General features: G+C 59.7%; 54 protein-coding genes and 4 pseudogenes (2 of these 58 cut by a window edge). 34 read left to right on the top strand and 24 right to left on the bottom strand.

What is annotated here, in order from left to right; translation table 11 throughout:
- Nucleotides 1–1,387, top strand: partial view of an IS4 family transposase gene (locus CP557_RS07535; RefSeq protein ID WP_097379347.1) — the 3' portion only. The gene continues 32 nt to the left of window position 1, outside the view; the window shows 1,387 of its 1,419 coding nt (coding positions 33–1,419); the start codon falls outside the window, past its left edge; it ends in the stop codon at nt 1,385–1,387.
- Nucleotides 1,388–1,658: 271 nt separating this feature from the next.
- Here CP557_RS07535 and CP557_RS07530 read toward each other — a convergent pair whose 3' ends face one another.
- Nucleotides 1,659–2,750 (bottom strand): AI-2E family transporter, encoded by a 1,092-nt coding sequence (locus CP557_RS07530; protein ID WP_097379346.1) that lies wholly within the window; start codon nt 2,748–2,750, stop codon nt 1,659–1,661.
- A gap of 326 nt (nt 2,751–3,076) precedes the next feature.
- On the opposite strand from CP557_RS07530, the gene CP557_RS07525 reads away from it, so the two are divergent.
- The 4 genes from CP557_RS07525 to CP557_RS07510 all read left to right on the top strand — a co-directional run bounded on the left by CP557_RS07525 (nt 3,077) and on the right by CP557_RS07510 (nt 6,397).
- Nucleotides 3,077–3,628, top strand: a complete 552-nt coding sequence (locus CP557_RS07525; RefSeq protein WP_097379345.1) for a hypothetical protein — start codon at nt 3,077–3,079, stop codon at nt 3,626–3,628.
- Entirely contained in the window at nt 3,625–4,242 is a 618-nt protein-coding gene (locus CP557_RS07520) for a hypothetical protein (protein WP_097379344.1), read from the top strand. Before CP557_RS07525 ends, CP557_RS07520 begins: the two co-directional genes overlap by 4 nt.
- A 206-nt stretch (nt 4,243–4,448) precedes the next feature.
- Nucleotides 4,449–5,159: a hypothetical protein gene (locus CP557_RS07515; protein ID WP_245852931.1), complete on the top strand. Its 711-nt coding sequence runs from the start codon at nt 4,449–4,451 to the stop codon at nt 5,157–5,159.
- Nucleotides 5,160–5,305: 146 nt separating this feature from the next.
- The gene (locus tag CP557_RS07510; protein ID WP_097379342.1) at nt 5,306–6,397 is read left to right on the top strand and encodes an LEA type 2 family protein; all 1,092 of its coding nucleotides are present in this window, start codon (nt 5,306–5,308) and stop codon (nt 6,395–6,397) included.
- On the opposite strand, the pseudogene CP557_RS07505 reads toward CP557_RS07510, so the two are convergent.
- From CP557_RS07505 to CP557_RS07490, 4 genes and pseudogenes are all read right to left on the bottom strand, one after another.
- Nucleotides 6,360–7,595 (bottom strand): annotated as a pseudogene (locus CP557_RS07505) (RNA-guided endonuclease InsQ/TnpB family protein). The gene CP557_RS07510 and the pseudogene CP557_RS07505 sit on opposite strands and share 38 nt — an antisense overlap.
- Nucleotides 7,592–7,980 (bottom strand): annotated as a pseudogene (tnpA, locus tag CP557_RS07500) (IS200/IS605 family transposase). Before tnpA ends, CP557_RS07505 begins: the two co-directional pseudogenes overlap by 4 nt.
- Before the next feature lie 217 nt (nt 7,981–8,197).
- Nucleotides 8,198–9,193: a hypothetical protein gene (locus CP557_RS07495; RefSeq protein WP_097379341.1), complete on the bottom strand. Its 996-nt coding sequence runs from the start codon at nt 9,191–9,193 to the stop codon at nt 8,198–8,200.
- Nucleotides 9,186–9,383 carry a DUF4177 domain-containing protein gene (locus CP557_RS07490; RefSeq protein WP_097379340.1) on the bottom strand — a complete coding sequence of 66 codons (198 nt, stop codon included), beginning with the start codon at nt 9,381–9,383 and terminating at the stop codon, nt 9,186–9,188. The genes CP557_RS07495 and CP557_RS07490 overlap by 8 nt, the downstream gene beginning before the upstream one ends.
- 641 nt (nt 9,384–10,024) lie before the next feature.
- On the opposite strand from CP557_RS07490, the gene CP557_RS22130 reads away from it, so the two are divergent.
- On the top strand, nt 10,025–10,168 hold the full coding sequence (locus tag CP557_RS22130; protein WP_143825052.1) for a DUF2080 family transposase-associated protein: 144 nt from the start codon (nt 10,025–10,027) through the stop codon (nt 10,166–10,168).
- Between the two features lie 9 nt (nt 10,169–10,177).
- A pseudogene (locus tag CP557_RS07485) lies at nt 10,178–11,400 on the top strand (RNA-guided endonuclease InsQ/TnpB family protein).
- A gap of 144 nt (nt 11,401–11,544) precedes the next feature.
- Here CP557_RS07485 and CP557_RS07480 read toward each other — a convergent pair.
- Nucleotides 11,545–12,561 carry a hypothetical protein gene (locus CP557_RS07480; RefSeq protein WP_097379339.1) on the bottom strand — a complete coding sequence of 339 codons (1,017 nt, stop codon included), beginning with the start codon at nt 12,559–12,561 and terminating at the stop codon, nt 11,545–11,547.
- Nucleotides 12,558–12,764 (bottom strand): DUF4177 domain-containing protein, encoded by a 207-nt coding sequence (locus CP557_RS07475; protein WP_097379338.1) that lies wholly within the window; start codon nt 12,762–12,764, stop codon nt 12,558–12,560. The genes CP557_RS07480 and CP557_RS07475 overlap by 4 nt, the downstream gene beginning before the upstream one ends.
- A gap of 418 nt (nt 12,765–13,182) precedes the next feature.
- Between CP557_RS07475 and CP557_RS07470 the strand changes: the two genes are divergently transcribed.
- The 5 genes and pseudogenes from CP557_RS07470 (at nt 13,183) to CP557_RS07450 (ending at nt 20,340) form a co-directional block, all read left to right on the top strand.
- The gene (locus CP557_RS07470) at nt 13,183–13,833 is read left to right on the top strand and encodes a helix-turn-helix domain-containing protein (protein WP_097379337.1); all 651 of its coding nucleotides are present in this window, start codon (nt 13,183–13,185) and stop codon (nt 13,831–13,833) included.
- 63 nt (nt 13,834–13,896) lie between these two features.
- Complete coding sequence (locus CP557_RS07465) at nt 13,897–14,238, top strand: HalOD1 output domain-containing protein (RefSeq protein WP_245852929.1); 342 nt, start codon at nt 13,897–13,899, stop codon at nt 14,236–14,238.
- Between the two features lie 337 nt (nt 14,239–14,575).
- Nucleotides 14,576–15,016: pseudogene (locus CP557_RS07460) on the top strand (response regulator).
- A gap of 479 nt (nt 15,017–15,495) precedes the next feature.
- Nucleotides 15,496–18,831 (top strand): PAS domain S-box protein, encoded by a 3,336-nt coding sequence (locus tag CP557_RS07455; protein WP_097379336.1) that lies wholly within the window; start codon nt 15,496–15,498, stop codon nt 18,829–18,831.
- Nucleotides 18,832–19,362: 531 nt separating this feature from the next.
- Entirely contained in the window at nt 19,363–20,340 is a 978-nt protein-coding gene (locus CP557_RS07450) for a Na/Pi cotransporter family protein (protein WP_245852928.1), read from the top strand.
- A 46-nt stretch (nt 20,341–20,386) separates the two neighbouring features.
- Here the strand turns inward: CP557_RS07450 and CP557_RS07445 are convergent, their stop codons facing one another.
- Nucleotides 20,387–21,460, bottom strand: a complete 1,074-nt coding sequence (locus CP557_RS07445) for a sodium:calcium antiporter (protein ID WP_097379334.1) — start codon at nt 21,458–21,460, stop codon at nt 20,387–20,389.
- A 478-nt stretch (nt 21,461–21,938) separates the two neighbouring features.
- Here CP557_RS07445 and CP557_RS07440 point away from each other — a divergent pair, with 478 nt between their 5' ends.
- A complete protein-coding gene (locus tag CP557_RS07440) occupies nt 21,939–22,544 on the top strand; it encodes a hypothetical protein (protein WP_097379333.1) in 606 nt (201 codons plus the stop codon).
- Nucleotides 22,545–22,665: 121 nt separating this feature from the next.
- On the top strand, nt 22,666–24,363 hold the full coding sequence (locus CP557_RS07435; RefSeq protein WP_097379332.1) for an MFS transporter: 1,698 nt from the start codon (nt 22,666–22,668) through the stop codon (nt 24,361–24,363).
- A gap of 94 nt (nt 24,364–24,457) precedes the next feature.
- Here CP557_RS07435 and CP557_RS07430 read toward each other — a convergent pair whose 3' ends face one another.
- Together CP557_RS07430 and CP557_RS07425 are read right to left on the bottom strand one after the other, a co-directional pair.
- On the bottom strand, nt 24,458–26,194 hold the full coding sequence (locus CP557_RS07430) for a SulP family inorganic anion transporter (RefSeq protein ID WP_097379331.1): 1,737 nt from the start codon (nt 26,192–26,194) through the stop codon (nt 24,458–24,460).
- 44 nt (nt 26,195–26,238) lie between these two features.
- Entirely contained in the window at nt 26,239–27,378 is a 1,140-nt protein-coding gene (locus tag CP557_RS07425) for a DUF1214 domain-containing protein (RefSeq protein ID WP_097379330.1), read from the bottom strand.
- A gap of 297 nt (nt 27,379–27,675) precedes the next feature.
- On the opposite strand from CP557_RS07425, the gene CP557_RS07420 reads away from it, so the two are divergent.
- Nucleotides 27,676–28,926, top strand: a complete 1,251-nt coding sequence (locus tag CP557_RS07420) for an RNA-guided endonuclease InsQ/TnpB family protein (RefSeq protein ID WP_097379329.1) — start codon at nt 27,676–27,678, stop codon at nt 28,924–28,926.
- Nucleotides 28,927–29,186: 260 nt separating this feature from the next.
- On the opposite strand, the gene CP557_RS07415 is transcribed toward CP557_RS07420, so the two are convergent.
- On the bottom strand, nt 29,187–30,215 hold the full coding sequence (locus CP557_RS07415) for an AI-2E family transporter (protein WP_097379328.1): 1,029 nt from the start codon (nt 30,213–30,215) through the stop codon (nt 29,187–29,189).
- Nucleotides 30,216–30,571: 356 nt separating this feature from the next.
- Between CP557_RS07415 and CP557_RS07410 the strand changes: the two genes are divergently transcribed.
- Entirely contained in the window at nt 30,572–30,976 is a 405-nt protein-coding gene (locus CP557_RS07410; RefSeq protein WP_097379327.1) for a DUF5518 domain-containing protein, read from the top strand.
- Nucleotides 30,977–31,289: 313 nt separating this feature from the next.
- Here CP557_RS07410 and CP557_RS07405 read toward each other — a convergent pair whose 3' ends face one another.
- The 3 genes from CP557_RS07405 to CP557_RS07395 all read right to left on the bottom strand — a co-directional run bounded on the left by CP557_RS07405 (nt 31,290) and on the right by CP557_RS07395 (nt 33,106).
- Entirely contained in the window at nt 31,290–31,763 is a 474-nt protein-coding gene (locus tag CP557_RS07405) for a universal stress protein (RefSeq protein ID WP_097379326.1), read from the bottom strand.
- 81 nt (nt 31,764–31,844) lie between these two features.
- Complete coding sequence (locus tag CP557_RS07400; protein WP_097379325.1) at nt 31,845–32,507, bottom strand: hypothetical protein; 663 nt, start codon at nt 32,505–32,507, stop codon at nt 31,845–31,847.
- Nucleotides 32,504–33,106, bottom strand: coding sequence for a hypothetical protein (locus CP557_RS07395; RefSeq protein WP_097379324.1), 603 nt, complete (start codon nt 33,104–33,106; stop codon nt 32,504–32,506). The genes CP557_RS07400 and CP557_RS07395 overlap by 4 nt, the downstream gene beginning before the upstream one ends.
- A 266-nt stretch (nt 33,107–33,372) precedes the next feature.
- Here CP557_RS07395 and CP557_RS07390 point away from each other — a divergent pair, with 266 nt between their 5' ends.
- The 6 genes from CP557_RS07390 (at nt 33,373) to CP557_RS07370 (ending at nt 35,955) form a co-directional block, all read left to right on the top strand.
- Nucleotides 33,373–34,050 (top strand): IS6 family transposase, encoded by a 678-nt coding sequence (locus tag CP557_RS07390; RefSeq protein WP_097381566.1) that lies wholly within the window; start codon nt 33,373–33,375, stop codon nt 34,048–34,050.
- A gap of 65 nt (nt 34,051–34,115) precedes the next feature.
- Entirely contained in the window at nt 34,116–34,289 is a 174-nt protein-coding gene (locus tag CP557_RS22490; RefSeq protein ID WP_169924352.1) for a hypothetical protein, read from the top strand.
- A complete protein-coding gene (locus CP557_RS07385; protein ID WP_097379323.1) occupies nt 34,289–34,612 on the top strand; it encodes a hypothetical protein in 324 nt (107 codons plus the stop codon). The genes CP557_RS22490 and CP557_RS07385 overlap by 1 nt, the downstream gene beginning before the upstream one ends.
- A gap of 112 nt (nt 34,613–34,724) precedes the next feature.
- Nucleotides 34,725–35,225, top strand: a complete 501-nt coding sequence (locus tag CP557_RS07380; RefSeq protein ID WP_143825050.1) for a hypothetical protein — start codon at nt 34,725–34,727, stop codon at nt 35,223–35,225.
- A 140-nt stretch (nt 35,226–35,365) separates the two neighbouring features.
- Nucleotides 35,366–35,656: a hypothetical protein gene (locus tag CP557_RS07375; protein ID WP_097379321.1), complete on the top strand. Its 291-nt coding sequence runs from the start codon at nt 35,366–35,368 to the stop codon at nt 35,654–35,656.
- Nucleotides 35,653–35,955 (top strand): hypothetical protein, encoded by a 303-nt coding sequence (locus CP557_RS07370; RefSeq protein WP_097379320.1) that lies wholly within the window; start codon nt 35,653–35,655, stop codon nt 35,953–35,955. The genes CP557_RS07375 and CP557_RS07370 overlap by 4 nt, the downstream gene beginning before the upstream one ends.
- A 37-nt stretch (nt 35,956–35,992) precedes the next feature.
- Here CP557_RS07370 and CP557_RS07365 read toward each other — a convergent pair whose 3' ends face one another.
- A complete protein-coding gene (locus CP557_RS07365) occupies nt 35,993–36,442 on the bottom strand; it encodes a hypothetical protein (RefSeq protein ID WP_143825048.1) in 450 nt (149 codons plus the stop codon).
- A gap of 488 nt (nt 36,443–36,930) precedes the next feature.
- Entirely contained in the window at nt 36,931–37,152 is a 222-nt protein-coding gene (locus CP557_RS07360; RefSeq protein WP_097379318.1) for a hypothetical protein, read from the bottom strand.
- Between the two features lie 346 nt (nt 37,153–37,498).
- Here CP557_RS07360 and CP557_RS07355 point away from each other — a divergent pair, with 346 nt between their 5' ends.
- Nucleotides 37,499–38,200, top strand: a complete 702-nt coding sequence (locus CP557_RS07355; protein WP_245852926.1) for a glycosyltransferase — start codon at nt 37,499–37,501, stop codon at nt 38,198–38,200.
- A 152-nt stretch (nt 38,201–38,352) separates the two neighbouring features.
- Here CP557_RS07355 and CP557_RS07350 read toward each other — a convergent pair whose 3' ends face one another.
- The 3 genes from CP557_RS07350 to CP557_RS22795 all read right to left on the bottom strand — a co-directional run bounded on the left by CP557_RS07350 (nt 38,353) and on the right by CP557_RS22795 (nt 40,294).
- On the bottom strand, nt 38,353–38,946 hold the full coding sequence (locus CP557_RS07350) for a DUF447 domain-containing protein (protein ID WP_097379316.1): 594 nt from the start codon (nt 38,944–38,946) through the stop codon (nt 38,353–38,355).
- Complete coding sequence (locus tag CP557_RS07345; protein ID WP_097379315.1) at nt 38,943–39,794, bottom strand: triphosphoribosyl-dephospho-CoA synthase; 852 nt, start codon at nt 39,792–39,794, stop codon at nt 38,943–38,945. Before CP557_RS07345 ends, CP557_RS07350 begins: the two co-directional genes overlap by 4 nt.
- 98 nt (nt 39,795–39,892) lie before the next feature.
- Nucleotides 39,893–40,294 carry an SHOCT domain-containing protein gene (locus CP557_RS22795; protein WP_211290185.1) on the bottom strand — a complete coding sequence of 134 codons (402 nt, stop codon included), beginning with the start codon at nt 40,292–40,294 and terminating at the stop codon, nt 39,893–39,895.
- 163 nt (nt 40,295–40,457) lie between these two features.
- On the opposite strand from CP557_RS22795, the gene CP557_RS07335 reads away from it, so the two are divergent.
- The gene (locus CP557_RS07335; RefSeq protein ID WP_097379314.1) at nt 40,458–40,802 is read left to right on the top strand and encodes a cupin domain-containing protein; all 345 of its coding nucleotides are present in this window, start codon (nt 40,458–40,460) and stop codon (nt 40,800–40,802) included.
- A 215-nt stretch (nt 40,803–41,017) separates the two neighbouring features.
- Here CP557_RS07335 and CP557_RS07330 read toward each other — a convergent pair whose 3' ends face one another.
- The 3 genes from CP557_RS07330 to CP557_RS07320 form a co-directional block, all read right to left on the bottom strand.
- On the bottom strand, nt 41,018–41,776 hold the full coding sequence (locus CP557_RS07330) for a tRNA-dihydrouridine synthase (RefSeq protein WP_097379313.1): 759 nt from the start codon (nt 41,774–41,776) through the stop codon (nt 41,018–41,020).
- A 1-nt stretch (nt 41,777) separates the two neighbouring features.
- A complete protein-coding gene (cofD, locus tag CP557_RS07325) occupies nt 41,778–42,770 on the bottom strand; it encodes a 2-phospho-L-lactate transferase (RefSeq protein ID WP_097379312.1) in 993 nt (330 codons plus the stop codon).
- A gap of 142 nt (nt 42,771–42,912) precedes the next feature.
- Entirely contained in the window at nt 42,913–45,381 is a 2,469-nt protein-coding gene (locus CP557_RS07320; protein ID WP_097379311.1) for a DUF5059 domain-containing protein, read from the bottom strand.
- A 420-nt stretch (nt 45,382–45,801) separates the two neighbouring features.
- Between CP557_RS07320 and CP557_RS07315 the strand changes: the two genes are divergently transcribed.
- A complete protein-coding gene (locus CP557_RS07315; protein ID WP_097379310.1) occupies nt 45,802–47,199 on the top strand; it encodes an FAD-binding oxidoreductase in 1,398 nt (465 codons plus the stop codon).
- A gap of 33 nt (nt 47,200–47,232) precedes the next feature.
- Here the strand turns inward: CP557_RS07315 and CP557_RS07310 are convergent, their stop codons facing one another.
- Nucleotides 47,233–48,786, bottom strand: coding sequence for a hypothetical protein (locus CP557_RS07310; RefSeq protein ID WP_097379309.1), 1,554 nt, complete (start codon nt 48,784–48,786; stop codon nt 47,233–47,235).
- 103 nt (nt 48,787–48,889) lie between these two features.
- Between CP557_RS07310 and ligA the strand changes: the two genes are divergently transcribed.
- Together ligA and CP557_RS07300 are read left to right on the top strand one after the other, a co-directional pair.
- Nucleotides 48,890–50,671, top strand: coding sequence for an ATP-dependent DNA ligase LigA (ligA, locus tag CP557_RS07305; protein WP_097379308.1), 1,782 nt, complete (start codon nt 48,890–48,892; stop codon nt 50,669–50,671).
- Between the two features lie 101 nt (nt 50,672–50,772).
- On the top strand, nt 50,773–51,141 hold the full coding sequence (locus tag CP557_RS07300) for a rhodanese-like domain-containing protein (protein ID WP_097379307.1): 369 nt from the start codon (nt 50,773–50,775) through the stop codon (nt 51,139–51,141).
- 131 nt (nt 51,142–51,272) lie between these two features.
- On the opposite strand, the gene CP557_RS07295 is transcribed toward CP557_RS07300, so the two are convergent.
- Entirely contained in the window at nt 51,273–51,494 is a 222-nt protein-coding gene (locus CP557_RS07295; protein ID WP_097379306.1) for a hypothetical protein, read from the bottom strand.
- Between the two features lie 542 nt (nt 51,495–52,036).
- Here CP557_RS07295 and CP557_RS22975 point away from each other — a divergent pair.
- The 7 genes from CP557_RS22975 to CP557_RS07255 form a co-directional block, all read left to right on the top strand.
- Complete coding sequence (locus CP557_RS22975; RefSeq protein ID WP_245852925.1) at nt 52,037–52,621, top strand: hypothetical protein; 585 nt, start codon at nt 52,037–52,039, stop codon at nt 52,619–52,621.
- Between the two features lie 421 nt (nt 52,622–53,042).
- Nucleotides 53,043–54,188, top strand: coding sequence for a histidinol-phosphate transaminase (gene hisC, locus CP557_RS07280; RefSeq protein WP_097379303.1), 1,146 nt, complete (start codon nt 53,043–53,045; stop codon nt 54,186–54,188).
- Complete coding sequence (locus CP557_RS07275) at nt 54,185–54,736, top strand: adenylate kinase family protein (RefSeq protein WP_097379302.1); 552 nt, start codon at nt 54,185–54,187, stop codon at nt 54,734–54,736. Before hisC ends, CP557_RS07275 begins: the two co-directional genes overlap by 4 nt.
- Nucleotides 54,733–55,350 (top strand): CDP-alcohol phosphatidyltransferase family protein, encoded by a 618-nt coding sequence (locus tag CP557_RS07270; protein ID WP_097379301.1) that lies wholly within the window; start codon nt 54,733–54,735, stop codon nt 55,348–55,350. Before CP557_RS07275 ends, CP557_RS07270 begins: the two co-directional genes overlap by 4 nt.
- Nucleotides 55,351–55,432: 82 nt before the next feature.
- Entirely contained in the window at nt 55,433–55,975 is a 543-nt protein-coding gene (locus CP557_RS07265; protein WP_097379300.1) for a multiprotein bridging factor aMBF1, read from the top strand.
- A gap of 155 nt (nt 55,976–56,130) precedes the next feature.
- Entirely contained in the window at nt 56,131–56,775 is a 645-nt protein-coding gene (gene tpiA / locus CP557_RS07260; RefSeq protein ID WP_097379299.1) for a triose-phosphate isomerase, read from the top strand.
- Between the two features lie 111 nt (nt 56,776–56,886).
- On the top strand, nt 56,887–57,169 hold the 5' portion of the coding sequence (locus CP557_RS07255; protein ID WP_097379298.1) for a hypothetical protein. It continues 155 nt past the right edge of the window; only the first 283 of its 438 coding nucleotides appear in the window; it begins with the start codon at nt 56,887–56,889; its stop codon lies beyond the right edge, outside the window.

Here is a 57,169-nt window from a genome sequence, read left to right as displayed (position 1 = left end):
TGGAGACGACGAGAGTGAATTGCGCGAGACAGATGTCTCTGGAAAGGTTCGCAAGGAGTTTCAATCAGCTGAGTTGGGTGATGACCGTCTCACTGACCGATTGATCCAGGTCGGAGATCGGCTCGTCAGAGCACCTGCCGAGTCGATCCCAAACGCGTGCGAAGACTGGGCCTTCACAAAAGCTACGTACCGATTTTGCGATAACGAGAGTGTGGATCCCAACGAGATCCTCGATGCGCACAAACGAGCACAACGGTCACGAATCCGTGGGAAGGAAGAACTCTTAGTCGTCTCTGACACGACTGAACTTGTCTTCCCGAGACATCCGTCCAAGGAAGGCTTGGGAGACATCGGTAATTCCAAGACAGATCTTGAAGGCGTCAAAGTTCACTCAACAATTGGTCTTGATCCACAGACTCACCGTATGACGGGGGTCATCGATCAGCAGTCGCTGATCGAGGACCAACAAGCCAGTACCAAGCACGATGCGAATGGAAAGGACGAGCCAATCGAATTAGAGAGTGAACAGGAGAAGTGGATTCGAGGGGATAGGCAAGCCAGTCACTGGCTTGTCGAAGAGGTTCGACCGATATTCATCCATGACCGAGGAGCTGACGCATTTGCGTTCTACCATGAAGTTACAGATGATCTAGACGCTGGGTTCATCGTTCGTGCAAACCAGAACCGCTGTATTCAGACGCCGTCCGGAACGGACGGCCGTCTGATTGACTGGAGTGAAAATCTCCCAGAACAAGGTCGCACGTCTCTCGAAATCGGCCGAGGGAATGGAAGAAAAGCCCGAGAGGCTGAACTAACTATCAAAGCTGGATCGTGCGAGTTGCTTCCCCCTCAGAACGATCCAACTCACACTGAACCAGTCAAGGTAAACGTCGTGCGGATCGATGAACTCGGAGAGCAAAACGACCCGATTCAGTGGGTGTTGCTCACCACTGAATCGGTCACTACGTTCAGTGATTCGCTGACTGTGGTAGACTCCTACCGCGCCCGATGGACGATTGAAGACTGGCACAAGGTGCTGAAAACAGGGTGCCGGATTGAGGAGCGCCGACTCGAAACGTGGGAACGCATGGAAGTCTTGTTGAGTATCTATTCGGTGATTGCGTGGAAGGTTCTAGAGTTACGGGAGCTTGCCCGGGGAGAAGTACACCACTCACCGGAAGTCCTTCTAACTGAGACTGAGCGGTCAATTCTGGAAACGAAATTTCCAGAATTGACCGACAACGGGCCGAAAGCATACGCAATTGCGGTTGCGAAGATCGGTGGCTACCTTGACCGTGGCTCTGATCCACCGCCCGGTTGGGAGACGATGTGGAAAGGCCTCAAGAAACTCCAGACTTTGGCGGAGGGATATGAACTGCACTCCTGAGACTTCTGGGTAAGAGACAGGCCTAAAGACGGGGGTATTCGTATCTTTATCACCGACGGGTATCGTGTTGCGGCCTTCGTATCCCTATCTATCGACCGGGTTACTCTCTGCTGGTGACCGTTAGCTGCGTCCGTCGCACAGTGTTCAGCTCACTTCCGGTTCTGTCGGTTCCTGTCGCGACGACCGCTTGGCGACAGGATCATCAACGCACCGACGGGACTCGCGTTATCACTGCTGGTATCGGAAGTACAAGAGTGTCGGTCGGCCGCGGTCACTCTCCAAGGAGATCGCTACCGAGGGAGGGAAATATCATATGCGCGAAATGGACTGCGAGGACGACGACGATCGGGCCGAGGAAGAGTCCGTACCAGCCGAAGGCGAGGGTCCCGAGGAAGTATCCGAGGAGAACCAGTCCCATGTGAACCCCACTTCGCGCAGACAGGTACGACCGCGCGAAGAAGTCGGGGATGGTGTCGACGACGACGAACGTGAGAACGAGGAACGCGATCGGGTGCCACAGCGGCGTCGACGTCGTCACTGCGAGTCCGAGCAGGACTAGTCCGTACGGGACGTAGACGATCTTCATCCCGACGGCCGGTATCAGCGTTCCGATCCCGATGAGCAGCGAGAGCAACACCGGCGTGGCGACGACGGCCCCTCCCGATGCGAGATAGTTGAGACCAGTGTACGTTGTGGCGGCTGTCACGGCGGCGACCGCAATAACTGCGAGATTACTGAGAAAAATCGTCTCGAGGTCGTCGTCGACTGCCTCGATGTACGAGACGATCTCGTCGTCGTGGTCGATGCTCTCGTAGAACCACCGTCGTACCTTCTGGTCGTCACGCAAGAGATAGAAGAGAACTGTGAGCATGAGAAAGAACCGAGCGAGAACCGAGAAGACGAACCCGGCGATCGATCGCAGCTGTCCCAGGGTGTCCAGCGTGCCCTGGGGAACGACGCTCCTGATCGAGCCACCGGTGCCAGCCGTGAGCACCTCCCGGAGTCGATCGATGTTGCCCGCCCTGGCCAATCGCAAATACGGCTGGAGCAGCGATCGGTACGCCTCGAAGTCGCTCGAGGCGAGAAACTGATCCAGTTCGCGGAGTGCGACGACGCCCGCGTAGGCGACGACGGCCGCCATCGGGATGACGACGAACAGTATCGTGACCGTCGCCGTCACGTTCGGGTGGTCGATGACGCGGTCGAGCTGGCGATACAGTGGACGCGTTGCGTAGTAGACGAATATCGCGAAGAGCAGGGTCCCCACGTATCTGAAGAGGGCAATGCCGATCAGTGTCGCGATCACCAACCCGACTCCAACCCAGAGGAGACGCTTGCCGTCCCATCCGCCGAAAACGGCCATGGGTACTCACATGGGCACAAATCGGAAGAATGCCGGTATTGAAAGAGAAGACTGTCTCGAGTTCGTTTCTGACGCCGATGCCAATCAGAACCAATCTCAACCATTCGGTATGAGTCAGGAACGGACTCCAGTCAGCAATATAAATCGACTCATCACTGTCAGCGGCAGCTATCTCCGTCGACGATAGGGGCCAGATCACGTCCGTCGATCCGTTGGCTACGGACGTTCATCTCCATTGAATAGTTGCAAACTTGGCTGCGGATTTTAGTGTCTCCGAACCGAGTTGGTATGCTGTAGCGCTCGAGAGCCTCGTCCGTGACGAGCGGATGAACGCCGTCATCGGATGGTTGCTGACGGGCATCGTGGCGCTGGGTGCCATCGAGAGCGTTCTTACAGGCGTTCTACTCTGGGGCGGGTTCGAGCTAGTCATCGTCGCTACGGTATCGGTCCCAGCGCTGATCACCGGCGACTGGACGGCGATGGTTTCTTGGCCGCTCTTGGCAGTCGCTACGCTCACTGTCGTTACCAGTGTGGCTGGATTACCGTCCGAGACGGTGGTGTATCTCGACGTTGCGACACTCGCACTCATCGTCGTCGAACTTGAGACGTTCGCATCGGTTGACCTAAGCCGTCGGTTCGCTGTCGTCTTTGCAATGCTGACGACGATGGCGCTCCAGGCGCTCTGGACCGTCGCGCAGTTCTACTCGGATCAGTGGCTCGGGACCAAGTACCTGCGCTCGCAGACCGAACTCCAGTGGGATTTCGTCATCGTCACCGTCGTGGGGCTCGTTCTCGGCGCGCTCTTCCAGTGGTACGCCGGTCGATTCGAGCCGACAGGTACCGTCGCTCGAGTCGCGAACGGAGCGGACTCATCATGATGCTCGGTGACGCGCTGGGGCTGACAGATGCCCAGGAGCGCCGTCTCGTTCGAGGCCTGCAACTTGTGCTCATCTCGCTCCTCGGTTACGGTGGAGCGACGTTTCAGTTCGGAATCACTGGAACGGCGGGGTTTGCCCTCGGGATAACGCTCCTGCCGGCGTGGTTGCGCCGGGAGTACGGATACTCGATGGACGCCGGACTTGTCTTCTGGATCACCACCGCCGTGATCCTTCACACGATGGGATCGCTCTGGCTCTACAAAGAGTACCAGTGGTACGACGAGATCGCCCATATCGTCTCGGCATCAGTCATCGCAGGACTGGGGTATGCGGCCTTTCGGACGTTCGAACTCCACTCAGATGAGCTGAACGTCTTATCGACGTTTCGATCCGTGTCCATCGTCATCTTCGTCCTCGCGATCGGTGTCTTCTGGGAGGTACTGGAGTTTGCCCTCGGCGGCGTGGTAGTCACGGTCTATGGCATCGACGATGTTGTTACCGATTTCGTGTTCAACGCAGTCGGCGCAGTGATCGTCGCAATCTGGGGAACAGGATCCGTCAGTGAACTCGTTGGATTCTTTCGGCGACGACTTCGTTCCAAGCCTGAGAACTAGATCCCTGCAGACGTTCGATCGATGGCACTGCAAACGGCTGCAAAAGCCAGCACGAGGTCTATCCGAAGACGGGATGAATGACTGACCGTCCGAGAGGACAGTGATTCAGCATGAACGACCAACCTGGCCGGAAATCTCGACGGTGGTTTGTAAAGGCGGGGACGGTCACTGCGGCCGCGCTGGGGCTCGGAGTGACCGGAAACGCAGTGGCACAGGAGACAACGACTGAAAACGGTGACGGGCAGTTTCGAGCGGCGATCACGACCGGCGAGATGTACTTCTCGGGCGCCGTCTTCCGGGTCGTCTCGCCAGCACTGCAGGACGCCCCCGTCGTGGACAACCCAGACGTCCTGCAGAATCACAATGTGCGCGTCATCGAACATTTCAACACGACCGAGGAAGGGTATCTCTTCGTGCCTCAGGATGCACAGATCGAAGAGGGGGAGGAGTACGTGTTCGACGACCGGTTATCGTCGCCGACCGAAGACGAGTTAGCGATCTCCGATCTCGTGCGTGTCCAGTACCGACCGCTCACTGGAGAGGACCTCCCCTTCGAGCTCGAGATCCAAGAGGACTTCGAGATTCTGGACGATGACGGCGGCGAAGCCGCCGTCCGTCCCGATAACTTCTTCTCGAGTGCGCCGTTCGAGATTACCTCAGGGCCGCAAGGCTGGGTCCCACAGGACATCGAGCAAAGCGGCCTGTTCACCGATTACAATACCGTCCACGCGGAGTACTTCGGCACGAACAACCGGTTCCTCTTCTTCCCGCAAGAGGGCGCGGACACGGAACCGGGACAGCTCTACGTGATGCGTGACGAGTCCGAAATCTTCGATCCGGCTGGGAATCTCGTAGCTGCCGAGTTCAGTGTTGTAGACGAAGAAACACTTACTATCGACGATGAGTCTCTCCGATAGTGGGCCCAGCATTCTGCTGCTCTGGTGAATAAAACCGGCGACGAGGACGGCCCATCTTGCCGGGATCAGTCGAATGGGTATTGGATTTCAACGGCTTGAATGTGTAACGCGATGCCGGAACTACGATGGTATTGAACTTGCGGTAGATGATTCGTGGCAGAACGGGTGCAGTAGTCCTCCTCGTAGGCGTCCTGATCGTCGCAACTGTAGGCTACGGTGTCTTCGCAGTAGACCGACCGCAGGTCGAATCGGTCGATAACGACTGGGGATCCGTCACGGCCGAGCGGACCGAAGTCGAAACGCAGATCGCCGTCGACAATCCGCTGTTGCTCCGCGCCGGCGACGCCGCGGCGGATGTCTCGTATGCGGTTTCGATGAACGATATCGAGGTCGCGACGGGGCAGAAAAACCATGTCTCTCTCGGCGGCGACAAGAGTACCGTCGCCGTCACCACATGGTTCGACAACGACGAGATTCCCGAGTGGTGGGCTTCCCACGTCAACAGAAACGAGACGACGACGGCTCGAGTCGAACCTGATGTCGTCGTCAACTACGCCGGTATCCGACTCCCGGCGGAAGAGTGGACTCGAACCCGAACGGTTCATACGAACCTGCTCGAGTCGCTCGAAACGAACGAGAGTCAGCAGTTGCAGGCGTACGGCCAAACGGTGATGGTCGTCAACAAAACGAACGCACAGTGGGGCAATGCCACCGCCACCCGAACGCCGATCGACGCATCGGCGACGGTGACCAATCCAACGCCAATTCCGGTGCCGATCACGGAAATCCGCTACACGGTCCAGCTAAATGGGATCGTCGTCGGGCAGGGCATCGCCGGCCAACAGACCGTGTTACGGCCCGACAGTACCCGAACGCTCAAGGCCATTGCGATGATCAACAATTCTAAGCTCGACGAGTGGTGGGTCACGCACCTCCGGAACGACGAACGGTCGAACCTGACGGTCGACTTCAATGCGACGCTGGCGTACGGCGGCGTCCAGCGGACGACCTCGCTTGAGTTTCTCTCGTACGAGCGGACGTTCGAAACGGATCTATTCGGCCCTGAAAACTCGAGCGTGAATGAGTCTGCGAGCGAAGAGACCGGACGAGAACAGGGAGAACCGTTGATTGACCTCCTCCCGCGCCTAAAGACGCGGGAATCCCACCACGGAATTTCAGACCGGTCGTGGCCCTATGGTTTCAAGACGCATACGTCCCAAGCGTCTCCTGCGTGGTAGCATCGGCTTGGGTGTCTTGCGGGGCGGTCAAACGCCCCCCATCCTCAGCCGAGTCATCGCCATCCGTGTGTTCTCTTGAATTGCTCTCTCCGCTGAGGTAGCGGTCTGCGATATTTATTGCGCCGTTTACGTCCGCTTGGTACTCACCCATCCAGCAAGCGTCGTTCGTACACTTGAACGTCGCCTGTCGAGGGCGGTATCCAACTTCACCGCAGGCGTGGCACTCCTTTGAGGTGTTGCGCGGGTTCACCGTCTCGACGGGGATACCCTTCTCGACGGCCTTGTAGCGTATCTGCGCGTGGAGTTTGGCGAATCCCCATCCGTGGAGACGCCGGTTCATGAAGTCGCTGTAGTCCATCGACTCCCGTATGTACGTCAGATCTTCCAGAACAAGAACGGGGTTCTCGACGGACTCGGCGTACTCTACGACTTCGCGGGTGACAATGTGGAGTATGTCGTCTATTTGTCCCCACACGTCGTCTCCGAAGGACTCCGTGATACGCTCACTCCCTCGCGTCTGGAGTCGGCGCTTGGCGGTGAAGTAGGTCTTGCGGAGCCGACGAACGATTTTGCCCTCGTCGGCCCACAGTTCGGGCGCGGTCGGGGAACCGTGGTCGTCGCGGTGACACACCGTAACGAGTGACGCTTCCCCGATATCCACTCCGATGGGCGTCCGTTCTTCGGCGGACACCTCGGATTGTTCCTCCACGTCGCGGGTGGCGGTGACGTGGAGATACCACGTCCCGTCCCGCTCAAACAGCCGACTCTCGCCCATCGTGGCGTCTCCCACGTTCAACGCTTCCAGCCAGTCCCGGTGTTCGGGATTCGGTTGTGCTGGCATCCAGAGGTGGTAGTCCTCGTGGTACGGGATTTTGACGTACCACTCGATAGCGTTCTCGGGCTTGTGGTCGAGTCGTAGCCCCTCGTTAGTGAAGCGGACAGGGTGGTCGTCGTGGAGTTCACCCGCATTGTAAGTCTTCGTCAACTGCGGGACGTATTTCTTGAGCGCGTTCTTCGCGTACCCGCTCAGGTCTTAGTTGACCACCACGTCGTTCGCTTCGGTCTGTGTGGTACATCCAACGTCGAATGCGTCTTGGAGTGCGTGCTGGTACGCCTCTCGCGTCTCTCGGAGTTTCCGCCGCTTGTGGGCGTTCGGGTCCACAAGTTTGAGCTTGAGCGTCTTCGTGATCTCGGTCACGAGTCGCCCTCCTTGTGTTGTTGGATGTAGTTCTCGACAGTCTCACTTGAAACGTGCCCGGCAGTCCCTGGTAGTACCCTCGCGCCCATCCGATTTTCTCGCCTTCGTGGTCAGCGTATCGGTGGTTGTACTTGCGCGAGGAGATGCCCTTGAACCAGTTGGCGAGTAGCGCCGGTTCGTTCTTGGGCGGACTGCTGACGAACAGGTGAACGTGGTCGGGCTGTACGGTGAGGTCGAGAATTTCGACGCCTTTGTCGTCGGCTATTTTGTGGAGGATCGACCGGACACGGTCTGCGACCTCATTGACGAGTACCGAGTTGCGGTACTTCGGCAACCACACTATGTGGTATTTGAGGTTGTAGGTCGCGTGCCGTGTGGTCTTCATCCGTGTTGTATACTATGGTCCGTCTGTATGTTAATACTACCGATAGAACAGGCGAAATCCAGCCATGGAGTCGTCGATGGGTGTGTAGGCTATTGTCCGTTTGACCCCCGCCTAAAGACGGGAGTATGCGCTTGTATCTTTATCAGGATCGTTGAGCAGGTCGTTCAGTGACGTGTCGTCGAACTCCTGCTCGAATATTGTCTCGACTGGTACTCAGTTAGCTAAGCATGAGCGGTCCCATCGAGAGGGTCTGTTTTGCAAGCGTCGCGAGCCGCAGGATGTAGGAGATGAACAGGAGAAATGGCAGCGTTGAGATAGCAAACGCGGCGCTAACAACCCAGAGAACGCTCTCGATACCGAGGAACGTGCCGAGAAACGTCGTCGCATCGACGAAGACAACCATCCCCCCGGAGACGGTGAGTGCAATTACTGCGGCGTACAGGATGGCTCGTGAGAGTTTTACCAGCGCCCACTGGATGTAGAGATCCTTGATGTACTCGCGGACCACCCCATACATCGTGAGCGCTTCGAGCAAATTTCTGAACGCGCTTCGTTCCTCGTCGGTGAGGGAGTCTTCGTACTCCATCCCGAGCCGGCGAACGTCGTGCATCTTCCGATCGTAGTTGTAATCGAGCGCAGGCGATAAGACGTCGAAGGTGCCGAAATCTGTGTCTTCGAGGTGGTTGCGTGCGTGGTCGGCGTTCTCCAACAGGTCGGTGACGTACTCGTCCACCTTCTTGTAGAGTTCCTGGTTTTCAGTCTCGGAGAGTGTGTCTCGCAGTGTCTTTGCTCGCTGTTCGCTCGTTTCGATAAGCGCATCGAGGTATGCCGAAGGGTCTGCGGGCGTCGTCATCCCGAGGAGGCTGTCGGTGTTCTGGCGGAAATCCATCGTCGTGTCCATCCGACTACGTTGGCTCCCGAGCGAACCGATCTCCTGGGAGAGGACGAGCTGATTGATCGAGACGACGAGCGTTGTTCCCGTGATGATCGCGCCGACGAGACCGGCGAATAGCGTCTCGACCATGTCGCTCGACTGCATGGTCGAGTATAACGAGACCGGCTTCATCACGCCCCAGATCATGAACACGAGGAAGATCAGGAAAGCGAGCCCACCGGCGACGACCCACCGGTTGGCCCCGAGCAGCAACCAGAACCAGTACTTGTTGACATCCGTCCGCTCACGTAGCGTGTTGTCCGTCGAGAGGTCACTCATGAGAGACTGGGCGTTTGAACAGCAGTAGTTTCGTGCCCCCACCGTCGTAGCTGATCGTCTCTGCGAGTTCCCAGCCCTCTGCACCGAGGCGGTTGAGTTCGTCTGTTGGATCGACTGTCTCTCGCTTGGTCAATCCCTTTGGCGGTTCGAGTGTCTTGTATTCCCATTGCTGGTGTATTTCGGTACCCATGAGTGGATATCAGCACTCACGGTAATGACTCTGCTGACAGGCTGTTTCCCGTCGTGTAATGATTGGGAACAGTGCGGTGTGCTCGTGCATCGTCGTCTACCACAATCATGAGTCTCAGGTAGCCCCGAGTATGAATCTCGACCAATCTGGAAATCCATTTTCAGTACCTCACGAAGCGTCCATATCCAACCGTGTCTGAGGTTCGAGTTCTGCGTCGGATCGGCTGCACCACTACGGTTGACGGGGTAACCATGAGGAGATCGATGGAGCCTTGTCGCTGTCGACGGCAGTCAGCCGGCGACGCGACAGCGTTGCCACTCCCGAAGAGGCGTACCTGGTCGGTGACTACCGGGAGAACCGGTCGTCGGGTGGTTAGTTCGCGGGGACGGCCCGACGCACAACCAGGGCCGTCCACGCAGCCCGTGTTACCTGAATTAAGACGCTAAGGCCCCTTCCTCAACGAGCGACCGGAGGGAGCGAGTAGGGAGGGGATACAGCGTCCCCAGAAGTCGGAGATTTCTGGTGTGCGAACGAGACGCGACGCGTCTCGTCAACGCCGCGCGAGTATCAAGCACGTTCGACGCTCGGCCCACAGGCCCACCGCCATCTTTAATAGTATATACTTTATATCTACATCGTACATGGAACAGTTCACAATCAACGGCCAGGAAGTCGTGGACGGCGACGTGAAAGCCACCGGTAACGGCGCACACGTCTACGTTCCGAAGCGATGGCGTGGCGCGGACGTGAAAGTCGTCCGTGTCTCTGACCCAGACGACGAATAGTACCACACAATGAACTACAACTACAGGTATCGACTCCGACCATCCGACACTCTCGAAGAGCAGTTAGCGTGGACTGTCGATACCTGTAGGCAGGTCTACAATCACTTCCTCCATCGCTTGAATCGGAACGACGACACCTCGTCATACTCCGAACAGAAGCGACTCCCTGATCTCAAGAAGTGGTGGAGCGACCTGAAACAAGTTCACTCGAAGGTGCTACAGAAGGTCGTGCAACGACTGTACGACAACCTCTCGACGCTCCGTGGCCGGAAGCAGAACGGCCATCGAGTCGGGACGCTCAAGTAGAAAGGGAAGGGCGAATACCGTTCGTTCACCTACAGTCAATCCGGCTTTAAACTCAAGAACACGAGTGGCCGAACGCGACTGTGGCTCTCGAAAATCGGTGAAATCCCACTCACTTTCCATCGCGACCTGCCCGACGACGCCGAAATCAAGACCGTCACGGTCAAGCGCGAACCCACCGGCAAGTGGTATGCCATCCTCGGCGCTGAAATCCTGGATGACGCGCCGGAGAAGCCCGAGACACCCGAGAAGTGCGTCGGTATCGACGTAGGGATTCTCACGTATGGCCACGACACTGACGGTACGGCAGTTGGATCGCTCGAACTCTCGGACGAACGCGAACGCTTGGAACGCGCCCAACGCGACCTCTCGCGGAAGGAACACGGCTCGAACAACTGGGCGGAACAGCGCCGCGTCGTAGCCGAACGTCACGCCGACCTCAAGCACAAGCGCCGCGATTTCTTACACAAGTTGTCGAACCACTACGCCCGCGAATACGACCTCGTGGCCGTGGAGGACTTGGACGCTGCCGGGCTAACGAACTGCCGGGCAGTTCCCGGAACCGAGCAGGCGCGGCGTGGGGGACATTCCTCCGTATGCTTGAGTACAAGTGTGAACGCGATGGGACTCACTTCGTGGCGGTGGACCTGGCGGGGACGACCAAGGAGTGTGCGGCGTGCGGTGTCTCGACGGACAAACCGCTGTGGATCCGCGAACACTCGTGCCCGTCGTGCGGGTTCACGGCAGACCGGGATTGGAACGCGGCGTGGAATATTCTTTCTCGCGGTATCAAGCAGGTAGGAGCGGGACGCTCCGAATTAACGCCTGTGGAGACTGCGCTCCCTACAGGGACCACTTCGGTTCCTGCAAAGCGCGTCGTTGAAACAGGAAGCCCCACCCTCAAGCGCGAGCCGTCAGGCGAGCGGTAGGGTGGGGTAGTTCACTATGTCGATGGACTCCTCAAACGGCCACCACCAGAGGCGACTCCCGCCTCGGCGCGGCGTCGCCAGTCGTAGGCACACCATTCAGCAAGCAGACATCCCCGGACGAGCGCCAAGCGGAGCTGTAACGCCTTAGCGTTGTGATTTGCGGAGGATCAGCGGCTCGATGGCAAGTGTCCGTTTCGCGATGGTGAGGATGCGAAGGACGTACGAGACGAACAGCATGAATGGAACAAGCGTCACTGCAAACGCACCGCCCACGACGAGGATGATGTGATCGAGACCGAGTGTGCTTCCCGGGAACGTCCCCGCATCGACGATTCCGACCATGATACCCGCAACGGCCAATGCCGGGACTGCAGCATAGAGAATCATCTGAGACAAGTCGATGAGTGCCCACTGGAAGTACAGCGTCTTGATGTGTTCGCGCGCCGGACCAAACAGAGACAGCGCTGTTTTGAGGTCGTCAAGCAAGCCGTGTTCTTCCTCAGTGAGGCTCTCTTCGTATTCGTTCGCGAGACGTTCAACTTGGAAGATTTTCCAGCTATAATTGAAATTCAGTGCGGCGAATACCACATCGAACGAGCCGAACTGCGCACCCTCAAGTTGATCACGTACCGTGTCAGCGTTCCCAGTGACGCTCTCAGCGAATTCATCGACCTCTTCTCGGAGGTTCTCGTCATCATTCTTGCCAATAGACTCTCGAAGAGCCGTAGTCCGTTGTGCCGTGATTCCGATGATCTGGCGGAGGAATTCGGATGGGTCGGTAGGACTCGGAGACCCGATTAATTCTTCAGTAAAGTCCCGGACATCCATTGAACTGGCCATCCGCTCGCGTTGATCGCCGAGCGGGCCGTTCTCTTGGGTCAGGACGAGCTGACCGATCGTGACGACGAGTGTCGTCCCAGTCACTATGACCGTGATCATCGTCGAGAACATCGTCTCGATCATGTCGCCGGACTCGAGTTGCCGTGAAAACGGTGGATCGAGGACAGTGACGGCGATCACGAATGCGACGAACACGGCACTGGTCAGGACACTGGAGACGAGAAGGCGGTTCGCGCGCAGCAGCAACCAGAGTTTTATCCGACTCTCGCCCGAGCGTTCACGCATCGTGTTGGCCGTACTGATGTCGGTCTCGTCAGTCATACTGGCTCACTCGATTGAGCAGGTCGTTTGAAAACGAGGTACTTGGTGCCGCCTCCCTCATAGTCGATCGTCTCCACAAACTCCCAGCCCTCTGCACCGAGTTGATTCAACTCTGCTTTCGGATCCTCTGCTTCTTTTTGGGTCTCATCACGTGGTGGGCGAAGTGTCTCGTACTCCCAGCGGTTTGCTTCTGATTCGGACATCACTCCTAGTAGGTACTGTAGCCCTCTATATCCCGCTCCACCACCGAAATGGAGGGAATATTTTGGCCTTGTTGAAACCCTCAATCGGTGATGGGTTTAAGCGGTCGTGCCGAATACAGAGCATGGGCCTTGTTTAGAAGCGACCGAGATCGGCGCTAACGCTTCGTTCTCAAAGTCTGGAACCGTACTGTGAGGTGCTTACCACCGGATTCTTTTCAGTCAAAATGACTCCTGACCCGCTCATCCGGGAGCGTCTAAACAAGGCTGGGTAGTGCTATTTCGGTTAACCAGTAGATCTGCGAACAGTGTATTGGCGGCTGTCCAGGGTGTTCCTGTTCAGTCTCCCGACGACATGGGTTAATATTCGCTGTGAATCTCGGGTTCGAGAGGGTTTTACCTATACCGACGTAACCCACGTATGGCTATTGAAGCATCGTTCACTGCCACGTCAGGCGATTTCCCGCTCTCTGAAATATTCTCAAAATTCCCAGCCGGGAAAGTCGAGCTAGATCGGGTTGTCCCAACGACTAAAGCGATAATCCCGTACTTTTGGCTACAAGACGTTCAAGAATCAGATATCAATTTGGACAGGGTTGAACACCCCGGAATCAACGCTCTCCGGGTAGTCGATACGGTAGACGATGAGTTTTTCGTCCGAATCGACTGGGATATGGACTATGAAAGTATCTTGACTGCCATTCTCGAAACGGACGTCTCACTTATCTCGGCTATTGGAAAAGAAGGCAGATGGACGTTCGAGATACGCGCCACCGATCAGCAGGGCGTGTCTGCGTTCCAATCGTACTGCCGAGATAGAGACTTTCCGGTAGAACTCACGCAGCTGCATGCGCTATCGCCATTACAGTCGGGCCAAGAGTACGATCTGACTGGTGCACAACGGGAAGCGCTGACTCTCGCGTATGCATGTGGGTACTACGATTCTCCTCGTGAAGCAACACAAGATGATGTGGCCGATGAACTCGGAATTACGAGGCAAGCATTAGCGTCTCGAATGCAGCGCGGGACGAGGCGTTTGATTGCGAGCACACTAATAAGACCGTCCGGCTGAGTATTTAAACACATTACGCAAGCAAAAGCCATTCTTACTCGATTCGCTACTCTATGCTCTCGTGTGAGCCAACACGAGCGGTCCACAGTGGGAAGTGTTGATCTTGTGCAATCTGCGACTGGTATTAGCTTTGATGAGCGAGATCGGACACACAGAATCGACTATGATCCCAGTATTGACAACACAAGTCTTGCAGTGATCAGTGTAGTAGGGGCTGCTTCTCAAACTGATCTCATCGATTTAAAGCCGTTGCACAGCGTAATTGATTCGAGCGCACTTGATACCCTGTTTTCTGGTTCTGGAGAGGGGTATCAGGTTACGTTTGAGTATGCAGGATTGTCCATTACAGTCGATGGTTCTGGGGTAATCGAGTGCAGGCACTCTAACGGTGATATGGATGGATGAATATGTAGAATGCACCGGTTGTAGTTTCGTGTACATGGCTGAGAATGGCGCTGACCCTGCTCCATGGGGACATGAGTCGTGCCCGAATTGCGAGGGCACAACCTTCCGATTTACTGGGGTGTAATTCCGAACGGGGAGCTGGCAAGGACGATGGAGCAGAAGCTGATGAGGGCCCGTGAGCTTCGTTGAAGCTCACGCTCCAGAGAAATATTCATATGAAAATACATCCACTACAGATGGTTACTGAACAACGAGCACAGCAATAGCTACATATTGGAATTCTATCCACAGAGCAACACACGGAATCCTTATACCCGTTAACCCGGATTGTTACTCTATGTCGTGCGGGTCATCAGAGGCGGTGATACTGCTGGCAGAAGACAATCCGGGTGATGTCCGCCTCATCGAAGAAGCCTTCTCGGACGGCAATATCGCAAACTCACTCAACACCGTCACTGATGGCGAAGCAGCACTCGACTTCATCTATCGACGCGGAGAGTACGAAGACGCCCCCCCGACCAGTCATCGTATTACTTGAACTGAAACTGCCTAAAATGGACGGTGAAGACGTTCTACACGAAATTAAACATCATTCCGAGCTGGATCACGTCCCGGTGATCGTCCTGACCGGATTGGACGAGAATCTCATTGAATCACGCGATCGCGATCACGATGCGGACGAAGATGCAGTACTCAAAAATCGGTTGATCCCGGCAAGTTCGTTCAGGTCATTCAATCATTCGAGAAGTTCCAGGTGGCAATCCTTCGAGAAGATTGATAGCTATCTTCTTTTTGGCAGTCCTCCTCTACCTCTTAGAGTTTTATTTCACGTTTGAATTACCGAGCACACTCCGTTGAACACGCTCGAACCTCTGCTGCATTCGCGCTGTGTATCTTGCAAAGACCTGCAAAACTTCCGACCTGTTGACAGATGCGGCGTGCAAGATACAGAGCGTGAATGCAGCGCGACGGCTTCGTTTGTTTCACGTCATGGGTAATGGACCAGCCGTTCAGTCAACCTACGAACTGCCTGTCGCCCGTGTTCTCGATGTTATTAAAATGCCCAAATTCTCCTCACCGAACAGTCTCATTCGCGCCTCGAGACAGGGGTATTCGACGTATGCCTACCAGTGGTGTGAAGTCACAACGAAGAGTATGTGATTTGGACTTTGAGAACTCGTGTAATCACCAGACAAAAACGTGAATTCTTGCACGACCGACGAGTGCTTTAAGTTGTTTCTAATCATTAGAGTGATAATGAGTACACGATCGGGCGCCTCCGATGAGGCATTCTGGGGTGACATCGACGACGACGTGGCGCTGCACCGGTATCGGACGCTCGTCAACACGATCGACGACGGTGTGTATCAGCTCGATTCGGACGGGCGTTTCGTCGCGGTCAACGGCGTGATCGTCAAAATGACGGGGTATTCCCGCGAGGAACTCATCGGTGAGCACGTCTCGCTCGTTCTCATCGACGACGACGTCAAACGCATCGAACGCGAAATCGGAAGTCAGATCGAAACTGAAGATGAGGACATTGCTCCCTTCGAACTTGGTATTCAAACTGCCAATGGAGACGTGGTTCCCTGTGAATTACGGATCAACCTGCTGATCGAAGAGAGGAAGCTTCAGGGAACGATCGGCGTCGTACGAGATACCTCCGAACAAGAGCAGCGGCTGAAAACGCTCGAGTCGGCACGGGCGTCATACGCTTCGATCACGAGCGTTCTCGACGAAGCGGATATCGGCATCTTCGTTCTCGACGACGAGTTCGACATCGCGTGGGTCGACGAGACGATCGAACGGTATTTCGGCCTCGATCGGGACGACCTCATCGGCCGCGACAAACGACAGGTCGTACACGAGCTCGTCGTGGATACAGTCGACGATCCAGAGAGATTTGCAGAGACAGTTTTGGCGACGTACGACGACAACAGTTACATCGAGGAGTTCGAGTGCCGCGTCACGGCGTGCGACGACCGTGAAGAACGCTGGCTCGAGCACCGGAGCAAACCAATCGAATCAGGGGAGTACGCCGGCGGTCGAATCGAACTCTACTACGACATCACGGATCGGAAGCGATCGGAGGATGCCCGCCATGAAACCGAAGAGCAGTTTCAGTCGCTGGTCGACGCCGTTGAGGAAGATGCAATCTTTCGACTCGATGCGGAGGGTCACGTCGTCAGCTGGAACTACGGGGCGAAGGCGATCAAGGGATATGACTCTGAGGAGATCCTCGGCGAACACCTTTCGAGGTTCTACACCGAGGAGGATCGCGCAGCGGGCGTCCCCGAACGGAATCTCGAATGGGCCGCCGAAGCGGGATCCATCGAAGACGAAGGCTGGCGCGTCAGAAAGGACGGCACACGCTTCTGGGCAAACGTGACGATTACTGCGGTTCGCGACGAGAAAGGAATCACCCGAGGATACTTGAAAATCACCCGCGATATGACCGACCGGCACGTGCGCGAGCAGGAACTCGAGAGCGAACTTCAACGAGTATTCGGTCGGATCTCCGACGCCTTCTACGCGGTCGACGAGGAGTTTCAGTTTACGATCGTCAACGAACGAGCGGAAGAAATCCTCCAGCACTCGGAAGCGGAGCTGCTTGGAGAGACCGTCTGGGAGGTATTTCCCGATGCGCGCGATTCTCGGGGATTCGACGAGTTTCCTCGAGCGGTCGAAACCGGAGCGTCGAGAACGTACGAAGAGGACTTTTCCGGGACCTGGTTTGAGGTGACCGTCTACCCGTCCGACAGCGGTCTCTCGGTGTACTTCCAAGACGTCACCGAACGGAAGGTGCGCGAGCGGGAGTTAGAGCGGTACGAACAGACAATCGAAACGGTCTGGGACGGCGTGGCGACGCTCGACGTCGATGATCGGTTCGTGATGGTCAACGACGCGTTCTGTGAAATGAGCGGCTACGATCGCGAGGAGTTGCTCGGGGAACGCGTCACGCTCATCCAAGACGAGGACATTCACGAACGAGCCGAAGAGCTGAGTGAAGACGTCCTCGCAGGCGAAATGGAGTACGCCACGATCGAATTCGACCTCGAGACTGCAGGCGGTGACCGCGTTCCCGTCGAGGGACGATTCGGCCCATACGAGGCCCGCGGCGGATCGATCGGTCGAACGGGTGTCGTCCGGGACATCTCCGAGCGTAAAGAGCGCGAGCGAGAACTGGCGAAGTACGAGACGATCGTCGAAACCGCCAACGACGGAATCTACACGGTCAACGAGGACGGGCGCTTCACGATGGTCAACGACGCGTACACCAAGCTGACCGGTTACTCCCGGGAGGAACTGCTTGGATCGCACGTCTCGCTCGTTGTCGACGAGGAGACGATTGAACGGGCAGCATCTTTGGAGGAAGCGATCGCGGAGGGGAGCACCGACGAATCGATGATGGAAGCGACATTACAGACGGCAGACGGCGGTCGCGTTCCCGCAGAGGCGACGTTCGCTATGTTACCCGGCGACGGAACCGAACGAATCGGCGTCGCGCGTGACATCACCGAACGGAAAGAGCGCGAGAATGCGCTCGAGGAGTCCAAACGGCGCTACCGGACGCTCGTCAAGAACTTCCCGAACGGTGCGGTCGGCCTCTACGATGAGGAGCTAACCTACAACGTCGTCGGTGGTGAACTCCTCGACGGCCTCGGTTTTTCCCTGGACGAGGTCGTCGGCACGACGATTTACGGGCGCTATCCCGACGAACTCGTCGACCGTATCGAACCGAACTTCCGCGCCGTCTTCGACGGCGAATCGAATTCGTTCGACATCGATCTCGGTGAACGCACCCTATTAGCGCATACGCTTCCCGTCCGGAATGCCGACGACGAGATTTACGCCGGGATGGTCGTCGTTCAAAACGTTACCGAACTTCGAGAGTACCAGCACCAGCTCGAGGAGTCGAACGAACAGTTAGAACAGTTCGCCTACGCCGCCTCCCACGACCTTCAAGAGCCACTGCGGATGGTGACGAGCTACCTCCAGTTGATCGGGGATCAGTACGGCGATGCGCTTGACGAGGACGGCGAAGAATTCCTTGAGTTCGCCGTCGACGGCGCCGAGCGGATGCGCCAGATGATCGACGGGCTGCTCGAATACTCGCGCATCGAAACGCGTGGCGATCCGTTCGAACCGGTCGACCTCGACGATGTCCTTGATGACGTTCGCAAGGATCTCCAAATGCGGATCGACGAGAGTAACGCCGAGATCACGACCGATGACCTCCCACGTGTCGATGGCGACGACAGCCAATTGCGCCAAGTATTCCAGAACCTGCTGAGTAATGCGATCGAGTACAGTGAAGACAAGCCACCGCAGGTCGACATTTCCGCCACGCGTGATGACGATCAATGGGTCATTTCAGTGCGGGACGACGGTATTGGGATTGATCCCGATAAACAGGAGCGTATCTTCGAGGTGTTCCAACGGCTGCATACACACGAGGAACACTCTGGGACGGGCATTGGCCTTGCACTGGCCCGGCGGATCGTCGAGCGCCACGATGGCGAGATTTGGGTCGACTCCGAACCCGACGAGGGATCGACATTCTCGTTTACCCTTCCGTCTGTCGATACCTAAACGGTCTGTGCTGACGTCGCCATCCTCGCTGCTGTATGGTCAGAGAGTACTGCATTCGCGCCCTGCATTCAGCAAGCTCGGACCCCACGTATCCGAATCCTGGTAGAAATCGCGTACCGAATAGAGAGGATGAGTTCAGCACGACAGCCTTGTTTGTTTCACCCTGTAATCAATGAACCAGCTGTTCAGTAGATGTGCTTATTGAACGCTGGACGGTCTATCAGGACTGAGAGATATTCGGAATCGCGTGCTGAATACAAGGCGCGAATGTCGCACGAAGGCTTACCCGATTTACGAGAATGGTGAACGCTCAGTGCAGATGTAGCAATTATCGTGACCACCGTCTTTCCTGGTATCCTATCTTTCATCGAACTCTGAACAATACTTTACCTGTCTCAGCGCATGTTGTGAGCCGGGTGAAAGAATATCAGCAGGGAGACTGGTCTCAGATGGTTGCGTGCCGATTCGTCATTAGTGATCGCGTCACAAGTAGTCGTAACAGTTGTCCTATTTCTCTTCGCGATACGATTGTTGGGAGCCGCAACGGATGCACTGACACCGTCACTCAGAAAGGTTCTCGATCGAGTGATCGTCGACGATAGATCGGCACTCGGACTCAGCTGGATCGCCTCGTACGTATTAGCCAACGGGTCGATCGTCGCCGCCCTCTCGCTATCCCTGTTCAACTCGGGACTTGTTCTCCCGTCGCAACTGTTTCTGATGATCGTCGGCTCTCGGCTCGGCGGCGCGGCCGTCGTCGTCTTCATCGGGGCGTTCGATTACTTGAACGAGGAGATCGAATCGCTCCGCGAATCGACAAGCCTCGGATTGCTCACCTTCCTGCTCACCCATTCGATCTACCTGCCTGCGATGGCGCTGGGATATGTCGCGATGCCGGCGATCCGGACAGGGGAGGGTCACAGTCGGATGCTTCCCGACCTTGAGGTCTCGCTCCCGGACGTGATCTCGGTCATCGCCGACATAATTATCGACTCTGTCGGGGCCGGAATCGCGTTTCTCTTGGCGATTGGCTGTATCCTCGTGAGCCTCCAGTTATTCGATCACATACTCGATGGCATCGATAAACAGCGGCTGCGTCGGCGCTATGTCTCGAGATTGCAGGACAAGTGGGTGTCGTTCGGACTCGGACTCATCGTTACGGGAGTCACGACGAGCGTCGCGTTTTCGCTCGGCATGATCGTCCCGCTCTACAATCGAGGGCATATCAAACGAAACGAGATCATGCCGTTCGTGCTGGGAGCGAACATCGGGACGCTGATCGATACGCTCATCGTTGCGATCGCGCTGAACACGGCCGTCGGCGTGCTTACCGTCCTCGCGTTAGTGACCGGTGGGTCCGTAATTTCCGTAGTCGTGTTGGTCTTTTACGCGCCATACAGCAAGCTCATCGACAGGGTCCAAAACCGGATCGTCGACAATAGAGGCTACTTTATCAGCGTTCTCCTCTCGCTATTGCTCGTCCCGCTGTTGCTCATCGTGTTCCCGTGAGTCGCCGACGCCGATCTGTATGTCGTGTTTTTGCGGCACCGTCGGGTTAGAAGTCCTCCGGAAAGTACGAAACGCGGACGAGTAGATAGACGAAATACAGGACGATCAATAGCGCTGCCCCGACCCGACCCAGATGGCGTTCCTCGATCGTCTCAAAGCGCGCTTGCAGCGTGTGGCGTTCGAAGCGTTCGGCAATCGTTCCTAGCATAACGCCAATATCGTCTTTCGTCAGCAGATACACGAGGAGGATACTGGCCGTTACGGTTTCCATCGGCAGGTCCCAGTACACGAGCGGCCTGGGAACGTGATACGTCGAGAGGAGTGACCCGAGACCGATTCCGAGAAGCGGATTCGTGATATTGCTCCCGATCAACGTTCCCAGCGAGAGCCCCTCTGCGCCTTCGCGCAATCCGACGATTGCGGTGACCATTTCCGGTGAGGCGGAACCGACTCCGAGCACGACGACGCCGATCAGTGATCCCTCAAGACCCGTTCGGGCCACGAAGAAGCCGACGGATCGAAACAGAAAATGAGCGGCGAGGAGGACGATGAGAAGGCCGACCGCCGAGACGACTGTATCCCGTCTCGGTGCCGTAGACGGGGGGCTGGTGCCCTGTTGCTGGAGAATGTCGCTCCGCGTCGTATATAGAGCGTATGTGTAGGATGTGAAGAACGTAAGTAAAATCATCCCGTCGACTCTCGTAAGGGTCCTGTCCCACGCGAGCAGTAAGGTGAGAAGCGTCGTACCGATCATCGGTGCATAGCCCCGGAGAAGGAACTTGTTCGAGAACCGAAAGCCGCCCACGAGTAGCACGACGAGTCCCAACAACAGTGTCTGCTGCACCACGTCAGAACCGATGTTCCCGCCCAGTACGGTCGCCGAGAGGATCCGCGGATCCCCGACGCCGAGGAGGATTTGCGACGATGCGACGACGTGTGCCGCGATTTCGGGCAGGCTCGTCCCAAGAGAGACCACGGTAAGTCCGATGACGGCCTCGGAAACGCCGTAGTACTTCGCGACCCGCACGACCCGCTGAACGACCACCTCGGCCGCAAGCACTAACAAGACCATGGAGACGAACCCGAGAACGACATACCCTCCGACACCCACCACAGTCATCCGTTAGCTACCTGTTCGCTTCCCAGATTATTAAGCTCGCAGGTCTACTGGACAGCTGGTTCATTGGCTTTAACGCGAAACAAACCAAGCCATCGTGGTGAACTCATCCTCTATATTCAGCAGGTCGTTTCTGACACCTATCCGAGAGATGGACAGCTGCTCCGGTAACGCCTTCGCCTCTATTGAACGATCACTACCCTCGCAGATGGGCGCTCAGTCTGTGCCCCATTCGCGCTGTATATTCAGCATCGTCTAAACGTCCTACCAGAATACGGTTAGGAATGCAGTGCGAGATACAGAGGATACCTCCACCGCTCGGTACATCGCCAGCCCGAGTACATGATACCAATGAGGAGGAGGTTTTCGAGACCAGCTTCGACGATGCTGAGTCACCCGGATAGCCACTCATTTGAAACGTAACGGCAACTCATTATTTTATCATCGCGGCCGCTCAACGGCCGACAGCACAGTCCCAAGCATGCGAGGAGAGATCAGCATCTTCCGACCGGTCGAAGCGTACGCGGAGGCCGGCTCTTCCAGAACTCACGGTGTCGTTGCAGCCATCTCTTTCTGTGTTTTCGTCGGAACCATCGTCTTTGGATTCGCCCCGGTCACGAGGAAGATTGAGACGTCCGGTTATTCGACCGCAGATCTACAGGAGGCAACGACTCGGACCGAAGTGGACACCATCTTGCAGGCCTTCGAGCCGGTTATGGATTCAGTCGCCCTCCTCTCTGCGCTCGATTACCTCTTCATTGTGGCTGGGTTCTTTCTCTTTTTCTCCATTCACTCTCTCGTGATGGAGCGACTGTCGTTCGACGACCGTCTGGTGTTGGTTCCGAAGCTCGGGATGGTGCTGACCGTCTGTTCACGGCTCCTCGATGCACTGGAAAATCTCTGGGTTATCCTGATCTATACAAACCCCGATAGCTATCCCAACGCCCTCATCAGCTTGATGAACACCACCCAATCGGCGAAATGGCTGGTGGTCGCGGTCGAATACCCGACCCTCGGACTGGCCATCATCCTGGCTCTTCTGGTCCGGTGTACATCCCTTTTCGATGGTAAGACATCCCGGATGTGAGTACACACCTTGTCTCGCCAGTCGCTGACGAAGCGACGTAGCTGACCACGTCCCAGTTATTTGACGATCAAACGCATGAGGCTACTCAATGACCCCAGATGGGCCCCCTTCAGACGAGAATATGTCTCTGTCTGAGGAGTTGCGGACTGGGGGACGGTACTGGGCTCCAGCAATCGCTGTGAGTCTGACGACGTTCATCCTGGTCGTCAACGCTTCTTTGATGAACGTGGCGATCCCCACGATGGTAGATGAGTTCGATACCACGGTCACCGTGATTCAAGGGGCGGTTTCACTCTACTCGCTGGTGATAGCTGCGCTGGTTCTCCCAGCCGGTACGCTGCCAACTCGGCATAGCACGAGGCGTGTAATGACAGTTGCGTTGATAGTCTATGCCGGTGGGACGCTGGTGGCGTCTATTAGCTGGAACACGACGATCCTCTATATCGGCTGGTCGCTCATCCAGGGTGTCGCGGCCGCTGTGTTATTTCCCCTGACGTTCACTGTATTGACAGTCAGTTACGACGACGATGACCGGGCGAAGGCATTCGGCCTGCTGGCTGGCGTGCACGGGGTTGGATCGACTCTTGGACCGATTATCGGTGGCGCACTAACCACGTACGCAAGCTGGCGCTGGGGATTTTCGCTCCAAATCCTCGGTGCGGGGATTATTCTCTTCTTCGTTCAGTACGTGACTCCGAACCCCCTGTCGGAAACACGCATTTCGCTGGATAAAGGTGGGACGGCGCTGTCCATCGTCGGTGCGACGTCGCTCGTCACGGGATTCCTTCTTTCCGGAAAGTACGGGTGGTTAATCGAACGGCGGCCGTTCGTCATCGGAGAGATGCAATTCAATCCGTTCGGGACATCGCCGGCGATCTGGTTTCTCGGGATTGGACTTTTCGTGCTCGCCGCGTTCGTTCAGTACGAACGCCGAATGGAACGTGCTGGGAAGTCGCCGCTCGTTCCGCTGCATGTACTAACGAACCGTCCTTTTTTGGCCGGTATTATAACGTACAATATTCGCTCGATAGTCTCGGCCGGCTTCATGTTCATTTTCCCGGTCTATCTCCAGGCAGTACTCGGATACACCGCCTTCGAAACTGGGCTCGCGTTGTTACCGTATTCTATTGCGTCGATCCTCTTTGCGACGGTCACGGTCAGCTGGCGGAAGTACATCTCGCCAAAGACGCTCGTCCAGCTCGGCATCGTGTGTATGGGCTCTGGATTGTTGGTGTTGTACGAGCAGACAGGCCCCGGTCAGACGATTGGCATGATGCTTATTCCAGTGACGCTTTACGGAGCCGGTGTCGGACTCATAGTGGCACAGATCAGCAATATGACAATGTCGGCTGTCCCGACCGCGAACTCTCCCGAGGCATCCGGCGTCCTGAACGTGAGCAGTTCGATCGGATTTTCCCTGGGGACAGCAGTCATTGGCTCGTTCTTTCTCGGACAGTTCTACGGGAGTGTCGTCGATGGGGTACTACGAGCAGAACACGTGACCGTTTCAACGGAGCAACGAAATGATCTGGTGATCGCGCTCCAAGATGCAGCAGAGACCGCGACCGAAGCCACACAACAACAGTTTCTAAACCGACTCACTCCGACGCAACGACAGTTGCTCGAGGGTATCTTCGAGACTGCGATGTTCGACGCCCAACGGGCGGCGCTGCTCCTCCTCGTACTGTTCGTGCTACTCCTGCTTATCGCATCGACGTTCTTGCCACGACAGATACCGGAAGATGACGACGACACTGACCACCCTGAGTCAGCCCAGAGTTCGACACATGAGACTTCTGAAACAGCCGTGGATGACTAACCGAAAACGCTAGATCGAACACGTCGGATGCGAGCCGCCATCGATCTGGATGACTCTGCAAGGTTCGAGGGACCGCAGCTGAAAACAGATCCGTCTACGAGGACGACCGCTCTGTTCTCCAGCGGTCAATGACGTCATCGATTGGTTCCTCGGGTTCTACGCCGCCAACGTTCGCTGCAAGTCCCGTCGTTTCAAACATCTGGACAACCTCGGACTCCGCCCCCGCAAAACGGAGGTCGATTCCGCGTGAGTCGAGTTTTTGCTCGAGTTTATCCAACATTTGTGCGGCACCGAAGTCGACTGTTGACGATGATGTGAGATCGAAAACGACTAATTCGACATCGGAATCGCGTTCTGCGAGCCGTTCAAGGAGGTCGGTCCGAACCGTATCTGCGTTCGCATAGAACAGTTCGGCTTCGACGCGGTAGACGAACACATCTGAGATGGTCGTTGCCGCCGGATACACGTCGAGAGCGACGAAGTGGTCCGTTCCGGTGATCTGACCGAGTTCGTGTGTTGATGGGCGACTAACCCGAGAAATTGCGACCAGCAACGAAAGGACGACGCCGACAAAGACACCCCAGAGCATCCCGACTGTGAGCACCCCGAGCAAGGCCGCCATCGCGATGACAAACTCGCTCTTGCTCACGTGGTACAGTTGGTGGATTTCGCTCGTATCGATAAGGCCCGTGACGGCAACGATAACGATTGCTGCAAGAACCGTTTCTGGGAGATTCGTGAACATCTCGGTGAGAAAGAGCAAGACGACGACGAGAACGAGAGCGACGACGGCGTTCGTGAGTTGCGTCTTGCCGCCGACGGCGTCGTTGAGCGCCGACCGAGACATACTTCCACCGACGACGAATCCGCCACCGAAGCCAGCAGCGAGGTTGGCGCCGCCATCGGCCAGCAACTCCTGATTCGCATCGGTTCGGTAGTCGCGGCGTCTGGCAAACGTCTCGACGGCGCTGATGCCTTCGACGTACGAAAGAAGAAACAACGCGGCGGCGATGGGGACGAGGGTACCCAGCGTCGAGATACTGGGAACGGTCGGTACTGTCAGCGAAGGGAGACCGCTCGGAATCGATCCAACGATCGCGACACCGCGTGCCTGCAGGTTCGTGACCGACATTAGCACGATCGAAAGGACGACGACGATGAGGGCACTCGGGACACGCGGCAAATAACGTTCTCCGAGCACGAGCAACACGATTCCAGCGAGACCAACGGCCAGTGTCTCCGGGTTCGTCTCAACGAGATGGGTACCAGTGTACCATATACGTCCAAAGAACGTTTCCCAGAAGAAGGCGCCCGACGCGCTACCCTCAATCCCGAACAGTTTGTCCAGTTGCGTAGACATTATATATAGTGCCGCCCCAGCGGAAAACCCCGTAAGCACCGAACCAGAAATAAAGTGGACGAGAAACCCCAGCCGAAACGCCCACGCGATAACTGCGAAGATACCGACGAGGATCGTCGTCACGATAACGAGTGACGCATATGAGGCGCTGTTTCCGCCAGCAACTGCTCCAACACCGCTCGCGAGCAGAATCGCCAGCGCCGAGGTCGGTCCCACCATGACCTGCCGAGAGGTGCCAAGAAAAAGGTAAGCGATGGCTGCCATCAACCCGGCGTATAAGCCGGTCTCCGGTGGCAGGTTTGCGAGCGACGCGTACGCCAACCCTTCGGGAATGACCGCCGCTGCAACGGTGATTCCAGCAACGATGTCCAGACGGAGCCAGGACCTGTCGTACTGCGGAAGCCACTCCAGCACCGGGAGCGTAGACGAAAACCGTCGGCTAATTCGTTCTTTTAGGTGCTCTTTTGACATCAAAACTCACCTTTTGGCTTAGGTAACTCTCGTTGTTCGTAATTTCACTCGAGCGGCTCGGCCTCGGGGAACTGATAGCTTCCGTCGAGAATCTCCTCGCGCGGTTGGTAGAGCCGGACCATATAGTTCCAATTCTTAGGGGTGTAGATGAAGTTCGGCTGGTCGGGATTGCCACCGAAGTGAACGGTGACACTGCCGTCGTCGGCTTGTTCTGCGGTCACGTTGTTAACCGTGTACGCGTCGTACTCGTTCTCCTCGAAGTATCCCTCACTGTTGTAAACGCTGACCGACCAGAATCCGCCGACAGGGACGTCTTTGTCGACGGTTAGTTCGAATGGCGTTGTGCCGTCATTCTGGGTAGGAATCTTTTGGAGGAATAATGCTTCCGACGGCTGCGGGACTCCGGTCCACCTCGATACAGAGGCGATGAAAAATTTCACGGGGTCAACTTGGTCGACGTCACCGTACGCGCCCGACCAGTTGTCTATCGTGATCACGACTGTTCTGAGCGCGTCGTCGATCTGTTCGAATGATTGCTGCTCCCAGTTGGGAATCTCGAACGTACCGGCGGAGTCTTGGCTCACTGCGAGTTCGTCCTGTAAGCCATGGACCGTCTCTACGTCGTCAGGATCGTTCGGATCGACGAACGTGCGGACCAAGACGCCAGCGTACCGAGTTTTTGTGAGATCCTGTGTTATCGTGTACTGGCCAGGATCGTAGACACACATCTTCGCATATTGGTCCTCGTTCTGAACTCCCATTGAGATGTATCGGTCACCGCTGTCTGGGAGCGTGACGGTGACTGGTTCGGTCAGATCGAAGACCCCCCACGAGTAGAGAAAGTCACGACTGATCCCGGGAACAAACTGATCCTCGATGGGGGCCAGATCCCGCATATGATAGAACTGTCCGAACCCACCCTCGTTAACGGTTGACTGGAATCCAGCATGACAGCTAGCGGTTGGGAAATTCTCCCACGTCACCGGGACTGACTCGTCATCCGCTGACGTCTCGTTCTGGTCTTGTAAGGCGTTTGATCTCGGGAAGTCCTTCTGGGCAGTGGCGCTGCCACCCCCCAGCGCGAGCATTCCGGCGAGACCTGCCCCGCGAAGCATGGTACGACGCGTTGCCTGCAGCAGTTCGGAGTCCAGTCTTGGCGTCGTGTGGTGCGGCTCGTTGCTCATGATTCATGCCTCTCTGAGTGGCCACAGTAGCAGTTGGGACCCACTCACACGTTCGAACTCCAGCGAACCACATAAGTCAGTGTCAATCCTTTAGAATAGTTTCATGGGATGATGATAGTGGTAGATGGATGATTATCTCTGGACTCTCAATCGACTATCTTTAAACAGCGAGAGAATCCCGCCCTTTAGGGCGGACGTGAATCGCGTCACTCGACTACGAAATCCACCGTTCGATGGCAGGTCGGATATTCAACGCCAATCTGAGCCATTAAGTAGGTTTATCTACATAGGCTATGTATGGCGATTCAGGTCACTCGCACCTACATTGGTTCCATTCAGAACCAGCAACAGGTCTGCGATGGCCTTGACTCGCTCGGAGACTCCGCCTCGAAAATCTGGAACGTCGCACGCTGGACAGCCGATCGCATCTGGGACGCAACCGGCGAAATCCCAGACGAAGGCGTTCTGAAATCGTACATGAAGAACCAGTCGTGCTGGAAAGATTTGAACGCGCAATCCAGTCAGAAAGTCATTGAAGAACTTTCTGACGCTTTCCAGTCATGGTTCGACCTGCGACAGAAAGACCCAGAGGCGAATCCGCCCGGCTACCGCAAACACGGCGGCACCCGTCTCAAGAGCACGGTTACGTTCAAAACAGACGGATTCAAACATGATCCAGAGAATAACCGCGTTCGTCTCTCGAAAGGCTCGAATCTCAAAGAATACTGGTCGGACTTCATCCTCTGCGAGTACCAGACTCGACCGGACGTTGACCTCTCGGAAGTCAACAGCGTGCAGAACGTTCGCGCCGTCTGGAACGGCGACGAGTGGGAACTGCACTTCGTCTGCAAAGTCGAACTCGAAACCAACGACTCTGCAGGTGACGAAGTAGCGGGAATCGACCTCGGCATCACGAACATCGCCACGGTCGCATTCCCCGACGAATACGTTCTCTACCCCGGGAACTCGCTCAAACAGGACAAACACTACTTCACCCGCGCAGAGTACGGCACTGAGGGCGAGAACGGCCCATCCGAGGAGTCGATGTGGGCACGTCGAAAACTCGCTGACCGAGAGACACACTTCTACCATGGTCTCTCAGACGCCATCATCACGGAGTGTGTCGAACGAGGTGTTGGAACGCTCGCGGTGAGTTGGCCCGAGAATGTGCGAGAATCCGACTGGGGCAAGACCGGCAACAAGAAACTCCATACGTGGGCGTTCGACCGCATCTACCAGTATCTCGAATACAAAGGAGAGATACGTGGTGTTAAGGTTTTGAAGGAGAACGAGTGGGACACCTCGAAGACGTGTTCGGCGTGTGGCGATGACACGAAGTCGAACCGTGTTGAACGTGGCCTGTACGTTTGTTCGTCGTGCAAGTTGGTGGCCAACGCGGATTGCAACGGGGCGGAGAACATGCGACAGAAGATAACTTCGAGTCCTCACGGCGAGGATAGGAGTAACGGCTGTGTGGCACAGCCATCGACATACTTGTTCGACCGCGAGAGCGGGACGTTTCGCACGGGAGAACAGGTCGTGTCGTAGACCGTCAAATATCCCAACTTGCGGTACGGGAAGCCCCGGCGTTTACGCCGGGGAGGATGTCACATGCGCCAGTAGTGAGCGATAACGGACCTTCGTTCGTGCTCCACTCGTGCTCTGTATTTAGCACATCCGCTGAAACTTATCCTCGAGTGAAGACTTCAACAAAGCAATCAATCTATAATATACCGTAGCGCTGTCGTCGACCGATTCATCGAAGGTAGAGTATTACTGTCGGGCAGTGGTTCGCGCAGGGCGGTCTCTTATCGGATCTCTCCAGATGTACCACGTATTTCCACCAGCAGATCGACGACGGCTTTCGACAGCCCCAGTATGACCGGGCCGATGAAGAGCCCGAGGAATCCGAAGACGGCCACTCCACCGAAGATGCCGAGAACGAGCAGCCCGGAGTTCAGGTGCGCTCCGCGCTGCATCGCAATCGGTCGGACGAAATTATCCGAGCCACTGATGATGACGAATCCGTATACCAGCAGTCCCACCGCTGCTGGAACGTTCCCCACGATCACGAGATAGATCACTGCTGGAATCCAGATGATCGACGCACCGATGAGCGGCAGCAATGACAGGACGAACGTGACTATGCCCCAGAAAACAAGATCCTCGAAGCCGAGGACCACGAAGCCCAGAACGGTCAGTATCGCCTGTAAGCCGGCGACGATAACGTTGCCGACGACGGCCGCCCAGAGGAGGTCATCGGTGCGTTCTATCAACTCATCCATAACGTCCGGCTCGAGCGGGGCGGCCGTTCGGAGCCACGCGACGAATGCGTCTCCGTCTCGTAAGAGATAGTAGAAAGTAAACAGGAAGATTACCGCGCCAACGACGAACGCGGGAATCCCGCCGACGATACCGATGACGCCACCCAGAACGCCGCGGAGACCGGTTTCGGCGGCACCGGACAACGGCTCGAGGAGGCGTTGGAGGTCCGCATCCGTTCCGAGCAGTTCTTGGACGGTCGTTTCGACAGCGGCGAGATCGGGGATTTCAGCACCGCTCGCCAGCGAAACCGCCTGGTCCACTGCGACGGCGAGGATAAGCAGGAGCGGGACGAGGACGACGATGACCGTAATGAGTATCGTGACGAGTGCGCCGACGGTCGCACCCAGTCGACGTGAGAGCCTATTGTTTATCGGGGCGACCAGATACGCCAGTAATGCACCCGCCAGTACGGGCTGGAAGAACGGCAATACGAGGACGAGGGACAGCGTCCCGAACACCACCAGGAGAAGTCGGAGAAAGGTCGTTGAGGACAGGTCGTCATCCTCGGTCATGGGTAGTCACCGGTACCGCTCAAGGGGGCGAGGGTATCTCGTTCCGACACGTTTTTTCACTCTATCAACGAGAGATCGGTCGCTTTCGCGGGTTCTCCCATGGTTACTCGGGAACCGACAAACGGTGAGCCTCTCGAACCAACATACGACGGATCCGTATTTAATACCATGAGGCCGTCTCGGCGTACAGCGGATCCGAAAATTCAGTAGCGTACGTGAATCGAGCGTCCCGATTCTGGGCTCGTGCGTCCGCTCTGAATGGTCTAATATTTCCAAATCTCTGCTCAGGAAGATCGTACTATCCGTCTTCCCTGAGAGGGGGTATATATACTATGACAGCGTAGTTACTATTGATCATGAACATCAATTGGTCAGCAGTCGTAACTGGATTCGTGGTAACCCTCGTGCTCGGGTTCATCAGCGGTGTGATCTACGTGGGATCGGAAGCCTCGGTCGTGGTCTTGTACTGGGGAACCATCGGTGTCCTCGGTGGCCTCGCTGCCGGCTACCTCGTCGGCGGAACGGTGGGTTCCGGCGCGCTCCACGGCGGTATCGCGACCGTCTTCGGCTCGCTCATCCTGTTAGCTATCGCGGCGTTCACGACGCTCCTGTTCGCGGGCGTCGTCCCGACGTTCGGCGTGGTCGTCCTCGGCTTGCTCATGCTCGCCTTCTACGCCATCCCCGGTGCGCTGGGTGGTGCGATCGGATCGTGGGCCAAAGGCCGTCGCACCTCCAGGGAAGTGGTCGGCGCACGGGCCTGAGCGGCTCCCGATACCACCGATCGCTTTTTACCGAACAGCGGACTCCTGCTTCGAAAAGGCAGTGATCGAAAATGACGGATTTTTGGTAATCGTAACGCTCGTGACGCTGTTCTTTCACTCTCGCCTCGAGAGTCGGATCTCTCGCCGTCGGCTTCCTCCTGGTTGCGTTCTACTCGGCACCCGACGCTGGGTGGTGCGATCGGAGCGTGAGCCGACGGAAACCGGGCATCTCGCCGGAAGGTCTGGCACTCGAGCGTGAGAGTTCGCAACGAAATGGCCGGAACGATATCGTCTCCGCTCTGCGAATCGACACTTAGCGTTCCGGTTCTCGTGGGGGGACATCCTCTCGGATAATCGTCACGGGGACGTGTGCTCTCCGCGCCACGCTTTCGGCGACACTTCCGAGCAGATATCTGGCCAACCCGTTGCGGCCATGACTACCGAGGACGATATGGTCGATGTCGTGCTCTTCCGCATAGGTCACGATAGTCGAGTCCGCTTTTCCATCGATCGACTCCGTTTGTATTTCCGTCTCGAAGTCCCGTGGGATCTCCGCTGCTCTCTCGAGGAGTTCCTCGGCGTCCGTCCGTGATCGCTCGTAGAGTTCCTCGGAGGGGAAATCATAGATATCGCCCTCACCGTCGTGATCGTCTGTCCTATACTGCTCAGCAAGATCGTTCACGTAGAGCACGTGTATTTCTGCATCGGGGTACGTCGACAGTGTGTATCGTAATGCGAAGTTCGCCTGTGTCGATTCGTCAAATCCGACTAACACCTGTGACGGCATAGCCACCCAAACGGTGACGAGCGACAAATTACCCCCGTACGACGCCCCGCTGCCGAATATCGCGACACGGCCTCGGTACGCTCAGTCGTTCCGGGCGCTCAACCGCTCGGCCAACTCGTCCGAAACATCAGTGAGAGACGCGCTCCCGAGGATGGCGACGAGCACAGCACCGAGCATGTTGTAGGTGAGGTCGAGGACGGTGTCGGTGAGCCCGTACTGAACGAGGATCCCACGGAGTCCGAGTCGGTGAGAGACGAGACTGACGTAGAACTCGAGGAGCTCCCAGAGGACCCCGATCGCCATCACGAAGAGGAAAAGATACACGAACAAAAACTTCGGCGGCAAGTTGATGGCGTCAGTGTGCACATCGATCGCCCGTGCGGCTGCGTATCCGACTTCAGCGACGAGCGAAGAGGAGAGCGTATGCGTCACGTGATCCCACCACCACACGGAGCTGTACAGTTTCGAGACGCCGACACCGGGCATCGGCAGTATGCCGACCGCATGGAAGAGCATCGAGACCGTGATCCAAAGGACGAGCCCAGCGTTCATCGTGAACTCGTAGCGGCGCTCGAAGAGCGCGGGGAGTTGCGTGACGAAGAGACCAATGACGGCATTGACGATTACGCCCAGCCTTCCGAACCGGATACCGGCCAAGAGGATTCCGATGATGATGAGTTGTAGAAGGCGAACGAGGAGGGAAACCCGATCGGTAGCGAGTCCTCGATATTCCCGATCAGTCACGGCGACTCCACCTCCTGCGGTGGTGGAGTAGATGTCCGTCGAAGCTGCCAGCGGAAGTACAGCCAGAAGACGAACCCCGAAACGAGCCCCGCGACGAGAGCGACGCTGAAAATCTGCATGAGCTCGTCGTTCGTCTCGACGAACGTCCCGCCAAGGTGGGCTGCGCTGAACGCCGATCCAACCGCCCAGAATCCGACGACGGCGAGCGTGGCGATACCGACGAAGACTACAGCGAACGGAGGCGTCATCCGAACCGTCGTTGTAAGCTGTAGTGCGCTGACGATAAGCATGCCGAGTGCTGCGACACCGATACTGACGACAAACTGACTGAAAAATGCCGGCTGAAACGATCCGAGCACGAGCGGGAACGACGCAGTGGCGAGGAGCGGCCACGGGAGTGTGTACGTCCACGATCGGGCGACTACTGGTGGGACGATCACGATTACCGCTACGATTGCCGTGACCGTTGCCCACACGAACCGGCCCACGAGGAGATAGACGATCGCCGTAGCGCCGAGGAGACCTGCACCTAACAACGTGACCGCGGCGTTCAGCTGCGTATCGATGACGAACCAGTCGTTGGGCAGATCCTGCACCATAGCGTTTCCCGCTTATCGTCGATCGTTGAAGTTGGTTGCCTCTATACTATCACTGACCTACTTGGCCGAGTCAAATAGTCGAAATATTTTGGCTTATGCCGCCTTCTGGTTGATCCCGTCCTGAATCAGGTACATCGCTCCGGGAAAGAATAGAATCCAGAGGAGGAAGACGACTGGTCCGGGCTGATCTTCCACTACGTGCTCGGCGGCACTGTCTAGTTGCGTCAGTTTGAGAAATGAGCAGGTCGTTGAGTGAATTGGCTAAGATGCTCGCAGACCTGCTCAGCGAGAGCTATGCGACGGATTTAGAAGAATCTTGGGAGAACGAGCGGACGGCGACGCCCGTCAGGGCGTTCGCCGTCCGCCTCCACCAGACTGGTTGTTCGCTTCGGGAGACAACAACGATCCTCGCTGAATTAGGCGTTGAACGTTCTCACGGAGCGGTTTGGAACTGGGTTCATCGGCTGTCTGACAGTGGATGCGACCCGCCGACGGCGACGCCGTCGCGGGTCGCTGTCGACGAAACTGCTGTCAAGATCAACGGCGAGTGGTCTTGGTTGTATGCTGCAATAGACATCGAGATAAAAGTAATTCTCGACGTTGCGTTGTTTAGTCGACATGGCACCGATCCGGCGGCTGCGTTTCTGCAGAAACTCCGCGAGAAACATGATCTCTCCGAGGCTGAGTTTCTCGTCGATCAATTTGGCTATCGGACTGCCCTTTCCCGAGTCGGACTGAGCGGTCGGGTCAACTATACCGACCGAAACCTCATCGAAAAGTGGTTTCATACCCTCAAAATGCGCATCGACCGCTTCCATAATTCATGGGTGGGCAGTCGGTCAAGCGTCCGAGAGTGGCTTGAACAGTTCGTGCATTACTACAACCACCAAAGACCGCATCAAGCTCTCGATGGAAAAGCGCCAGTCGAGGTAATCCAGAACTAGACAGTGCCGATGAACTTGAACCATCTGAGTTCGAAAAATTCCGCGAGAAAACGGGTGAAGAGTAGATGCTTCCGTTCATAATGAGAGGAGAGGTAGAATTCCCATGCGGATTGAAACAGAAGGCGTGGGCAGTTGGAATACTTCTGGGAGCAACTTTTGACGATCCCGACTGCCCAATACACGGAGAAGACTGCTACAAACCAGAGTTCGCAGAGAAATTGGAGGCTGATGAACAGTGATGGCGATACAGCAGCAGGTAGCACACGTTGAGGAGCAGTACGGCCGGTACATCTGCCAGGAGTGCAATGACTGTGGTGCCCGAGTCCTATCCACGGTTAAGTGGATGGTCAAGGACGGGATCGACGAGTGCCCCCACTGTGGTCATCCGGACGCTACTGCGTGGATGCCGTGCGTTCTGGACAGTGTCCTCAGTGATTCGACGTGGAAACCAGAATACAACGAGGCACTGGAACTTGTCGAACAAGACAGAGCAGCCCTGATATTCGATGAAGGCGTGTACCGCTTCGTAGGTTCCGGATCGGAAACTGGAGGAGTTGGGTGATGCCGCGATTGGTACCTACGTCCTCGTCGGCTGCGGCCTTCTTCACCCGATTAGGAACCCACCTCCCCGGGTGTGGAGTGGGTTCTTACCGTTATCCATGGTACATCGCAATATGTCGGACCCTCCGTCAGATACAGACAACAATGAAGAGGCGGACAGCGAGGACACCACAACGAGAACAGCCACCGTCGAACCAACAGACGCAACTGGAGAAGGAACGGCTGGATCAGACGTGAACGTCGTAATCGGGTTCTCACCAGACGACATCCAAGGCCGGCTAGACGACGACAAGATTGCGGAAGCACTCGTACTCACAGCAACCCGTCTCGAAAACATCCTAAGCCACGCAATCGCCGACCGGTACAACATTACCACTGGTCAGTTCGAACAGTTGTACGGCAACGCAGGACTCGGACGCTACCAATACATGGCATCAATCCTCGACTTATTTGATCAGCACCTTGGCACCATCCAAGACGTGGTAGAGTACCGAAACAAACTGGTGCACGACTACGGCTACCTCGACGATCTCCAAGACGACGATGATGAACGCAAAGCAGTGAAGGACGCGATTGAGGACGCGATTACATTTATTGGACAGACCGAAATATAGATCAGAACGAAAACGTCTCGGTCGATTGCTTCTCATTATTCCGAAAGTATCCGTCGTAACCTCTACACAGTCATTTCAAATGTTTCCATACCGTAATTTTGCCGTTCACTTTTACGTGTCAATAGTTTATTCAGAAATGTATGGCGATCAGTCTCCTCGTCACGGGGGTAATTGCAGCGATAGCCGCGATACTGTTATCCCCCGTGTTTGGATACTCATCTAGTGCTGGCTACCACCTTAGGGGTGGGAGTTTGACGAGTAAGGAAAAGGCTGCACTCCTCAAACTCGCCAAAATCGGAGCAGCTGGTGCCATTGCTGCATACACGGCGCCAATCATTCTCACGATGAGTCCGTTACTCATCGGTGCTGCCGTAATAGGAGGCGTAATGTTGGTGCTTCACTACGACATCCCGCACTGGAGGATACTATGAGACAGAGCAACGTAGGCGATGCACTCATCACTCTTGTTCTTGGGCCGTTCATAGGATTCGCTATTGGCGGGCTCTTCTATGCAGTAGCGCGGATGTACGTGAGCATGAAGCCGACAGAAGGACCGTTTACGGCCGCCTATGACACGATCGGTACATCCCTCTCTATCAGCTACAGCCTATTCCAGTTAGCCTCAAGCCTTGAAACGTGGATTGCGATTGCAGTGATTGCTTTCGCGAGCTATAGTCTCTTTGCGAGTCTGGGTGGCGGTAGAGGCCGTGGTGGTCTCGGCGGTCGTTAGAAGCAATTCTCCTTCATCCTGCTACGGAATTTCTCCACTATTCGTCTGGTCGGTCGTGTTCCACATCGGTGAGTTCGCCGAGGACGACGAGCGCAGTGCGGACTGCGTCAGCCATTTGCGGCTCAGTGTCGTCGACGTATCCGTGACCAGTGCGAATTTCTCTGGCAATGCTCTCCAAATGCGCCTTCTCCTCGCTAGTAATCTCCTCGCCTTCGACCGCCCACTGGTACAGCTTCAGAAAGTTTGTCTCTAGCGCCTCAATGTTGTATTCGATCGTGTTCAGTTCGTCCAGTGCGTGGGTGGCAACCTTGGCTGGACCACGCGTTGAGAGCAGGTGTTCCATCTGCCGTTCGTGGTTCCAGTCACCGTCGTCGTTAGTGTAGTAGGAGCCGGGGTCGACGTGGCCGTCTGGGAGGTCGTCGGATTCGATGCTGGGACCGGCACGTTCTTCGAGGTGATTGATGCGTTCCTCAAATTTATCCGTCATATCCACGCAGATATCCGGGAACGACATGGGTGCTGCGGTTCACAGCGCTGGAAACGAGAACAAGGGCTCCCGGTAGTATTTTTGTGCTGGCTGTGTGAGTGAATGTCATACAGCGCTGTCGTCAGTAGCCAGTAATCACGTAATGATGCAAAGTCAATCCGGCATAACCAATGTTAGATTCGTGGCCCATGGTGACATAGACCGCGAGATTAGCCCTAACTCCGAGCTATCGCACAATGACAACAGACCACACCCGTTGTAATAATACAAACGGGCACGAAACCGGTAATTTGAACTGTATTTTGTCCGAATCGGCGTTTCTTACGAAATATCTAAGGTTAATTACGAGGCCTCGGCACTCATAGGGCTCGTCACGACCGGATGCCGAGTCCGGTTCGGAGCGGGTGCATCGTCATCGGCCACGCGACGCTACGGCGGTCGCTCCAAAGACGGTTTGGATTCGCCGGAAAACGAGGTCAGTACTTGAGTTACGACCCGCGTCCCGCCGTCTCGTTCGCGAACGCGGCGTTCCACTCGTCGATCAGGTTCTCGAGTCGGCCCGTGTTTCGGTGGGAAAACGTTTGTGGAGCCTGATCGGTGGCCGTTCGCGGGTCCTCGGTGACGGCACTCGAGCGGGGTCGCGTTCGAGTCGTGGTTCGGTCGGTGGTCGGTTCGGCGTCGGTCGTGGACTGCAGGCGTTGTGTGCTCATGTCGGTCGGGTGTGGATATCGTCGAACATCGGTACTCGTCGTCGGCAACGAACTCAGATTGCTACGTGTACGACCGACATCTCTACTCACCCCTTTCCGCTCCTTGGTTATAAAAGTTCATGATAGATATCGTCTCTGCGAGCTGGTGTCTGAAAACAATTATCGTGGGTCGTGTTGGCATGGGAATGGCGAGTAAGCCGTCGGGACCGCCCGCCCGTCGATCCAGGTATCGTCGGCTCGAGGCGCCAACGGCCTCCGTCGTCGCTTCACGCCGAGTGCAATCGACGAGCGCGGGGACACGCAACACCGCAACTCCGATACTTTGAGAACCCGCCGTCGAGTTCTCATGGCTAACACCATGGGACGCGACGGTCGAGACGACGCTGTCGGCGAGCCGGACGTGAGCTTCGTGGTGCCGGCGCGAAACGAGGCCGCGTACATCCGAGGGACCTTGGCGAGCCTCGCCACGCTGGATACCGACTACGAGTACGAGGTGATCGTCGTCGACGGTTCGTCGACGGACGACACGCCGATGATCGCCCGCGAGTACGGTGCGACCGTCGTCCGGGAAGTCAGCTCGAGCATCGCCGCTGCCCGAAATCTCGGGGCCGAACGGGCGACCGGCGAGTGGCTCGCCTTCGTCGATGCGGACACGCGGGTGCGGGCGAACTACCTCACTGAACTGCTGGGTTTCGTCGAAGCCAACGGACTCGCAGCCGCGAGCTCCTACTGCCGGATCAGCGGCCCCCGACGGGCGAAACTCATGGAGGTGACGATCAACCACGGGTTCTCGCGGCTCGAGCGTCCGATCCTGCCCGGATTCAACTCGTTCGTCCATCGGGAGGCGTTCGCGGAGATCGGCGGCTTTCCGGCCGTCAGAAACGAGGATACGGCGTTCAGTCGGAGGCTTTCCGCTCGACTGCCGACGGCCTACTGCCCGACGGTCCTGGTCGAGAGCTCCGGGCGACGGATCGCAGCGCAGGGGTTGTCCGGGGCGCTGTGGCACTACCTTCGGCACGATATCGATCGCCTCCGGGCGGAGTACTGACCCGTCGGCGATCGGGGAGTGAGTCTTCGGTCCCGAACCGGTAGCCGCCGCCGTCGTGACGAGCGAGGGTCTCGAGCCCGGCGAGTTTCGATCGAACGAGACCTCGAGCGATCGCTACTTCCCAGGAAGAACGTTGCTTATCAAAAAGTTGCTTACCAGGGAGAATGTTCACGCACGCGCTCGAGTGCCTCGCGTTCGCGCGGTCCCCCAGCCCGGTCGACGACGGAGGCACAGTACGCGAGACGCTCTCGAAGGTCGCGCTGGTCGTAGTCGTCGACCGCGAGTCGCGATGCGGCGACGGTCGCCTCGACGACGGCACCGAACCCCCGGTCGATCGTCGGGACGGTTTTCCGCTCGATCGTCGACTCGAGGGGGCGAAGCGTCCACTCCTCCCAGTCGGTTCCGCCCTCGGCCCCGGAGTCGACCCGATCGACGGTCACGCGGCTCCAGGCGCTCGCGGACGCGAGGATCGGCTCCTCGTGCTCGACGATCGAGAGGGCGGCCTCGGCGAAGTCGACGGGATCGTCGACGAACTGCACGTAGCCCTCGCCCTGCCGGTGGAAGTTCCGGCGGGTACGGGTGTTTCCCCACGTCCGGGCGGTGACCGGATCGCCGGCGTGGAGGCCGAGTGCGGCGGCGTTCCAGCGTCCGTTCGGACCCAGTGTGGTCACGACCGACTCGGTGACACCCGAGAGGTCGACGGGCCACTCCGGGACCCCCGTCCCGGCGTCCTCGTCGTCGGTCATACGTCGATCGCCTCGTGCTCGAGCGCGATGAACAGTCCGGCCGCGGTGACGTCGGCCGTCGTCCCCGGATTGATCCCGCGGTCGACGAGGTCCTCGGCGAAGGCCTCGACGGCGCTCGGGTCCGTCTCGAGGGCGTCCGCCTCGACCAGCGTCGCGGCGCGGTCGGTCACCGCTCGAGCGGTCGCCTCGTCGTGACGCGTCGCGACGAGGGTGTCGGGTCGCTCGGCGAGCAGGGAGAGGAAGGTCGCCGCGGTCCGGTCCGATATCGGGCCGTCGGCCGCCGCGAGCCGTTCGGCCGCCGCGAACGAACGGTCGAATCCCCGGACCCACTCCCGAGCGACGTCGTCGCCGGGAACGCTCCGGTCCATGATGTCGAAGAGCGTCAGCCCGCGGGCCTCGAGTGCCGGAATCGCGTCCGCGCCACGACGGACGTCGAGGGCAGCCATGTCGTCGGGCGGGTCGGCGACGGCCACGTCGACGTGCTCGAAGGCGCGGTAGAACGCCGCCGCGTCGCCGACGGTCGTTTCCTCGACGGTGGCTTCCACGACGGGCTGGGAGAGCTCAGTTCGCGTGGCTCTGACGAGCGGGATGAGCAACAGGAGCGCCCCGAACTGGGTGTTACCACCGTCCTGTGTGGCCATCCCGTCGACGGCTCGTTCGAACGCCGGGCCGACCGCCGCGCCGTCAGCCGCCAGTTCGAGTCCGTCGCGAGCACCCACCGCTCCGGCGAGGAAGTGTTCGAAGCGCAGGTCAGCGAGGTCCCGGTGCCGGTCGACGTTCCCCGGCTTGGGGGTCCCCGCGACCTCGAGGAGGAGTGCCAGTTCCGCGTTCCCTGCCGACGATCGCATAGTTTCCGGTGCGTTCTCGCGCGGTTTACCAGTTGCTGTCCCGGCGCACCCACACGGCGGTTCACGGGTGTGCCGGCACTGCCTGACAGGAGTCCGTTTCATTCCAGGACGCGCTCTCGCTCGTCGGTGCGCCGGTCGGTCCCCTCGGTCTCGAGGAGTCGATCGAGGCGATACTGAAACGCTTCGTCGTCGATGTCACCGGCCGCGTAGCGCCGTCGGAGGGTTTCGACCGGGCTCTCCGTCGAGTCGGTCGTCGACGTCTCGGTCGGGGGCCCGTCGGGAGCGGCCTCGGCCTGTCGAACGACGCCTCGCGTCAACTGTCCGGCGACGGTGAGGGTGACGGCACTGACCAGGAGGAACAGGGCTGCCAGAGCGACGTCGCCGGTCAATCCGACGAGTCCGAGCACCAGCGTCGGCACACCGACCACCGAAGCGACGATCGCGACGGCAGTTCGGCCCGCGGGACTGGCCGGTGCATACCGGTGGACCAATTCGTACATCGTTCCTACTATTTTCGATCCGGAACAAAAAAGGCCGGGAGAGCCTTCCGCATTGGATTCGAATCGATCCGGACCCCCCATCGGAAATCGGGGCTCTGGCGGCGGCCCGTCCTGTTGGTTCGCCGTCCCAAGGGTTTACGGATCGATGCGAGAACTATCACCCATGAGCTACGACGTCGCTGCGAAGACCGACCCGGAGTCAGTCATCGACGACGAGTGGGGCGGCATGTGGTTTCTCAAGAGCGAGCTCGAGACCGAAGAGTTGGGGATTTCGGTCCTCGAACTCGAGCCCGACGGGAAGGGGATGGAACACGACGAGGCCGACTCCGGCCAGGAGGAGATCTACTACGTCGTCGAAGGGACGATCGACGTCGACCTGACGGACGCCGACGAGACGGTTACGCTCGAGGCCGACGAGGCGATCCGACTCGACGCCGAGGAACCGCGCCAGATCCACAATCGAGGCGACGAGCGTGCGAAGCTGGTGCTGGTCGGCGCACCGTTGTAATCGTCGGCCGACGTGTCGGAGGTCGTTCCCCTGACAGCCGTGTCCTCCGGACAGTCGGTGGGAAGGCGTGGCTGTTCCCCGCGGTCTCCGGCGGTGGGAACACAGCACATTGCGAGTGTGAGCCACCACTCGCCAGCACCATCGCACACGCTCACCGCCGGCCAACTCGAGCGGTCCACCGACGAGCGAGCGGGGGAGGCCGAACCTAACTCGTCTCAGTTCGCTTCGAGCCCGAGCCGCCGCTCCACCGCGTCTCGAACGCGTTCGAGGACGACCGGGTCGTCGCTGGGTCGACCGACGCTCACCGCGTCGGCACCGTACGCGACGTACTCGCGGACGGTCTCCTCGTCGCGGACGCCGTTGTTGGCGATCACGAACAGATCGGTCGCCGCGACCACGTCGGCGATCACGGACTCGGAGTCCATCGCATCGACGTGGACGAACGCCGCCCCTGCCCGCTCGAGTCGCTGCGAGAGCGCCGGCAGATCGACGCCGGACACCTCCGCGCGAACTTTCACGCCGACGAGTGCCCCCGTTTCGCTCGCCCGGGCGACGTAGTCAGCGAGTCGATCGCCGTCTCGCAGGAGGGTCTCGCCGCAGCCGACGGCACAGAGTTCCGCCTGTCGGCAGTGCGCGTTGACCTCGAGATACGCGCCTCGGTCCCGGCAGACGCGGGCCGCCTCGGCGATCGGTTCGGCGGTCGCGCTCCGGACGTTGAACGCCGGCTGGATGGGAGCGTCCTCGAGTGCCTCGAGTTCGCGGTCGAGGAAAGCGAGGGGGTCCTCGGGCAGGAACTCGGTGCGCTCGCGGTCGACGAGTTTTCGAGCGGCCGCTCTCGACTCCGTATCGAGGGCGATCCCGCCGAGGAACGCAGCGCCCGCGAACGCCGCGCCGGTCCGTGCCCAGTCGGAATCGGCCTCGCCGCTGAGGCTGGCGAGGGCGAGCCGCGGCGTAAACGAGATGCTCGTGGCCATCTCAGTCCACTCGCTCGATCGCGGTTTCGACCGCGCGGATCACGCGGCGGGCGTCCTCGCGGGAGTCGATCGCGATGTCCGTCTCGATGGTCGGACGGTCGAACTCGGCACCGTCGGTCTCGTCTATCACGAAGGCGTCCGCGAACGGGTAGGCCGTCGCCAGTCCCGCCGTGCTCGGCTCCGCGTTGACGGCTTCCATGAGGTCGCCGACGGGGCCGGAAAAGGCGTCGTCGCCGAGAAACGGCGAGACGGCGACGACCGTCGTCTGGCTGAGTTTGTCCGCCACCCCCGGCAGCGCGAGCATCGGGCCGATGCTGGTGACCGGATTCGATGGACCGATGACGACGGTGTCCGCGAGCGCATCGAGGACGCCCGGGGCGGGCTCGGCGTCCGAGGAGCCGCGGAACTCGACGGTGTCGACGGCTGGCTCACCACGGTGGGCGACCCAGTACTCCTGGAAGTGCATGAGTCCCTCGTCCGTGTGGACGAGGCTGGCGACGGGGTCGTCGCTCATCGGGAAGAGGTCGATGGTCAGTCCGAAGGCGCTCGCGAGCCGTGCGGTGGCCTCGCTCAACGTCTTGCCCTCGTCGAGCAGGCTCGTCCGCGTGATGTGGACGGCCCGATCGCGGTCGCCGATCGTCATGAACTCGGCGACGCCCGAAAAGCGCCGCCAGTTCGCGAGTCGCCGACCGTCGGTTTGCCTCTCCTCGGGCAGGTATTGTGGCCCTTCGGGGAGTCCCGCGGCCGACGCGATGTCCATCAGTGCCGAGTTGGTCCGATGCGTGTCGCCGTCGATTCCCCACCACGTCTCTCGGTCGAGGATCCCACCGCCCTGAAACAACAGCGTATCGACGTCCGGCGAGACGAAAAACCCGCCGATCTCGATGTCGTCGCCGGTGTTAGCGACGACAGTGGTCTCCTCCGGCGAGAACGCGGCTGCAGCGCCGTCTAACAGCTTCGGCGTTCCAGTGCCCCCGGAGAGGAAGGTTACCATACCTACACCTCTCGAGCGTGGCTACTTAATCGCTTTCGGCCGTCCCTCGGTATCGGGAGTCCCGACCGAACGGGTTCGTCGACCGATCGATGGCCGGCGTCCCGCGGCGGTGACGACTCCCCTCGTCGGGAGTGTGGGAGAGTCATTCAACGACGATCGTCCCAACCATGCCGGCGGCCTCGTGGGGGATACAGACGTACTCGTGTTTGCCCGTCGTCTCGAACGTGTGGACGTACGACTCGCCCGACGTGACTGCGCCCTGGCCGTTCTCCCAGCCCTCGCGGGCGTCCGTCTCGCTTTCGAACCCACCGGACGCCCAGTAAGTGGCGTCGCTCGGAATCCCGTCCTCGTAGGCCGACACCGAGTGGGGTTCGCCCGATGCGTGCGTCCAGGCGACGGTCTCACCCTGCTCGACGGTGAGCTCCGCCGGTTCGAACGCGACGGCTTGCATGTCGACGACGTGGTCGGCGTCGTCGGGAACGCCCTCGACGACGTTCGGCCCGCCCTCGAGGTCAGGCTCGTCGTCGGCCTCCCCGTCGGAATCGGTCGTGCCGTCGTCGCCCGGCGCTGCGTCGGGCGCGCCGGCGACGGCGAACTGCGCCCGCAACGTCGCCGTGGCGAACGTTTCGGCGGCCCCGTCCACTCCCGACCCCGACTCGAGGGCGGCGATGTAGTCCTCGAGCGCCGCTTCGAACCCCTCGTAGGCCTCCCGGTCGGCGTCCTCGAGGAGTTCGTGGACGCGCGCTTCTTCGAAGTCCGCGAAGGCGTCCCGCATGATCGACGCGGCGGCCTCCCCGTACGAGCCACCGGCGGACGCCACGACGGTATACGTCGCCTCGAGCGCCTGCTCGTCGAACGTTCGGGCCGCTTCCGGGACGGAACCGTCGTTTTCGGCGGCGCCTCGAGCGTCGCCGAGCGCGCGCTCGAAGGACTCGTAACGGTCGTGATCGGCGTCCTCGAGCGCCTCGTGGAACCCGCCCGCCCCGCTCTCGAAGTGCTCGAACGCGTCCCGAACGACGGCCTCGGCGCGGTCGGACTCCCCGAGGACGTCCAGAACGCCGGCGTCGAACACACGGGCGGCCATGTACCCGCTTTCGACGGCGCTCACCTGCGCGGTCGTGCCGGCGGTCGTCTCGAACTCGAGGAGGCGCTCGCGGATCCCGGTCGCGTGGTCGTCGACGGCCGCGTCGTCGCCGCTCTCGAACGCCTCGATTATCCCGTTCAGATGCTCGTCTTCGAAGGTCTCGTAGAGCGATTCGTCGGTCTCCTCGAGCGTCTCGTGGAAGTCGGCTTCGTTGGACTCGAAGCGCTCGAACAGTCCGCGGGCGGTTTCGGCGGCGACCTCGTTCTCGCCGAGCCGATACCGTTCCAGCGCGTCCTCGATCCGGGCCTTGAAGAAGCCCGCCTCGAGCAACGCGGGCTCGACGCCGGTCCCCAGGGCGTCGATCCCGGTCACCAGCCCGTCGTCGATCGTCTCGACGGCGCTCGTGACTCCCGCCGCGTCGTCGTTCTCGATGGCGGTCGCGAGCGCGTCCAGACCGTCCTCCTCGAATCGGTGATAGGCGTCCTCGCTCGCCTCCTCGAGGGCCTCGTGTGCGCGAGCGCCCTCGAAGTGCGCGAAGACGTTCTCCGCGATCCGTGCTGCTGCGTCCGGGTGACCGCGATCGAAGAGCCACGCCGCGTCGTGGGCCCGCGCTCGATAGACGGTCAGCGCGGCCGCGTGAGCGAACGCGGTCGACGGTCCGCCCACGCTCGCGAGCGCAGCGGCGTCCCAGCCCCGGGCCTGATACGTAGCGAGCTGCCCGGAACCCGCCGTCTCGGCGGATGCGAGCGCGTAGCCGCCGTCGACGGTCGCCGCGAGCGCGTCACTCGCACTCGAGCGGACGCCCGCCGCGTCTTCGGTTTCGGCGGCCGTGACGACGCTCTCGATGGCGCTTTCGAACCGCTCGTAGACGTCGCCGTCCGTCTCTTCGATCGCATCGTGGACGGCCGCCTCCTCGAACCGCCCGAGTGCGTCGGTCGCGACGGTTTCGGCGGCGTCGAAGGCCCCGGCCGACGCGAGTACGACGGTATCGGCGACCGTCGTCCCGAGCGTCTGAAGATCGAACGCCCGCGACGCCGACTCGCCGACGAGGGCCCGCTGAGCCTCGCGGAGTTGCTCGTCTCCGATGACGGCTTCCTCCCGTGTGCGACCGATGTCTCCTCGCTCCAGCCCTTCCGTCCGGAGTTCGCCGAGGGCCTCCTCGAACTCCTCGTAGCGGGATTCGTCGGTCTCCTCGAGGAGTTCGTGGGCGTTGTACTCGCCGGTGGCGGTCTCGAACCGGGAGAACGTGTGTTCGGCGACGGCAGCGCCGGCTTCGGTCTCTCCGGCCCGTCCCACCGCGAGCGCGTCCCACAGGCGGGCTCGCATCGCGTTCCACTCGGCGGCGACGGCCGTCTCGATCGGTTCGGTGATCGTCGATTCCTCGTCAGGCGACTCCGGGGTCCCCTCGCCTTCGGTCGAGTCGGGTTCGGCGTCCTCCCCGTCGGTCGTCTCGGAACACCCGGCGAGCCCGAGGCTCACGAGTGCTGCGCCGCCTCCCTTCAGCCACGCACGTCGCGTCTGTTGCATGATTTTTAGGCCAGCCTAAATATACAAATACGTTCCGATTTTGGCCGGCCTAAAATATGGCACGGGCGGCGACGCATCCTTTCGATACGTCCCGGACGATGGCGAACCGAAACCCGGTTCGTACGGCTGATCCACGACAGGAGCGGGGGAATCGCCATCACGATCGCGGTGACCGCCGGCGGATTCTTTCGAGCCGTCCGAACGCGTTCGAATCAAGAACCCGGTGAGCCACACATGAAGTTTTCCCCGAATATCTTTCGCCCCACCGGGTGTCGCTACCGTTTTCCGGATAGATGGACCGCTCCGCAGGCCGTCCCGTGGTCCCCCCTGTTCTCGAGTCTCTCCCGTCGACGGACCTATTATAATTATTGATTATGTGAAACTATATCTCCGAGCGAAGCGTACGAACACTGAGTGATAATGGCAGTGACAACCACTCCCGTAGACGACGGTGCAATAGACGGATTCCGCGAGGGGCTTCACGGCGAGTTGCTCCGTCCTGGAGATCCGAACTACGACGAGACGCGAGCGATCTGGAACGGGATGATCGACAAGCGTCCGACACTCATCGCTCGAGCGATGGGTGTCTCGGACGTGATCGCGGCGGTGGACTTCGCCCGCGAGCAGGAGATGCTGCTCGCAGTTCGCGGTGCCGGGCACAACATCGCGGGCAACGCGGTCTGTGACGACGGACTGATGCTCGACCTCTCGGCGATGCGGTCGGTTCGCGTCGATCCGGCGGCGCAGACGGCTCGCGTCGAGCCGGGGGCGACCCTCGGCGACTTCGACCACGAGGCGCAGACGTTCGGGCTGGCGACGCCGACCGGGATCAATTCGACGACCGGCGTCGCGGGGCTCACGCTCGGCGGCGGCTTCGGCTGGCTGACTCGCAGGTACGGAATGACGGTGGATAACCTGCGCTCCGTGGACATCGTCACTGCCGACGGCGAACTGCGTCACGCGAGCGAGACGGAAAACGCGGATCTCTTCTGGGGGATTCGGGGTGGCGGCGGCAACTTCGGCGTCGTCACCTCCTTCGAGTTCGATCTCCACGAGGTCGGTCCCGAAATCCTCTCGGGACCGATCGTCTACGCGGGCGAGGACGCACGGGACGTCATCCGGCACGTCCGAGATTTCAACGAGGACGCACCGGATGAAGCCGCCGCCTGGATCGTCCTCCGGAAGGCACCGCCCCTTCCGTTCCTCCCCGAAGACGTCCACGGCGTCGGCGTCGTCCTCGTCGTGACGTTCTACGCCGGTGACATGGCGGAGGGTGAGGAGGTCTTGGCTCCGCTCCGGGAGTACGGAGACCCGATCGCCGATGCCGTCGGCCCCCACCAGTACGCGGCCTTCCAGCAGTCGTTCGATCCGCTGCTCACCGAGGGGGCCCGGAACTACTGGAAGTCGCACAACTTCAGCGAACTCTCGGACGAGGCCATCGATACCGCGGTCGAGCACGCAGCCGATCTCCCGTCGCCGCTGTCCGAGATCTTCTTCGGGCAACTCGGCGGCGCGATGGCGCGCGTGCCCACGGACGCGACGGCGTACCCCCACCGGGACGCCGAGTACGCGATGAACGTCCACACGCGCTGGGAGGACCCCGCGATGGACGAGGAGTGCATCGCCTGGTCCCGGGCGTTCTTCGACGCGATGGCTCCGTACGCCACCGGCGGCGTCTACGTGAACTTCATCAGCGAGGACGAAGGCGAAGAGACCCTCGCCTACGGGGCGAACCACGATCGGCTGGCCGAGATCAAGGCCGAGTACGATCCGGAGAACCTGTTCCGGATGAACCAGAACGTCGAACCGGCCCGGTAATCCTATTTTTACTGCCACACCCCTCTCGAGGGGCTAGTCGCCGATCCAGTCCGCGAAACTCCCCTCGAGCAACGTCTCCGACTGTCGAGTGACGTACTCGCGTTGCATCTCCGTGATCGCCGCCTCGAGGGTCGCGCCGTCATCGAGGGCCGTCTCGACCTGTTCGCGTTTCCAGCTGGCAGGTGTTACCACCTGTCGGACGCGGCGTCGGAGCGGGTAGAGGTACTTCGCGGCCTCCTCGTCACTGAGCCCGCGGTTGGTGAGTCCGTCCTCGGCGTGAGCCAGCAGGTCCTCGTAGAGGGCGAGACTGTCGGTCGTCTCCTTGCCGTCGTTGGTGATCCAGGTCAGGTCGGCCGCGAGCCCGTCGACCATCGCCGCGTAGAAGTTCTCCCGGGCGATCTGCCAGTCGAGTTCGACGACGGGGTGCTCGAGGCGGGTCAGACTCTCCATCAGGCCGGCGAACGCGGCGAGGAAGGCAACGGAGTCCCGGACCGTTGGCTGGGACGGAATCGGGCGGAACTCGATGCGGGCGTTGGCTGCCGAGCGCGTCGGGCCGCCGAAGACCGGCCGGATCCACCGCCAGTAGGTGCCGTGTTTGCGGCTGAAGTGGGGGAACTGATCGTCGAAGCGTTCGCCGCCGTCGACCGGCATGGGGACGATGGTATCGTCGCCGGCGATCCGGTCGATCGCCTCGTCGACAGTCTCGAGATCGCGGGGAAATCGGACCTTCCCTTCTCCGGTGGTCGGATCGTTGAGCACGGTCTCGAAGACGCTGATGCGGTGTTCCATCCAGCCGTCGCGGAGGATCTCGTCGGCAGTCGCGTCGTCATCGTAGAGGTCGGCGGGGAAGAACGGGGAGTTGACCCCGAGCGCGAGGAGGGGCCCCGCGATCCGGAGCGCGTAGTTGAAGTACTCGGGAAGGTCGGGGGCGTGAGCCACCTGATAGTGGGGCTGTATCGACGTGATGAGGCTCTCGGGCATGACGGTGTTGCCCTGCAACGAGACGTGTGGGGCCTCGATGCGCATCCCCGCGGAGTCGGCCTGATCGGTGTTTGCCATCGCGTGATATCGGGCGGAGTCGCTCATGTTCGTCGCGACGTGGACCGTGTGCGAAGTGCCCGCTGCGTCCGTCGTCGTCCGCTCGACGCTGTCGGTGAGATAGGTTTCCGCGTTCTCGCCTTCGGGTGGGATCGTCCAGAGCGCGTCGCTGACTAGCCGCATCCGTTCGGAACTAGTCACGTCGAGTGCCGTCTGCAATCGGGCCTTGACCTCCGACTCCTGGGCCGCCAGCCCGTGGGCGTTTAGCGGCTGTGGGCTCGTGGTCATTTCGGCGTTGTGCAAGCCCAGTTCCTTCTCGAATCCGATCAACTCGAGCAGTCGGCGCGGGACCCGCCGCAACGCACAGTCGTCGGCCTTGACCGCGTAGAACTCGTACTCGAGGCCGATGATGGCCTGTGGGTTGTCGAAGACCCCTTCGTCGACGGCGTCTTTGATTACCTCGGCGTCCGCCTCAGCTCGCTCGCGGAAGTCGACGGCGTCGACCCCCAGGACGTCCGCGACCCGTGCGGCGAGGTCCTCCTCTGACATACCTCCGAGTGGGTGGCCGATTGTCTTTAAAGCACGTCACTCGAGCGACGATCAGCAATCGGTCTCAGAACCGTTTTACTCCCCGCGACGATACACGTCGTCGATGGAGTTTGCCACGTTCGCCGACCGCGCCGGGACGATCGAGGCCGAACCCGCCGATCTCGAGATCGTCGCTCACGTTCGGGAGCTGCTCGCCGAGGCCGGGGACGATAGCGAGGAACGAGGTTCCTCGAAGGATGCGGTGAAACCGCAGACGCTCGAGATCGTCGCGCGTTTCGCCCAGGGCCGGGTGTTTCCGGCCTGGGACTCGACGACCCTGGATATCGGCCCCAACGCGTGTTACGAGGCGATCGCCCGCGCCGCGGGGACGAACGTGAGCGCCGGCGACGTCGAGGACCGCCTCGCAGCTGTCGGCGAAATCGGCGACGTGGCTGCGAGTTACGACTTCGGTGGCCAGCGGGGACTGAGTGCGTTCACCGGCGGTGGCGGCGCTGGAAGCGGGAGCGAGGGCACCGGGGGCGACCTCACCGTGCGCGAGGTGTCCGACACGCTCGAGGAGGTCGCCGCCGCCGAGGGCTCGGGGAGCCAGGATCGCAAGGTCGACCTGCTCTTTGGACTGTTCAATCGCTGCTCGAGCGAAGAGGCGCGTTACCTCGCCCGGATCGTCCTCTCGGAGATGCGCATCGGGGTCGGCGAGGGAGCAGTGCGGGACGCGATCGCCGAGGCTTTCGACGTGCCCGCGGAGCGGGTCGAGCGCGCCCTGCAGGTGTCGAACGACTACGGGCAGGTCGCACGGATCGCCCGCGAGGACGGGCTCGAGGGCCTCGACGCCATGGAACTCGCGGTCGGCCGGCCCGTCCAGGCGATGCTCGCCCAGGCGGGGACGGTGACCGACGCGCTCGAGGAGTGGGAGGAGGCCGGCGTGGAGTGGAAATACGACGGGGCTCGCGTGCAGTTGCACCACGCTCCCGCCGGCTCCGGAGGGGCGACGGCGGAGACCCGCGTCTTCTCGCGGAACATGGAGGAGGTCACCGACGCGCTGCCCGAAGTCGTCGAGTTCGCCGAGGCTCACCTCGAGGAACCCGCGATTCTCGACGGCGAGGTCGTCGCGATCGACGCGGACGGCTCGCCGTTACCGTTTCAGGAGGTGCTCAAGCGGTTCCGCCGGAAACACGACGTCGCGAAGGCCCGCGAGGACGTCTCGGTCCGGCCGGTCTTCTTCGACTGTCTCCACGCCGGCGGCGACGACCTGCTTGCGGAGCCGTTGACGACGCGCCACGACCGGCTTCGATCGGTTCTGATGGAACCGGACGTCGATTCCGGAGCCGTCGACGACGAGGATGTCGAGGGACTTTCCCTGCTGTGGCGTACCGACGACCCCGACGAAATCGAGTCGATCGATGCCGACGCCCTCGAGGCCGGCCACGAGGGGATCATGCTCAAAGACCTCGACTCGACGTACTCGCCGGGGCGGCGCGGGAAGCACTGGCGGAAGCGAAAACCGGACGTCGAGACGCTCGATTGCGTCGTTACCGGTGCGGAGTGGGGCGAGGGCCGGCGGGCGACGTTCCTCGGGACCTTCGAACTGTCCGTGCGTGCGGGCGACGACTTAGAGACCGTCGGCAAGGTCGCGACCGGAATCACCGACGAAAAGCTGGCGGAACTGACGGAACTGCTTGAGCCCCACATCGCAGCGGAAGAGGGACAAGACGTCGACCTCGAGCCCGCGGTCGTCTTCGAAGTCGGCTACGAGGAGATTCAATCCTCGCCGACGTACTCGTCGGGGTACGCGCTCCGGTTCCCGCGGTTTCAGGGCGTCCGGTCCGACAAGGGCCCCGCGGACGCCGACTCGCTCGAGCGACTCGAGCGCCTTCGGGGGCAGTAAGCGACCGGTCGCATCCCTCTTGGCAACTGCGGCCGCGATGGACGCGTCGTCGCCTCGTCCGAGACGCCACGGCTTTGTATACTGAACCCAATACTCCACCAATGACTAGCATCCGCCCGGACGAACTGGACGAGCGCCTCGAGTCGGGAGACGACCCGTTTCTGCTCGACATCCGCCCGAAATCCGCCTTCCAGTCGAACGCGATCGAGGACAGTCACAACGTTCCCGTCTACCAGGCGTTGCGACGCGGTGACGATGCGGCGTTACGCGACAGACTCGAGGAGATTCCTGCCGACGAAGACGTGGTCGTGATATGCAAGATGGGGATGGTCGCCAAGCGGGCGACGAGCCTACTGGTCGAGGAGGGATACGACGCAGCGACGCTTGCGGGTGGCATGAGTGGCTGGACCGGCTATCGGAACGGCTCCCTGGGATACAAATTGCGGTCGTTGCTTTGGCGGCTTCGGTAGGAACGGTATCACGCCGGCAACGGAACTGCCACGTCCGTCCGATAGTAGCAGAGTTTCTTTATTCGGGAAGACACTCGAAACCGAATCGTGCGATTCGGTAACTACGGATGCGAACTTATCGGGACACCCAATTAGCAACAACCGCTTTCGTCGGGGTTCCACTCACAGGCATCGCCTGTTGTGAGGTTGTTCTCGTCGATGTACGCCGATAGGCACGCATAGTTACAGAAGTATACAGGCGATCCACAGTCGTCGTCACAGTCGCGTACACAAATTGGGTCGTGGTCGAAGATCAGCGAGCCACAGTACGCACACGTCTCGTCCGCATCGGGTGTTGCGACGGTCGTAGACATACCCATGCTATGAGATAGGAAACGGAAAGCATTTCGTGAGGTGGGGCTACGTAGACGGCTGTACTCACCGTAAGTACCGTGTCCGAAAATGCAGATAGAGTCGGACAGGAGATAGTGAATCAGCGGTAAATATATTCTAACATAAGGTTATTGAATACTGTATGAGATATTGTCGGTATGCCTTCCTGCCCTGACTGCGACGTTGAATTAGAGGAAACTGATCACAAAACTTCCTACAAAGGTGATGGTATACGAATTAATTCCGGTGGTGGTATCTTGGGCGCTCTTGACCTCAAAGGTAGGTATCTCACCTGTTATATCTGTCCAGACTGTGGCCTCGCTCGCTTCTATGCTGATACCTAAATCAACCTGTATTGAACGAAGTCACTGTCCGACTTTGGGACAACTCTCGGACGATGATTGCACCAAGTCTGGCTTCGAAAGTGGCGTTGAGTACGTGTGCAGACACACCAATCGTGCATGATCGAGAACGGTCAGTGAATACCGGAAAATAGTTCATCGATCGTGGGACTGTCAGCAATGTGAATAGACGGGAGTATCTCGCGGCGATCTGTAGTACTGGAGTCGTCGCAACGGCGGGGTGTAGCGCAATACAAAGTAACCAGACACTCTCCGACCCGACCGTGCACGGGGACTCACGCGGGCGAAAGACGCTCGTCTTCGCAACCACCGATGAGGAAGTCGGGAAATTTGGGGTAACTGGCCGTGTTGATTCTGGAGTAATCGATGCACCACTCGAGATTTGGCACCGCGCAGGGACGGCTGTGAAGTCCATCACACTCAGAGTGTGGATGCCTGAAGTAGCGACGGAATCACCCCCAACGGTCGCTATCGCCTCGCCAGTAGAAGGTGATAGTTCGCCACCGCCCTCTGTGGCGCTCTACACGCCCGACCGCGCTCTCGGAACAGTCATAGAGATCTCTGATTTGGATGACCTTGCAGACGAGACTATCAGTATCCTCAACCTGCTCGTCAAGCCGGTAGCAGAAACCGCCTCCAAGCTCACTATTCACACGACGATCGAACTCACAAGTAGCGGCATCCTCGAAAGTAACTATACGCTCGATGGAGAACTCCAGTTAACGTACCCTGAACTCGATAACTGACCGTCAGACTTAGCCGACAGGTTCTGAATCCTATTAGTTCGGCACTTCCACTACTGAACCAGCCGTTGGGTGGTTCCGCTATCGAACGTGGATTTCACGCCTCACCCTGAACGGAGAAACCGTATTACCAACTACTGGTAGTGGCAACTGAACGGTATTACACACCTGCTCGCACGACAGCGGTGCGATCAGTGTGTCACTCGCTTCGGTGCCGACGATAGCCGATTCGCTCGGACGCATTGGACCGCGATTCGGAAGCGGCTCGTGGTTCCCGCCAGTCACTGTCCACCCCGAGGGCGTCGCTCACCCCTCGTCACCCCTCACCGCGGCCCAAGCCGTGTCACGGCGGATCGGCGGGTCAGGGCGGAACGACTGAGCATATGTAAGCACCCTTAAGAGCCACGGGAGACAGGATTCGCGTATGCAACCGCGCGACCTGTCCGATCACGTCGCATACGAGGCGGGTCGAGGCATCGAGGAGGTCGCCCGCGAACTCGGGCGCGATCCCTCGGAGTTCATCAAACTCGCCTCGAACGAGAACCCCCACGGCCCGTCGCCGGCCGCCGCCGTGGCGATCCGCGAGACCGCCTCGAGCGTCAATTCCTACCCGAAAGCCGCCCACGCCGACCTGACGACCGCCGTCGCCGCCCGCTGGGGCGTGACCGACGAGCACGTCTGGCTGGCAAACGGCGGCGACGGGGCGATCGATTACCTCCACCGGGCGACCCTCGAGCCGGGGGACGACGTGCTCGTTCCCTCGCCCGGCTTCGCCTACTACGGGATGAGTTCCCGGTTCCACCACGGTGATGTCCGGGAGTACGCCCTCGAGCGCGAGGACGACTTCACACAGGACGCCGACGCGGTCCTCGAGCGCTACGACGGCGAGCGGGTGATCTGGATCACCAGCCCGCACAACCCAACCGGCTCGACGATGCCCCTCGAGGAGATCGAGCGCCTCGCCGACGCAACCGACGACGAGACGCTGATCGCCGTCGACGAGGCCTACGGCGAGTTCGCCGATCGCGACAGCGCCGTCGCGCTGATCGAGGGCCTGGACGGCTTCGAGGCCCGCGACGACGTCACGGTCCTCCGGACGTTCTCGAAGGTCTACGGGCTCGCCGGCGTTCGACTCGGCTACGCCGTCGTCCCCGAGGAGTGGGCCGACGCCTACGCTCGCGTGAACACGCCGTTCGCGGCGAGCGAACTCGCCTGCCGGGCCGGTCTCGCCGCTATCGACGACGAGGAACACGTCGTGCGAACCGTCGAGACGACCCGCGAGGCACGCGCGTACATGCACGAACACATCGACGCTCACGTCTGGGAGAGCGAGGGCAACTTCGTCCTCGTCGACGTCGGCGACGCCTCGGCCGTCGCGAACGAAATGCAAGAGCGCGGCGTCATCGTCCGGGACTGCTCGAGTTTCGGCCTGCCGGGTTGTATCCGCATCACCTGCGGGACCGAGGACGAAACCGAACGCGCGGTCGAAACGCTCAACGCCGTCCTCGAGGACCTCGATCTCGAGACGCAGCCGCCGGGCAATTCGACGGCGGAGGTCGCGGATTCATGAGGGTCGCGGTCACCGGCACCCCGGGCACGGGGAAGACGACCGCGACGGCGCGACTCGAGTCCCGGTCGGCGGACCACGATGGGACAGACGACGGGTCGACGCCCGACCTCGAGGTGATCCACCTCAACCGGGTGCTCGAGGAAGCGGAACTCTACACCGAGGTCGACGCGGAACGGGAGAGCAAGGTCGCCGACCTCGAGGCCCTCGAGGAGTGGCTCGCGGACCGCGATGACGTCGTGATCGAATCGCACCTCGCCCATCACTTCGACGCAGACCGGGTCGTCGTGTTGCGGTGTCACCCGGAGACGCTCGAGGAGCGACTGCTCGAGCGTGGCGAAACCGAGGCGAAGGCCCGCGAGAACGCCGAGAGCGAGGCACTCGACGTGATTCTCTCCGAAGCCGTCGAGGAACATGACCTCGAGTCGGTCTACGAGATCGATACCACCGATCGCGATCCGGACGCCGTCGCGAGCGAACTCGAGGCGGTGACGGCGGGCGAGCGCGAACCGAGTGCCGGCGACGTCGACTTCGTGGAGTACCTCGTATGACACTCGATCGATTTCGCCCCTACGTGTCGCGGTTCCTCGACCCGTTCGTCGAGGGCTTCGACCGGCTCGGACTGACGCCAAACGGCGTGAGCGTGATTGCCTTCGGCATGGCGATCCTGGCCGCGGTCGCCTTCGCGCTCGGCGGGCTCGAGGACCCCATCTGGTACGTCGCGGCGGCCGTGCTGGTCTTCCTGAACGGCTGGCTCGACATCGTCGACGGCGCGCTCGCACGCGAGCAGGAGGTCGCCTCGGCCGGCGGGGACCTGCTCGATCACGTCCTCGATCGGTACGCGGACATCGTCGTCATCGCCGGGCTGGCTGCGGGCCTCGAGGACTACCTGCTGGGATTTGCCGCGGTGACCGGCGTCGTCATGACCTCGTATCTGGGGACGCAAGCGCAGGCGGTCGGTCTCGACCGGGTCTACGGCGGACTCGTCGGTCGCGCCGACCGGCTGGCGATCATCGGTATCGCCGGCTTCCTCGCCTATCCGCTGGCGGGGACGACGCTGGGCGGATTGACGCTCGTCGGCTGGCTGCTCGTCTTCCTCGCGGTCGTCGGCCACCTGACCGCGCTCCAGCGCTTTTACTACTCCTGGGTCGCCCTCGAATACTAACCGCGTCCGGCCGCTGAAACCGATTTCTACGGGCTGAAACCGCGCCGCATCCTTTATCCCTTACCGCGATATAGGACCCCACATGGTTCAGTGCGAGATGTGTGGGGCCGAGACGTCGTCCCCGAACACCATCAAAGTCGAGGGCGCGAAGCTAGACGTGTGTTCGAACTGCACGGACTTCGGCACTGAAGTCAAAGATACCTCGAGTTCCAGCGGGTCGACGAAGTACTCGACCAGTTCGAGTTCGTCCTCGAGTGGGGGCGGTCAGTCGACTGCCTCGAGTGGAAGTACCTCGAGTTCGGGTGGCTCGAGCCAGCGCCGCTCGGACATGTTCGACGACATGGACGAACTCGCGACGGATTACGACGATCGGGTCCGGAAGGCCCGCGAGAGCAAGAGCCTGAGTCAGTCGGATCTCGCCAACGAACTCAACGAGAAAGCGAGCCTGATCCGCAAGATCGAACGCGGGGACACGCTTCCGAGCGATCGCGTCCAGTCCAAACTCGAGAACTTCCTCGAGATCGAACTGAGCGCCGAGGGAAGCTCCGGTGACGATTCGGAATGGTCGGGTGGTTCCTCGACCGGGAGCTACACGCTGGGTGACGTCGTCAAGCGGAAGGACTGAGACGGGCTGCTGTCACTGGGGCCCGACGCATCCCCACAGCGGGTCGCGGCTGGGCCGGTACCGACCGCCAGGAGTCCGTCTGGCACGTTGCCCACGCGGTCTCTCCGCGTCGCCGACTCGCAAACTATTTCTTTCGGGCGGGTGCGGTTGGCCCTATGTTCGTCCTCGTCAACCTGAAGACGTATCCATGCGATCCGATCGCAGTCGCGGAAGCCGTTCGCGACGTCGACGAAACGACCGACGCCCGGCTGGCCGTCGCACCGCAGGCGGCTCAGCTAGAGCGAGTCGCCGAGACTGGCGCGGAGACGTGGGCCCAACACGTCGACTCGATCGAACACGGGAGCAACACCGGCCACACGCTCGCCGAGAGCGTCGCCGACGCCGGCGCGGTCGGCACACTGATCAATCACTCCGAGCGCCGGCTGAAACTGGCCGACATCGACGGTGCCGTTCGGGCGGCCCAGCGGGCCGACCTCGAGACGGTCGTCTGTGCGAACAACCCGTCCCAGATCGGCGCGGCCGCGGCGCTGGGCCCCGATGCGGTCGCCGTCGAGCCGCCGGCACTCATCGGGACCGGGACGCCGGTCAGCCAGGCCGATCCCGACATCGTCGAAGACGCGGTCGACGCGGCCGCCGCCGTCGACGCCGACGTATCCGTTCTCTGCGGGGCGGGTATCAGTACGGGCGACGACGTCGTCGCCGCGGGCGATCTCGGGGCCGAAGGCGTCTTGCTCGCCAGCGGCGTCGCGAAAGCCGACGATCCGAAAGCAGCGCTCGAGGACCTCGTCGACCCGCTCTGAGGACGACCTCGCCGCCGAAGCGACACATTCGAACGGACGGGTCGCTCCGGAGGCCCAGCGAGCGGGGCGGGTGCCGACCGACTTTTCTTGACACCCGCCGAACGGAGACGTATGACCGACGACGGATCCGGTGCCGAGGGGGACGGCGAGCGCGGGGACGACGCGTCCGCGGGGGAGCGACCCGTGGCCGTCACGCTGGAGAACCGACTGATGAGCCACGGCATCTACGTGACGTCGGTGACGTGGATGGACGGGACCGAGCCACCCGGCGAAGACGGGGCCGGGATCGAACTCGAGTACGAAGTCGTCTCCGAGGCAGCCGTCGTCACGGACGACGAGGTCGGTGCCGTCCTGCGGACCCTCCTGACGATCGGCGACGAACGGGAGTGGACAC

This window comes from Natrinema ejinorense (genome assembly GCF_002494345.1).
GTDB classification, from domain to species: Archaea; Halobacteriota; Halobacteria; order Halobacteriales; family Natrialbaceae; genus Natrinema; species Natrinema longum.
The sequence above is the reverse complement of the archived record's forward strand: the minus strand, read 5'-3'. Positions and strand labels throughout refer to the sequence as shown.

Coding starts and splice junctions, on each gene's coding strand:
- CP557_RS07530 (WP_097379346.1), bottom strand. CDS start 2,750: ATGGCCGTTTTCGGCGGATGGGACGGCAAGCGTCTCCTCTGGGTTGGA.
- CP557_RS07525 (WP_097379345.1), top strand. CDS start 3,077: ATGAACGCCGTCATCGGATGGTTGCTGACGGGCATCGTGGCGCTGGGT.
- CP557_RS07520 (WP_097379344.1), top strand. CDS start 3,625: ATGATGCTCGGTGACGCGCTGGGGCTGACAGATGCCCAGGAGCGCCGT.
- CP557_RS07510 (WP_097379342.1), top strand. CDS start 5,306: ATGATTCGTGGCAGAACGGGTGCAGTAGTCCTCCTCGTAGGCGTCCTG.
- CP557_RS07495 (WP_097379341.1), bottom strand. CDS start 9,193: ATGAGTGACCTCTCGACGGACAACACGCTACGTGAGCGGACGGATGTC.
- CP557_RS07490 (WP_097379340.1), bottom strand. CDS start 9,383: ATGGGTACCGAAATACACCAGCAATGGGAATACAAGACACTCGAACCG.
- CP557_RS22130 (WP_143825052.1), top strand. CDS start 10,025: ATGGAACAGTTCACAATCAACGGCCAGGAAGTCGTGGACGGCGACGTG.
- CP557_RS07480 (WP_097379339.1), bottom strand. CDS start 12,561: ATGACTGACGAGACCGACATCAGTACGGCCAACACGATGCGTGAACGC.
- CP557_RS07475 (WP_097379338.1), bottom strand. CDS start 12,764: ATGTCCGAATCAGAAGCAAACCGCTGGGAGTACGAGACACTTCGCCCA.
- CP557_RS07470 (WP_097379337.1), top strand. CDS start 13,183: ATGGCTATTGAAGCATCGTTCACTGCCACGTCAGGCGATTTCCCGCTC.
- CP557_RS07455 (WP_097379336.1), top strand. CDS start 15,496: ATGAGTACACGATCGGGCGCCTCCGATGAGGCATTCTGGGGTGACATC.
- CP557_RS07445 (WP_097379334.1), bottom strand. CDS start 21,460: ATGACTGTGGTGGGTGTCGGAGGGTATGTCGTTCTCGGGTTCGTCTCC.
- CP557_RS07440 (WP_097379333.1), top strand. CDS start 21,939: ATGCGAGGAGAGATCAGCATCTTCCGACCGGTCGAAGCGTACGCGGAG.
- CP557_RS07435 (WP_097379332.1), top strand. CDS start 22,666: ATGTCTCTGTCTGAGGAGTTGCGGACTGGGGGACGGTACTGGGCTCCA.
- CP557_RS07430 (WP_097379331.1), bottom strand. CDS start 26,194: ATGTCAAAAGAGCACCTAAAAGAACGAATTAGCCGACGGTTTTCGTCT.
- CP557_RS07425 (WP_097379330.1), bottom strand. CDS start 27,378: ATGAGCAACGAGCCGCACCACACGACGCCAAGACTGGACTCCGAACTG.
- CP557_RS07420 (WP_097379329.1), top strand. CDS start 27,676: ATGGCGATTCAGGTCACTCGCACCTACATTGGTTCCATTCAGAACCAG.
- CP557_RS07415 (WP_097379328.1), bottom strand. CDS start 30,215: ATGACCGAGGATGACGACCTGTCCTCAACGACCTTTCTCCGACTTCTC.
- CP557_RS07410 (WP_097379327.1), top strand. CDS start 30,572: ATGAACATCAATTGGTCAGCAGTCGTAACTGGATTCGTGGTAACCCTC.
- CP557_RS07405 (WP_097379326.1), bottom strand. CDS start 31,763: ATGCCGTCACAGGTGTTAGTCGGATTTGACGAATCGACACAGGCGAAC.
- CP557_RS07395 (WP_097379324.1), bottom strand. CDS start 33,106: ATGGTGCAGGATCTGCCCAACGACTGGTTCGTCATCGATACGCAGCTG.
- CP557_RS07390 (WP_097381566.1), top strand. CDS start 33,373: ATGCTCGCAGACCTGCTCAGCGAGAGCTATGCGACGGATTTAGAAGAA.
- CP557_RS22490 (WP_169924352.1), top strand. CDS start 34,116: ATGCTTCCGTTCATAATGAGAGGAGAGGTAGAATTCCCATGCGGATTG.
- CP557_RS07385 (WP_097379323.1), top strand. CDS start 34,289: ATGGCGATACAGCAGCAGGTAGCACACGTTGAGGAGCAGTACGGCCGG.
- CP557_RS07380 (WP_143825050.1), top strand. CDS start 34,725: ATGTCGGACCCTCCGTCAGATACAGACAACAATGAAGAGGCGGACAGC.
- CP557_RS07375 (WP_097379321.1), top strand. CDS start 35,366: ATGGCGATCAGTCTCCTCGTCACGGGGGTAATTGCAGCGATAGCCGCG.
- CP557_RS07370 (WP_097379320.1), top strand. CDS start 35,653: ATGAGACAGAGCAACGTAGGCGATGCACTCATCACTCTTGTTCTTGGG.
- CP557_RS07365 (WP_143825048.1), bottom strand. CDS start 36,442: ATGACGGATAAATTTGAGGAACGCATCAATCACCTCGAAGAACGTGCC.
- CP557_RS07360 (WP_097379318.1), bottom strand. CDS start 37,152: ATGAGCACACAACGCCTGCAGTCCACGACCGACGCCGAACCGACCACC.
- CP557_RS07355 (WP_245852926.1), top strand. CDS start 37,499: ATGGCTAACACCATGGGACGCGACGGTCGAGACGACGCTGTCGGCGAG.
- CP557_RS07350 (WP_097379316.1), bottom strand. CDS start 38,946: ATGACCGACGACGAGGACGCCGGGACGGGGGTCCCGGAGTGGCCCGTC.
- CP557_RS07345 (WP_097379315.1), bottom strand. CDS start 39,794: ATGCGATCGTCGGCAGGGAACGCGGAACTGGCACTCCTCCTCGAGGTC.
- CP557_RS22795 (WP_211290185.1), bottom strand. CDS start 40,294: ATGTACGAATTGGTCCACCGGTATGCACCGGCCAGTCCCGCGGGCCGA.
- CP557_RS07335 (WP_097379314.1), top strand. CDS start 40,458: ATGAGCTACGACGTCGCTGCGAAGACCGACCCGGAGTCAGTCATCGAC.
- CP557_RS07330 (WP_097379313.1), bottom strand. CDS start 41,776: ATGGCCACGAGCATCTCGTTTACGCCGCGGCTCGCCCTCGCCAGCCTC.
- cofD (WP_097379312.1), bottom strand. CDS start 42,770: ATGGTAACCTTCCTCTCCGGGGGCACTGGAACGCCGAAGCTGTTAGAC.
- CP557_RS07320 (WP_097379311.1), bottom strand. CDS start 45,381: ATGCAACAGACGCGACGTGCGTGGCTGAAGGGAGGCGGCGCAGCACTC.
- CP557_RS07315 (WP_097379310.1), top strand. CDS start 45,802: ATGGCAGTGACAACCACTCCCGTAGACGACGGTGCAATAGACGGATTC.
- CP557_RS07310 (WP_097379309.1), bottom strand. CDS start 48,786: ATGTCAGAGGAGGACCTCGCCGCACGGGTCGCGGACGTCCTGGGGGTC.
- ligA (WP_097379308.1), top strand. CDS start 48,890: ATGGAGTTTGCCACGTTCGCCGACCGCGCCGGGACGATCGAGGCCGAA.
- CP557_RS07300 (WP_097379307.1), top strand. CDS start 50,773: ATGACTAGCATCCGCCCGGACGAACTGGACGAGCGCCTCGAGTCGGGA.
- CP557_RS07295 (WP_097379306.1), bottom strand. CDS start 51,494: ATGTCTACGACCGTCGCAACACCCGATGCGGACGAGACGTGTGCGTAC.
- hisC (WP_097379303.1), top strand. CDS start 53,043: ATGCAACCGCGCGACCTGTCCGATCACGTCGCATACGAGGCGGGTCGA.
- CP557_RS07275 (WP_097379302.1), top strand. CDS start 54,185: ATGAGGGTCGCGGTCACCGGCACCCCGGGCACGGGGAAGACGACCGCG.
- CP557_RS07270 (WP_097379301.1), top strand. CDS start 54,733: ATGACACTCGATCGATTTCGCCCCTACGTGTCGCGGTTCCTCGACCCG.
- CP557_RS07265 (WP_097379300.1), top strand. CDS start 55,433: ATGGTTCAGTGCGAGATGTGTGGGGCCGAGACGTCGTCCCCGAACACC.
- tpiA (WP_097379299.1), top strand. CDS start 56,131: ATGTTCGTCCTCGTCAACCTGAAGACGTATCCATGCGATCCGATCGCA.